Source organism: Salipiger bermudensis (genome assembly GCF_019801965.1).
Lineage (GTDB): Bacteria > Pseudomonadota > Alphaproteobacteria > Rhodobacterales > Rhodobacteraceae > Salipiger > Salipiger bermudensis_A.
The window spans coordinates 57,672-115,001 of the sequence record NZ_JAHVIA010000006.1 but is presented as its reverse complement, the minus strand read 5'-3'; the positions used below and the strand labels follow the sequence as shown (position 1 = coordinate 115,001).

Sequence of the window (57,330 nt, the reverse complement as noted above, 5' to 3'; positions counted from 1 at the left end):
TGCTCGAGCTCGGCGTTGATCTTGCCGCCAAGCAGCACGACGAAAGCGGAAATCCACAGCCAGAACAACAGGATGACGACGCCGGCGAGAGAGCCGAAGGTCTCCTGGTAGCTGCCGAAATTCTCCGCGTAGATCGAAAAGCCGACCGAGGTGATGATCCACAATACGCAGGCAATCGCCGCACCGGGCGTGATCCAGCGCCATTGCGCCGGACGGCGGTCGGGGCCGAAATGGTAGATCAGCGCCACGGCGAGCATTGTGAAGCCCAGCAGCAGCACCCAGCGCAGTCCGGAGAGCAGCAGTTCCGCCGTGCGGCCGAGCGGGATCACCGCCAGCACCCCGGGCAGGACCAGCACCCCGGCGAAGGCCAGCACCAGCCCGACGATGAGCAGGAAGGTCAGCGCGATGGTGGTGAGCTTGAGCTTCACGAACCCGCGGCTCTCACGCTCGCCATAGGCCACGTTCAGCCCGGCCACGAGATTGCCCACCCCGGCGGAGGCCGAGTAGAGCGCCAGCCCGAGACCCAGAAGGGCGGCGAGTCCGAGCCCGCCCTCATCGGAGCCGGCCACGCTCTTCGCCTGGTCGATGACGATTTCGGCGGCGCGGTCGGGCAGCATGGCCGAGATCTGCTGGATCTGGTCGGTGACGTCGGCGGGCGTGAGGAACAGTCCGGCCACCGCCATCAGCGCGGTGATCGCCGGAAAGATCGCCAGCAGACCGAAAAACGCCACCCCGGCGGCGATCAGGCTGAGACGGTCCTCGCCGATGCCATCCTTCACCCTCAGAGCGGCGCTCTTCCAGCGGGCCGCTCCGAGCTCGGCGGGGCGTGTGGCGAAGGAGGTTTCAGCGGGCATGGGGGACTCCGGGCTGCGGACAGGGCGTATGAGGGTGTCGAGAGCCAACCCGGCACCCCGGCAGCGGGTTCCCGCCATTCGTGCTTGGCGGGCAATTCTCACGAAAAGCTCTCAAATATTTGTCAGCGCGTCATGTCGCCCTACTCCTCATGCGTGTGGGGCGTGCAGCTCTTCCGCCCCCTCTCCACGCATGAACAGGAGCCACTCATGTCCTATCGCCACGGCCTCACGGTCATAATGGTGTTCGCGATCGTCGCCATTGGCTGCGGTCTCTACGGCTACTTTGCCCCGCTCACCGGCGTCACCGGCGTCTGGGGGCCGCTCGCGGCGGCCTTCGGCGCGCTCTGCATCCTGATTGGCGGGGCGCTGATGGTGCGCGCCCGCAGCCGTGGCGCGCGCGTCGTGCTGATGCTGCTTCTGGCGCTCGGCATCGTGCTGACCGCATTCGCGGCCTGGTTGCTGCATCAATGGGTGATGCTGGCCGCGCTCGGCCTCTGCGCCGTGGGCTGGCTTGCCGCGGTCACCGGCCCGGAAGGAGATGTCGCATGACCCACCTGCTTCGGTCCACCGCCCTGCTGACGCTCCTGGCGCTGCCCGCCTTCGCCCAGCAGGAAGATACACCCGGCCCGACCGGCGAGCCGGAGGCTGTCGCGCCGGAAACGGCTGCGCCCGAGGCCCCGGCGGAAAGCGGTGAAGACGCGGCACCCGCCGCCGAGCCGGCTGCCCCGGAGGGCGACGGCCAGGCGGCCGAGGAGGCGGCCCCGGCGCCCGACGACGAAACCGAAGCGGTTGAAGAGGCTGCCCCGGCTCCCGAGGACGATGCGCAAGCGTCGGAGGAGGCCCCGCTCGAGACCGCTGACGATTCCGAGCCCGACGCCCCGGCCGAAACCGCGACGGCCCGCCCGTCCTCTGACGCCAAGGTGCCGATCCCCGGCACCGGCTGGCCGAGCTTCCACGGCCAGGTCTCGGGTGCGAAATATTCGCCGCTGGAGCAGATCACCCCCGAGAACGTGGGCGAGCTGGAGCTTGCCTGGCGGCTCGAGACCGGCGACGTCTCGGACGGCTCCGGGGATCTGCCGGCGACGGTCTGGTCGGCGACGCCGATCTACGCCAACGATCTGCTCTACATCGGCACGCCCTTCTACCGCGTGCTGGCGGTCGATCCCGCCACCGGCGAGGAGGTCTGGACGTTCGACAGCCAGTCGACCCTCGAGGCCCTGACCCAGCCGGCGCTGAAGAACCGTGGCGTTGCCTATTGGGAGGCCGCCGAACCGGTCGAGGGCGAAGCCTGCCAGCGCATCGTCTATCTCGGCACCATGGACGCCCAGCTCTTCGCGCTCGACGCCGATGACGGCGCGCTCTGCGAGGGCTTCGCGGAGGGCGGTGTGCTCGACGTCAACCAGTGGAACACCGTCAACGATCGCTGGCCGCTGTCGTTGCTGCAGCCGCCGACCATCGTCGGCGATCACGTGATCATCGGTTGGGCCGGCAATGACTGGGACTGGGCCGAGGCGCCTCCGGGCTCGGTGTTCTCGGTGAACGCGCAGAGCGGCGAGCTGGAATGGACCTTCGACACCATTCCCGAGGAGATCCGCGAGCGCACCGGCACCGCCAATGTCTGGACCGCGATGAGCGCCGACGAGGAGCGCGGCATCGTCTACCTGCCGGTGGCCTCGCCATCGCCCAACTACTGGGGCGGCAACCGCACCGAGGATATCCCCTACGCCACCTCCACCACGGCGCTCGACATCGAGACCGGCGAGGTGATCTGGTCGCGGCAATGGGTGCATCACGACATCTGGGACTATGACATCAACTCGGCGCCGACGCTGATGGACATCACCGTCGATGGCGAGGAGATCCCGGCGCTGATGCAGGCCACCAAGATGGGTTTCCTCTTCGTGGTCAACCGCGAGACCGGCGAGGATGTCTGGCCGATCGAGGAGCGCGCCGTGCCCGCGGGCACCATCGAGGGCGAGCGCTATCCGCCGACCCAGCCCTTCCCGACGGTGCCGGCGCCGCTGCTCGACCAGTCGAAGCTGCCCGATGTCTGGCCGATCGCCGATCTCGCCTCCTTCGGCGAGTGCTCGGCGCTTTGGGACGAGATGCAATACGAGGGCATGTACCAGCCGCCCACCACCGAGGGCGCCGGGGCCGGGGCCTACCCGAATTCCGCCGGCGTGGTGCAATGGGGCGGCGTGGGCTTCGACCCGGAGCGCCAGCTCGCGGTGGTCAATCTCAGCCACGTGGTGCAGTACATCCAGCTCTACGAGCGCGAGGAATACGACGAGATCAACGGCGCCGCGGGTCCCGGCGAGAGCGGCTTCCACCCGCAGACCGGTGCGCCCTACGGCATGTCGCTGAAAACCGCGCTGAACCGCTGGGGCATGCCCTGCTGGAAGCCGCCCTTCGGCGAGCTCGCGGCGATCGACATGAGCACCGGCGAGATCGTCTGGCGCAAGCCCTTTGGCTCGTCGCAGCGCTACGGCTTCTACATGCCCGAGATGTGGGGCTCCCCCACCATCGGCGGCCCGGCGGTGACGGCCTCGGGGCTGATCTTCATCGGTGCCACGATGGACGCCAAGGTCCGTGCCTATGACCTGCAGACCGGCGAAGAGCTCTGGGAAGACCTCACCGAGGCGCCCGCGGTGGCCAACCCGGCGATCTACGAGCACGAAGGGGCGCAATATGTGGCCTTCGTCTCGGGCGGGAACTCGATCCTGAAGCCCTCGGTGGGCGACATGGTCTCGGTCTACCGCCTGCCGGTCGAGTAACCGTCGGCTGATTGATCGGGAGGCGCGTCCGCGGGCGCGCCTCTCTTGCTGCCGTGCATTTTGCGGAGCCGTTCAGGGCGCTGCCCGGCTCGCCGCGATCGCGTTTGGCGCAGGCCTGCGAGGGTCTGCTTCGGACCGGCGGATCCGGGCTACGCCGCAGCGGCGGGAACGAAATCGCCTCTCCTCCCTTCGGAGCAATTGACGCCGCCAAGACAAGCGGCCACGCTTCTCGTCCGAGGCTGGGAGGAGGACACCCGTGCAGGGACAGGACACGGCAGAGCGCTGGCAGCGCACAGGGCCGGCTGCGCGCCGCGCGCCGGGGGGCGTCGTGGTCACCGCGATCTCGCTCTGCGGGCTGGTGCTGCTGTGGATCCTCGCCGCGACCCTGACCGCCGATCCGCAGGTCCTGCCGCAGCCCTGGGACCTGGTCGACCCGTTCCTGCGGGCGCTGCGCTCGGGCGAGTTGGTCTACCATCTCGGCCGTACGCTGGGACGGGTGGCCTGGGCCTTCGTGCTGGCGATGAGCCTCGGCATCGCGCTGGGGCTGGTGATGGGGCGCCTGCCGGCGGTGGATCGCTGGCTCGATCCCTGGCTGGTGATCTTCCTCAACCTGCCGGCGCTGGTGCTGATCGTGCTGTGCTACCTCTGGATCGGCCTCACCGAGACCGCCGCCATCGCCGCCGTCACCCTCAACAAGATCCCCAATGTCGCCACGGTGATCCGCGAGGGCGCCCGGGCGCTCGACCCGAAGCTCGACGACATGGCTGGGGTCTACCGCATGCCCTGGGCCACTCGGATGCGCCACGTGGTACTGCCGCAGCTCGCCCCCTTCATTACCGCCGCCGCACGCTCTGGCGTGGCGGTGATCTGGAAGATCGTGCTGGTGGTCGAGTTCCTCGGCCGCTCCAACGGCATCGGCTTCCAGATCCATCTCTATTTCCAGCTCTTCGACGTGGCCAACGTGCTGGTCTACGCCTTCTCCTTCATCGCGGTGATGCTGGCGGTGGAGTGGCTGGTGCTGCAGCCCTGGGAACGCCGGGTGCGGCGTTGGCGGGGCTGACCCCGCGCTGCCCCCCCGAGACAAGACAACACAACGCATAAGGCTCGCATGACCGCTCTGGAAATCAAGGATCTCGGCTACAGCTACGGCGCCAAGCGCGCCCTCGACGGGGTGAGCTTTGCCCTGCGGCCGGGCAAGTTCACCGCGCTGCTCGGCCCGAACGGCGCCGGCAAGTCGACCTTATTTGCGCTGCTCACCCGGCTCTTCGTCAGCCGCGAGGGGCGGATCTCGGTCGCCGGGCACGATCTGGCGCGCGAGCCGCGCGCGGCGCTGTCGAAGATCGGCGTGGTGTTCCAGCAGCCGACGCTGGATCTCGACATGTCGGTGATGCGCAACATGCGCTATTTCGCGGCGCTGCACGGCATCTCCGGGCGCGATGCTGATGCCCGGTCCGAGCGCGCGTTGGCCCAGCTCGGCATGGCAGAGCGGGCGGGCGAGAAGGTGCGCGACCTCAATGGCGGCCACCGCAGGCGGATGGAGATCGCCCGCGCGCTGATCCACGAGCCCGAGGTGCTGCTGCTCGACGAGCCCACGGTGGGTCTCGACTTCAAGAGCCGGCAGGCCATCGTCGAGCACGTCCACGGGCTGGCTGAACGCGGGCTCACGGTGTTCTGGGCGACCCATCTGGTCGACGAGATCCGCGATTACGACGACGTGGTGGTGCTGCACCGGGGCCGGGTGCTGGCGCACCGTGCCGCCGCCAAACTGCGCGAGGGTCGCCCGCTGGCCGAGGTCTTCATCGAGATGACCGGCGGGGAGGACGTGCGATGACCCTCTACCTCACCGCCATGCTCGCGATCATCCGGCGCGAGGCGCTGCGCTTCATCCACCAGCGTTCGCGCTTCCTCGCGGCACTGGTGCGGCCGCTGGTCTGGCTGGTGGTCTTCGCCGCCGGCTTCCGCGCGGCGCTGGGGCTGTCGATCATTCCGCCCTACCAGACCTACATCACCTACGAGGTCTATATCGTGCCCGGGCTCTGCGGCATGATCCAGCTCTTCAACGGCATGCAATCCTCGCTGAGCCTCGTCTACGATCAGGAGATGGGCTCGATGCGGCTCTTGCTGACCTCGCCGCTGCCGCGCTGGTGGCTGCTGTTCTCCAAGCTGCTGGCGGGCGTGGCGGTGTCGATCCTGCAGGTCTATGTCTTCCTCGCCATCGCCGCCGGCTTCGGCATCGTGCTGCCGCTGGCGGGCTATGCGCTGGTTTTGCCGGCGCTGCTGGTTTCGGGGCTGATGCTCGGTGCGCTGGGGCTGCTGATCTCCTCGACGATCCGCCAGCTCGAGAATTTCGCGGGGGTGATGAACTTCGTGATCTTCCCGATGTTCTTCCTGTCGACGGCGCTCTACCCGCTCTGGAAGATGGCCGAGAGCTCGACCCTGCTGCGCGACATCTGCGCCTGGAACCCGTTTACCCACGCGGTCGAGCTGATCCGCTTCGCGCTCTATGCCGAGCTCAACGGCTGGTCGCTGCTCTGGGTCTGCCTGAGCTTCGCGCTTTTCTTCGCCATGGCGCTGGTGGGCTACGATCCGTCCTACGGCATGACGCGGCGCCGCAAGGGCGGCTGAGCGCGCGCAGCGGATGGACAGCGCAACGGCCACGCACTATTTCTGCGCCATGGATTGGGATCACGAACTCGACGCGCGCGGGCTGCTCTGCCCGCTTCCGGTTTTGAAGGCGCGCAAGCGCCTGCAGGGCATGCAGAGCGGGCAGGTGCTGCGCATCGTCGCCACCGACCCGGCGGCTGTCATCGACGTGCCGCATTTCTGCACCGAGGCCGGGCACGCCTTCCTCGGCAGCACCGAGGCCGAGGACGCGCAGGTCTACCTGATCCGCAAGGCCTGATCCTGCCTCAGACCAGCCCGAAGGAGGCGTAGGGGATGTAGCGCACCGGCGAGCCGGGGGCGATCTCCATGGCGCCGTCGGGCAGCTCGACCAGCCCGTCGGCCCACGATAGCCCGCTGATCCGCCCCGAGCCTTCCGACCCGAAGACCTCCGCGTGGCCGTCTTCCGTCAACCGTGCCCGCAGGTACTCGCGCCGGCCCGGCTTCTTGCGCTTGGAGAAGGCGGCGGGGACGGTGAAGCCCCGCGGCGTGCTCCAGCCCGCGCCCGACATCAGCGACAGGGCGGGGCGGGCGAAGATCAGCGCGCAGACCAGCGCCGCCACCGGGTTGCCGGGCAGGCCGAAGACCGGGGTGCCCTCCCACATCGCCAGCGCCAGAGGCCGTCCCGGCTTCAGCGCGATGCGCCAGCTCGACAGCGTGCCGCGCTCGCGCAGCAGGGCCGAGACGTGATCCTCGTCGCCCGCCGAGGCGCCGCCGGAGGTCAGGATGACATCGGCCTTGCGCGCGCCTTCGGCGAGCCGCGCGGCGATCTGCGCGCGGTCGTCGGGCACGTGGCCCAGATCCACCGCCTCGCACTGCCAGCCCGAGGCCAGCGCCAGCAGCATGGGGCGGTTGGCGTCCCAGATCTGGTGCGGTTCGGCGGGGCGGTCGGGAGAGGCGATGATCTCGTCGCCGGTCGAGAGCACGCCAACGCGCAGCGGGCGGTGCACCGGCAGCTCACTGATGCCGAGCGCCGAGGCGAGCGCCAGATCGGGGGCGCGCAGGCGGCGGCCCTTCGGCAGAGCAGGCGCGCCGGCGGCCACGTCCTCGCCATCCTTGCGGGTGTTGGCGCGGGGCTTCGCGGGTCCGTCGAAGACCACGGTGGTGCCGTCGGTATTGGTGTCTTCCTCGAGCACCACGGTGTCGACCCCCTCGGGCAGGATCGCTCCGGTCAGGATGCGGATGGCGTGGCCCTTGGAGACGGCGTGCGGGTAGGGCTGGCCGGCGGCGGCGCGGCCCGCCACCAGCGGCAGGCGCTGGATGCCATCGCCGGTGGCCGCGTGGGCAAAGCCGTAGCCATCCACCGCCGAGTTGGGCATCGGCGGGTTCGAGCGTTTCGCCGCCACATCCGCCGCCAGCACCCGGCCCGCGGCGCGCGAGGTCGGCAGGGTCTCGAGGCCCGTAACCGGGTGCAGCGCATCGCGCAGCTTGGCCAGCGCTTCGTCGACCGGCACCCAGGCAACGCCTTGCGGCATGGCAAAGCAATCATCGCGGAGGCGGGGCGGCATCAGGTCGGAGTCGGACATGTCTTTCAAGGCGTTGGGCGGAGGGAAGGCGGCGCGGGCGGCGGCTTCGAGCAGGGTCTCGTGGCCCAGCCCGAGGATCCAGCCCTCCTCGGCATCGCCCTCGCGGGTCATGGCGTCAAGCTGGCGCGGCTCGAGCTGGGCCAGCGCGCCGGCGAGCACGCGGACCTGGGCGCGGTCCTTGATCTCGTTCTCTTCCGTCAGCGCCGCCACGGTGGGCGCGATCAGCGATGGGAAGAGCTCGACGAGGGTGATGGGCGTATCGTGGCGCTCGAACGGGCGCACGGCGAGATCGGCGCCGAAGCGGTCGCGCAGCGATTGCAGTCGGGCGATGCCGAGCAGCGCCTGCGAGCCGACCGAGCCGGTGGTGAAGAGCTTCCAGACCGGCTGCGCGCCCTTGGCCCGGTCGCAGGCGCGGCGCTCGGTCATGCCGTGGCCGTCGCGCAGGGTGCCCTTGCTCGGCAGGCGCGGGTCGTCGAGGCTCTCCGGGCAGCCCCAGAACGGGCCGATGCCGGGGAAGAGATCGTTGAGCGCTGCGGCGACGTCGAAACGGTTGTTGGCGTTGTCGGGGGTGTCTTCGATGCGGTCGCTCAGGGCGCGCCAGAGCGCCAGGGGGTCGGGTGTGCCGCAGACGGCTTTCGCAAAGCCGCGCGGGTAGCCGAAGGGGAAGTCGAAGCCGGCCAGCACCCGACGCCCGGCGGCGCGCTCGGCTTCGAAGAGCGCGGCGAGGGTCTCGGAGGCGTCGTGGCGGGTGCGGTGGTAGCTGGTCTCGACCTCTGCCGCGCCCCGGCGCGCGACGCCGATCCAGATCGCGTCTTTCGAGGGCTTCGCAGGCGAAGGCGACGAGGCTCCGGACCAGTCGATCACGGCGATGGTGTCGAAGCTCACAGCCCCACCTCGCGCAGGATGAAATCGGCGATGGCGGTGGTGTCGTCGAGATCGAAGCAGGGCAGGGCGGTCTCGATCAGGCTGTCGGCGGCGACGGCGCGGATGCTCGGATTGTCGGGTGAGAGCAATGGCTTGCCGGTCTCGGCGCGGTGCGCCTCGATCTTGGGATGGGCCTCACGCTTGTAGCCCTCGATCATGATCAGATCGACGGGCGAGAGCTTGCCGAGCAGCTCGGAGAGCGGCGGCTCGGGCGCATCGCGCAGTTCGTGCATCAAGGCCCAGCGGTGGGGCGAGGCGAGCAGCACCTCCCGGGCGCCGGCCTCGCGGTGGCGAAAGCTGTCGCGGCCGGGCTGGTCGACATCGGTGCTGTGATGGGCGTGCTTGATCGTCGAGACGGTGAAGCCGCGCGCGCTTATCTCGGACACCAGCCGCTCCATCAGGCCGGTCTTGCCGCAGTTCTTGCTGCCGGTGACGCCGTAGATCCTCATGCGGCGAGCTCGCGCGCCCGGTCGAGATCCTCGGGCGTGTTGACGTTGAAGAACGGGTCGAAGGGCTCGGCGGGGAACAGCGCCTCGCCGGCGCCGTGGCGGTCGGTCCAGAGCACGACCTTGCGCAGCCCGTCCTGCAGCGCGGCGCGCAGGTCGTCGGCCAGCGCCACCGGCCAGAGGCCGAAGGTGGGGTGGCGGTTGATCCGCTTGCCGCCGCCGGATTTCAGCGCCTCGTCGCCCGAGCGCGGCGTGCAGGCCAGCGCCAGCGGATGCGGCGCACCTTCCGCGGCGAGCAGCAGGTGCGGCACCAGATCGCAGGGGAAGAACGGCGTGTCGGCGGCGACGGTGACGATGCTGTCGGCGCCCTGCTCGGCTGCCCAGTCGAGACCGGCGAGCACGCCCGCGAGCGGCCCCGGAAAGCCCGCGATGCTGTCGGGCAGCACCGGCAGGCCGTAGCTCTCGAAGCGCGCCGCGTCACCATTGGCGTTGAGCGCCAGCTCGGCCACCTGCGGCGCCAGCCGGTCGATCACCCGCTGCAAGAGCGGCGCGCCGCCGATCTCCAGCAAGCCCTTGTCGCCGCCACCCATGCGCGTGGCGAGCCCGCCCGCGAGGATGACCCCGAGCGGCTGTTGCACGGCCCGGCTCATTCCGCGGCCTTCCGGCGCGATTTGCGGTCTTCGTCGGGGATGCTCGCCGGGTCGACATCGCGCAAGAGCCGCTCCTCACCCGAGAGGCAGACGAAGCGCTGGCCGCGCATCCGGCCGATCAGCGTCAGCCCCACCTGCCGGGCGATCTCGACGCCCCATGCGGTGAAGCCCGAGCGCGAGGCGAGCACCGGGATTCCCATAAGCGCGGTTTTGATCACCATCTCCGAGGTCAGCCGGCCGGTGGTGTAGAGGATCTTGTCCTCCGCTCCGATCCCGTGGCGAAACATGAAGCCCGAGATCTTGTCGACCGCATTATGCCGTCCGACATCCTCCATGTAGACCAAGGGTTTGTCGCCTTGGCACAGCACGGTGCCGTGGATCGCGCCGGCCTCGAGATAGAGCGAAGGCGTGGTGTTGATTTCCTTGGCAAGCGCATAGAGCCACGAGCTGCGCACCTGCGCGTCCGGCAGGGTGAGCCCCTCGAGCCCCTCCATCATGTCGCCGAAGACCGTGCCCACGGCGCAGCCCGAGGTACGGGTCTTCTTCTGCACCTTCTCCTCGTAGGAGGTCTCGCGTGCGGTGCGCACCACCACGGTCTCGATCTCGTCGTCGTAATCGACGCCGGTCACCACGTCATCGGCGCGCAGCATGCCCTGATTGCGCAGGAACCCCAGCGCCAGATACTCGGGATGGTCGCCGATGGTCATCGCGGTGACGATTTCCTGCCGGTTGAGATAGATCGTCAGCGGGCGCTCCTCGACCACCGCGATCTCGGTCGGAGCGCCGGTCTGGTCGGTGCCCGCGATGCGCCGGGTGAGACGCGGATCGGTGGGGGTGGGGAGCAGCGGCAAGTCTGGCATGGGTTGGATTTTCTTGCCTCCTCTGGCCTGTGCGCCGGGCATCTTGTAACGTGCTCCGACCAGTTGCAAGGGGATGGGCATGCTTGGATACGTGACGGGCCTTGGCCGCGGCGAGGTCGACGGCCTGATGCGCGAGGTGGCGCAGCGTTTGCGCGCCGATGGGCTGCCGCTTGCGGGCGCGGTGCAGCACAATATCGAGACCGGGCCCGACACCAAGTGCCACATGGATCTCGAGGTTCTGACCGGCACCGACGTGGTGCGCATTTCCCAGGATCTCGGCGCGCTGTCGCGCGGCTGCCGGCTCGATCCGCAGGGGCTCGAGCGGGTGGTGGGGCTGGTCAGCGCCGGTCTCGACAAGGGCGCGGCGCTGCTGCTGGTCAACAAGTTCGGCAAGCAGGAGCTCGACGGGCGCGGCTTTCGCCCGGTGATCGCGGAGGCGATCGGGGCCGGGGTGCCGGTTCTGGTGGCGGTAAACCAGACCAACCTGCCGGGCTTCCTTGCGTTTGCCGAGGAGCTGGCCGAGCCTCTGCCCTCCGAGCCGGACGCGGTCACCGACTGGTGCCTGGCGCGGATCCGCGAGGCGGCGGCGGCGTGAGCCGACCGCGCCGCGGCGGGGCCTGAAAGACATATCCCGAGCGCCTGACATGAGACGGGCCGCGCAGCTCTGCCGCGCGGCCCGTCTCGTTCGTGATGAGGGCGGGGATCAGCCGTCGCTGCCGCCCGCGTCCCTGCCGTCGGAGACGACGTGGAAGGGCTGGGTCGCGCCCGATTTCGACTCGCCCAGGTAGATCGTCTGGTGCGGGAAGGGGATCTCGATGTTGCGCGCGTCGAACACCTCTTTCAGCACGCCGTTATAGGCCCGGCCGACGCCCCACTGGGTGCCCGGAACGCACTTGATCCGCGCCCGCACCACGACGGCGCTGTCGCCGAAGGCGTTGATGCCGAACCATTCGAGATCGCCCATGATGTTGGCCGCCTGATCGGGATCTTCGCGCAGCTGCTCGAAGGCGTCGAGCATGGCCTGCTTCACCTCGTCGATGTTCTCGCGATAGGCCACGCCCATGTCGCAGACGAAATAGCCGAACTCGCGCATGAAGTTGGTCACCATGTCGACCGACGAGAACGGGATCAGGTGATAGGCGCCGCTAACGTCGCGCAAACTCACCGAGCGGATGGTCAGTTTCTCGACCACGCCGGTGGTGCTGCCCGCGGTGACAACGTCGCCCACGTTCATCGCGTTCTCGAACTGGATGAAGATGCCGGTGATGATGTCCTGCACCAGCTTCTGGGCACCGAAGCCGATGGCGAGGCCCAGCACCCCGGCGGAGGCCAGCAGCGGCGCGATGTCGAGGCCGATCTCGGAGAGCACGAACATCAGCGTGATCACCACCAGAGCGATCGTCGCGGCGTTGCGCAGCAGGGTGAGCAGGGTCTGCTCGCGCGAGGTCGCCACGGAGCCGTATTCCGGGTTGAGCCGGTAATCGACCCAGGAGGTCATGCCGACCCAGATCGCGAAGGAGACCAGCAGCACCGCCACGACCGAGAAGATCGTCCCGGTCACCTCGCGGCCGAATTGCCCGGCCATCCAGCCGCGCAGGTCTATCAGGCTGATGGCGTTGAGCGCAAAAACCACCACGAGGGCGAAGATCACCAGCCGTAGAACGAAGAGGGCCTTGGGCACGAAGGTGTTGAGCCGGCGCTCCAGCGCGGGCAGGCGGGCGTTGACGGTGTCTGGCAGTTGCACGCCGTTGACCATCGTGCGTGTCATCACGCCCGAGATCGCCACGCCGAGGATCGCCACGAGAAGCACCTGCCCGGAATTGATCAGCGAGCGGAAAGCCGCGTCGCCGGGCTGGACCAGCACCAGAACGAGCATCACCAGCAGGTAGAGCAGGGCGGGGATGTGCCAGTTGCGGGCCAGCACCTGCAAGCCGCTGCGTTTCTTGGGCTCGGGCTCCGGAGTGCCCATGGGAAACTCCTCGGGAGCGCCGGAAACGACCGGCTCGCCCTCGTCCTCGAGCCGCTTCTCGCGCGCGACATCGCCGGCGCTGCGGCCGCCGCGCTCGAGCCAGTCGGCCACCCGGCGGCGCTTGCGCAGCACCATCCAGATCGCCAGGGCGACCACGATTAGGGCGATCAGCGCCGAGACGGCGCGTCCGGCGGCGAAGGAGATGTTGGTGTTGAGGATCGGTACGATCAGCAGCTGGCCATAGCCCACCAGCCCGACCATGAAGTTGAGTCGGCTGGAGAGGTATTTCGCCGAGCCGTCGGAGACCGGCAGCGGGCGCAGGCTGCTCGAGGACGGCGACAGGATCAGCCGCACGCCGACCTTGGCCAGCTCGACCAGCAGGAAGGCGTTGAGGTAGAGCGTCTGGCGGATGCCGATCTCGCCGAAATTGCCGAGGAAGAGCGTGGCGATCAGGTAGCCCGCCGCCCAGGCAACGATGACGATCAGCGCGTCGATCAGCGCCGAGGCCATGAAGAGCAGTGCGGTGCGCAGCGCGCCACTGGCCTCGGCCTTGGCATCCATGCGGGCGTAGAGCGATTTGCCGAAGCGCCGCAGCAGGAGGAACACCGCGACGGTCACCGCGATGATCAGCGCCAGCTGCTTGGCGGCCTCGAGCAGAACACCCGCCTCGCCGCCGCTGAGCCCCTCGAAGACCATCGGCGCGCGGGTGATCTGGGTCCAGGCGCTTTCGAGCCCGGAGGCGATGTCCTGCGCCGCTTCCTGGGTGACCAGAGCGATCCGGCGGCTGAACGAGAGCTCCTCGGGCGGCGCGTCGTCGCCGGCGAGCGTGTCGACGATCTGGTCGTCGACCGGGGTCTCGGCCTCGGTCTGGGCCGCGCGCAGCTCTTCGATCAGGGCGGCGCGGCTGTCGTCGTTCTCGATCACGTCGAGCAGCAGCTCGAGGTTGCTCGGCGCGGGCGTTGAGGTGTCGGCCTCTTGGGCCAGTGTCGGTGTCGGGAAGATGGCGCTGCAAACAAGCGCCGCGAGGATCAGCATCGCTGCGATCCAGCGTCTCGGAAAGGTCATGTCACCACGTTTCTTGGCTTTTGAGTTTCGGACATGTCCCGCTTGCCTGGCACTCCGCGGGCACGATGGGCGGCCACCTAGCTTATCTGGCGCTGAAGGCCAGCCCGCATCGCCCTTCGAGAGCCCGGTGTTGCAGCAATGCGCGGGCAATGTGTGGGCGCAAACATCGGTTTCGGTGGCACCTCGGGCGGGCTTCGCGCTATGGCTCGCGCATCCGCGCCCGTGCCGCGCCCTCACAGGAGATTCCGATGACCTTCCAGAGCCAGCCCACCCTGTCCGAGATGTCCGAGGCCGAGCGCCGCGCCCGCGAAGAGCTCGCCGCCTGCTACCGCCTCGCGGCGCTGCACAAGTTCACCGACCTGATCTACACCCACATCACCGCCCGGGTCCCGGGCGAGGACGGCCATTTCCTCATCAACCCCTATGGCTGGCGCTGGGAAGAGATCACCGCCTCCTCGCTGGTCAAGATCGACGTCGACGGCAACAAGGTCGACGGCAGCCCGCACCGGGTCAACCCGGCGGGATTCACCATCCACTCCGCAGTCCACATGCACCGTCATGATGCGGCCTGGATCATGCACACCCACACCCGCGCGGGCGTCGCGGTGTCGTGCATGGAAGACGGCCTGCTGCCGCTCAACCAGATCTCGCTGCAGTTTCACAACCGCATTGCCTACCACGATTTCGAGGGCATCGCGCTCGATCTCGAGGAACGCGAACGCATCGTGGCCGATTTCGGCGATCATCCGGTTCTGGTGCTGCGCAATCACGGGCTCATCGCGACGGGGGGCAGCGCGGCGGAGATGTTCAACAACATGTTCTACCTGGAGCGCGCCTGCGAGATTCAGGTCGCGGCGACCTCTTCGGGGCAGAAGCTCCGCCTCGTCGATGACGAGATCGCACACCGCGTTCACGGCCAATACGTCCAGATGAACGAAGAAGATGGCGACCTGCAGCTCGAGTGGGAGGCGCATCTGCGCTCCATCGACGGCCTGGGCAGCGACTACCGCGCCTGAAGCGCGGCCGGGCAGGCGGGGATCACTCCGCCGCCTGCCTCAGGCTCGCGATCAGGTGGTGGAATTTCTCGCCCTGCACAGCGACATGGCTCTTGAGCGCCGCCGCCGCCGCCTTGGCATCGCCGGCCTCGAGCGCATCGACGATGGCCTCGTGCTCGGCCATCGACTGCGCCAGCCGACCCCTCACGCGCAGTTGCAAGCGCCGGAACGGCTGTAGCCTCCGGTGCAGGCGGCGGCTCTCCTGCTCGAGAAAGCCGTTGCCGGACTGGCGGTAGAGAATGCCGTGGAAGCACTCGTTCTCGCGGTAATAGGCATCGGTGTCGCGCGCCTCCACAGCCTGCTGGCAGCGCGCATTGGCGGCGCGCAGATCCTCGAGCGCCGCGTCGGTGATGCGCGCGGCGGCAAGCTCGCCGCAGAGCGCCTCGAGTGCCGCCATCACTTCGAACATCTCGATGAGTTCGACCGGGCCGGGCTGGCGCACGAAGACGCCCCGACGCGGGATCTGCTCCGCCAGCCCCGACAGCGCCAGCCGCTGGAAGGCCTCGCGCAGCGGCGTGCGCGAAACGTTGAAGCGCTCGGCCAGCTGGGATTCGTCGAGCCGCTCGCCATCGGCGAAGGAGCCGTCGAGGATCAGGCTCTCAAGCTCGTCAGCAATGATGTCCGAACGCTTTCTTTCCATGGCGCGATCCTATAGCGGCGGCGTCTGGCCGACAAGATTGTAATTCTTGTATACAAAAAACTTGACTGAAAAAACAATCATTGCGAGGTTGGGCCTCGACCGGGGGCACAACCCGGTCAACTCTGGGAGGAGAAACCATGAAGTTTACCAAGACCCTCGCGGCCGCCGCCGCGACCGTTCTGCTTGGCACGTCCGCCTTGCACGCCACCGAGCTGCGCCTGTCGCACCAGTTTTCCGAGAGCGACCTGCGCCACAAGGTGGCCCAGATGGTGGCCGACGAGGTCGCCGCTGCCGATGTCGATCTCGACATCAAGATTTTCCCGACGCAATCGCTGTTCAAGGCGCGCGAGCAGTACAAGCCGCTGGCCCGTGGGCAGGTCGACATGATCGTCTTCCCGCTGGCCTATGCCGGCGGCCTGCGCAACGCCTACAACCTGACCCTGATGCCGGGGCTGGTGAAGAACCACGATCACGCCGCGCGCCTCAACGACAGCGAGTTCATGGACGAGATCGAGTCGATCCTCAACGAGGATGACGTGATGACGCTGGTGCACGGCTATCTCGCGGGCGGCTTTGCCGGCACCGAAGGCTGCATCACCGCGCCCGACGACGTTCAGGGCAAGCAGACCCGCGCCGCGGGCAAAGCCTTCGAGCAGATGCTGGCCGGTGCAGGCGCCTCGATCGCCTCGATGTCCTCGGCAGAGATCTATAACGCCATGCAGACGGGCGTTCTGGACGCGGCCAATACCTCTTCGTCGTCCTTCGTGTCGTATCGCATCTACGAGCAGGTCGCCTGCTTCACCCCGGCGGGCGAATACGCGCTGTGGTTCATGTACCAGCCGCTGCTGATGACCAAGTCGACCTTCGAGGGCCTGACCGAAGAGCAGCAGCAGGCGCTGCTCGACGCATCGGCCAAGGCCGAGGCCTATTACCTCGAAGAGGCCAAGGCGCAGGACAGCAACGCGCGCGACGTGTTTGCCGAGAACGGTGTCGAGATCGCCGAGATGACCGAGGAAGAGTTCAACGCCTGGCAGGAGATCGCCAAGGAGACCGCCTACAAGGCCTTCCTCGAAGGCTCGCCGGACGGCCAGCGCCTTCTCGATCTCGCGCTCAGCGTCGAGTGACCTGACCGGGCGGGCCCGAACCGGCCCGCCCCATTCCGACCCTGACAGAAAGCGCCGCGCGCCCGCGCCCCGGGCAGCGCTCTCGGCGCCCTTTCCCTGACGCCTGACAAGAAAGCCCCGACATGTCCGGTTCCCTACACGCCATTCCCTCGGCCCGGCACGGCGGCAACCCCGTGCTGCGGCTGATCGGGCTGCTCAGCCGCATCTGCGGCATCGTGGCCGCCCTGATGATTGTCGCGGCGGTGGTGATCACCTGCCAGATGATCTTTGTTCGCTTCGTCCTCAACGGCTCCACCATCTGGCAGACCGAGGGCGTCACCTACATCGTCATCGCCGCCACCATGCTGGGCCTGCCATATGTGCAATACCTGCGCGGCCACGTGAACGTCGACCTCCTGCCGCTGATGCTGGCGCCGGGCCTGCGCCGGGCGCTCGCCGTCGTAGTGATGCTCGCCACGCTCGCCGTCTCTGGCGGCATGCTGTGGTACGGCTACGAGTTCTGGCACGAGGCCTGGGACTGGGGCGAGACCTCGAACTCGCCGTGGAACCCCAAGCTCTGGGTGCCCTACCTTGCGCTCCCGCTGGGCTTCGGCCTCTACACCCTGCAGGTGGCCGCCGATTTCTACGCCATGCTAACCGGCATCGAGAAGCCCTTCGGCCTCAACGAAGACGCCACCCTCACCGAAACCCACGCCGCCGACGCGGCCAGCGAAAGGGCCGATTGATGGATCCGCTCACCCTTGGCGCGCTCGTCGCCGTCCTGACCATCGCCGTGCTGTTCTCGGGGATCTCGGTTGCCGCCGGCCTGCTGGTGGTCTCGGCGGGCTTCCTGATCGTCTTCGACGGCATGTCCTCGCTGTCGCTGATCCCGGAGATCTTCTTTGGCAAGCTCGACAATTTCGCCCTGCTCTCGATCCCGATGTTCATCATCATGGGCGCCGCCATCGCCTCGACCCGCGCCGGCGCCGATCTCTACGAGGCGCTCGAGCGCTGGCTGACCCGCATTCCCGGCGGGCTCGTGGTGTCGAACCTCGGTGCCTGCGCTCTCTTTGCGGCGATGTCGGGCTCCAGCCCCGCGACCTGCGCCGCCATCGGCAAGATGGGCATCCCGGAGATGCGCAAGCGCGGCTATCCCGATGGCGTCGCCGCGGGCTCCATCGCCGCCGGCGGCACGCTCGGCATCCTCATTCCGCCCTCGGTCACGATGATCGTCTACGGCATCGCCACCGAGACCTCGATCGGACGCCTGTTCCTCGCCGGCGTGGTGCCGGGGCTGATGCTGGTCGGCCTCTTCATGCTGTGGTCGCTGTGGTCGACCTGGCGCTCGGGCGAGGCCTCGGTGCTGTCGGCGGGCAGCTACACGTGGCGCGAGCGCATGGAGATCCTGCCCCGCGTGCTGCCCTTCGTGGCGATCATCATCGGCGTGCTCTACGCCATGTATGGCGGCATCGCGACACCCTCGGAGACGGCTGCGGTGGGCGCGCTGCTCTGCCTCGTCATCGCGGTGGTGATCTACAAGCTGTGGGATCCGCGGGCGATCTGGGTGATCCTGCGCGACAGCACCAAGGAGTCGGTGATGATCCTGTTCATCATCGCCGCCGCGGGCGTCTTCTCCTACATGCTGTCCTCGCTCTTCATCACGCAGGCCATCGCGGAGTGGATCGGCACGCTCGACGTCAACCGCTGGGTGCTGATGGGCACGATCAACGTCTTCCTGATCATCGCGGGCTTCTTCCTGCCCCCGGTGGCGGTGATCCTGATGGCGGCGCCGATCCTGCTGCCGATCATCACCACCGCCGGCTTCGATCCGATCTGGTTCGCCGTGGTGCTGACGATCAACATGGAGATCGGCCTGATCTCGCCGCCGGTCGGCCTCAACCTCTACGTCATCAACGGCATCGCGCCCGACATCTCGCTGCGCACCATCCTCGTGGGGTCGCTGCCCTTCGTGGCCTGCATGGTGCTGGCGATCGTGCTGCTGTGCCTGTTCCCGGGGCTTGCCACCTGGCTGCCCGATCTCGTGATGGGGGTTGCGCTATGACCATTCTCGCCGATCTTCTCTCGACGGTGTTCGAGCGCCGCTACCGCATCGGCGGCAGCGCCAAGCCCGACAACCGCCCGCTCGAGGCGCTGACCTCCGATCTCATCGGCGCCTCCGGCGAGGTCTCGGGCCAGACCGTGGCGCGCAGCATCCTCGAGCGCTACGAGGGCATGGACGACGACGCCAAGATCGCCTTCTTCCGGCATCTGGCGCAGGACATGACCATCGACGCCGAGGCGGTGCGCAGCGCGCTTGACGCCTATGAGCAGGGCCAGAGCAAATCGAGCTACCGCGCCTTCATGGAGGCCTCCGAGCCGCCGCGGCAGGAGTTGATCCGCCGCCTCAACCAGGTGCCGGGGGCGACGCAGGCGCTGGTGCACATGCGCGCCGACCTGCTGCGCCTGAGCCGCGGCGACGACACGCTGCAGGCGCTCGATCTCGACTTCCGGCACCTGTTTGCGAGCTGGTTCAACCGGGGCTTTCTCGTGCTGCGCCCGATGAACTGGGACAGCCCGGCGCAGATCCTCGAGAAGATCATCGCCTACGAAGCGGTGCACGCCATCGACAGCTGGGACGACCTGCGCCGCAGGCTCGAGCCGGAAGACCGGCGCTGCTTTGCCTTCTTTCATCCCGCGATGCCCGACGAGCCGCTGATCTTCGTCGAGGTGGCGCTGACCAAGGGCGTGCCAGGCTCGATCCAGACGCTGCTGGCCGAGGAGCGCGACAAGATCGCGCCGCAGGAGGCCGACACCGCGGTCTTCTACTCGATCTCGAACTGCCAGTCGGGGCTGGCGAGCATCTCCTTCGGCAATTCGCTGATCAAGCAGGTGGCCGCCGATCTCGCGCTCGAGCTGCCGCAGCTCGGCACCTTCGTCACCCTCTCGCCGATCCCGGGCTTCACCCGCTGGCTCGAGGCCGAGGGTCATGCCCATGATCCCTCTGACGATGCCCGGATGATGCAGCTCGCGGCCTATTACCTGACCCATGCGCGGCGCGGCAACGGCGCCCCGCAGGACCCGGTCGCCCGCTTCCATCTCGGCAACGGCGCGCTGGTCCACAAGGTCCATGCCCGCGCCGATACCTCCGACAAGGGCATGGCCCAGTCGGGCGGCGTGATGGTGAACTACCTTTACGACCTCGCGCGCGTGTCGCAGAACCACGAACATTTCGCAGCCTCCTACCAGATCGCGGCCTCGCCCGAGATCCGCTCGCAGGCCGCGAATGCTGAAAAATCCTTCGGATAGGAGCCAGATCCATGCCGAACCCGTTGTATGACCGCCTCTTCGGAGCCCATGCCGGACAGACCACCCCGTTCCTGATGCTGGCCGATGGCCGCGTGCTGAGCCATGCCGACTTCCTCGGCCTCGCAGCGCGCTTCGCGCATGTCATCGCCGATCTCGGCGTCGCCCCCGGCGAGCGCCTTGCGGCGCAGGTCGACAAGTCGCCCGAGGCGCTGGCGCTCTATGCCGCCTGCGTGCAGGCCGGCGTGGTCTTCCTGCCGCTCAACACCGGCTACACCGTCGAGGAGCTGACCTATTTCATCGAGAACAGCGGCGCGTCGCTGGTGGTCTGTGCAACCAAACGCGAGGCCGGGCTGCGCCCGGTGGCCGAGGGGCTCGGCGCGCAGCTTCTGACGCTCGACGCGGATGGTGCGGGCAGTCTCAGCGACGCCGCCGCCGGCAAGCCCGACACCTTCGACACCGTCGATCGCGACGGCGAGGATCTGGCGGCCTTCCTCTACACCTCGGGCACCACCGGGCGCTCGAAGGGGGCGATGCTGACGCAGAACAACCTGCTCTCCAACGCCGAGACGCTGGTCGAGCACTGGCGCTTCACAAGCGATGACGTGCTGCTGCACGCGCTGCCGATCTTCCACACTCACGGGCTTTTCGTGGCGTCCAACATCATGCTTCTGGCGGGCGGGGCGATGGTCTTTTTGCCGAAGCTCGACATCGACCAGCTCATCGAGTGGATGCCGAAGGCCACGTCGATGATGGGGGTGCCGACCTTCTACACCCGCCTGCTCGACGATCCGCGCTTCACGCGCGAGCTGGCACAGCACATGCGGCTCTTCGTGTCGGGCTCCGCGCCGCTGCTGTCGGACACGCACGAGAAGTTCGAGGCCCGCACCGGGCACCGCATCCTCGAGCGCTACGGAATGACCGAAACCAACATGAACACTTCCAACCCCTATGACGGCGAGCGCCGCGCCGGCACGGTGGGCTTTCCGCTTCCCGGGGTCGAGCTCAAGATCACCGATCCCGAGACCGGCGAGGAGGTCGCGCAGGGCGAGGTCGGCCAGATCGAGGTGCGCGGCCCGAACGTCTTCAAGGGCTACTGGAAGATGCCGGAGAAGACCGCCGAGGAGCTGCGCGCGGACGGCTTCTTCATCACCGGCGATCTCGGCACGCTCGACGCGGATGGCTACGTGCAGATCGTCGGGCGCAACAAGGACCTGATCATCTCGGGTGGCTACAACATCTATCCCAAGGAAATCGAGATGGTGATCGATGACCAGCCGGGCGTGCTGGAATCGGCGGTCATTGGCATCCCGCACGCGGATTTCGGTGAGACGCCGCTGGCGCTGGTGGTGGCCGAGCCTGGCGCGACCCCGGATCTCGACGCCATTGCCGCGACGGTGAAGGGCGCGCTGGCGCGTTTCAAGCATCCGCAGCGCTACGAGATCATCGATGCACTGCCGCGCAACACCATGGGCAAGGTTCAGAAAAACCAGCTGCGCGAAAGCTATAGCTAAGAGACGTCGCGTCTTCCGCTTCGACCTTGTGGGGATGGGGGAGAGGGGGGAGGCGCGGCGACCCTCAGGGAGGAGGAGAGAGGGTCGCCGCTGATTCCCAGGCTCAGGGAGGAGGAGAGAGCCTCAGGAAACTTGCTGAACATCTATCAATGTTCGTTGCAGTACATTTGGAGCATCCTCCCGAGACGTTCAACACACGAGGCTGCAGACCCGCTTTGCGGTATGTGCATGGCAGAGACCCGACCTGCCGAAATTGCCGACGCGGCTACGCAGTTTCCCGGAGTTTTCCGCCGCCAGATTGGGCAGTTCTTGTTTGATGGCGTGGATCCTCGGTTGCCCTAGCGGCAGCTTCGTGATGGCGGACCGTCTCGACGCGGGCCGCCCACCTCGCGGCGTTGCTCAGCGATTGGGCAGGCAGCAGCGCAAGGCCGGGGAACCGGCCGCTCGCGGCGCCAACAGGCGCCCTGTCTCTCCGGCAAAGACCGATTCCCGTTCCTGGTGCGCTGTCGCCGTAACCGGCCCGGCGGAGCGCCTTTCACCGCGACCAATGGGCGCGCTGCCCCGGCAAAAACGCACACTGACTGTGCGCGGATTGCCCGAAGGGGCGATCATGGTGAACGTTCGGGCATTAAAAGGTGACCGCTCAGGCCCAATATTCATTGGGCTTTCAAACTATATTTGCTGGCTCTCGCGCGTCACTGTGCATGCCCGAGCTGGTCAGCGCCGCTGGCCATATCGCTTTTGCAAGCCCACACAATCGCTTGCTTGCCCCCCTGCCGCGGCCTAGGTCCGACGCAGTGCATAGTTAGCGCACATACGTTCCACCCATACCGGCAGGACATTCTACATGACCGATCTCCCCGGATACCCGAGCCGACGCAATTTCCTCAAAGCGTCGGCGGCAGGTGTCGCTCTCTCCGGTCTGGCCGCCCAAGCGAAAGCGCAGGAGACCACGCCCCCCGTTCCCCTCGAAGAGTATGACCGCTCCTATCTGACCGCAGATGAGTGGGCCTTCGTGATGGCCGCGAGCGCGCGGCTGATCCCCTCCGAAGGCGATGGCCCCGGCGCCATCGAGGCCCGCGTGCCTGTCTTCATCGACCTCCAGCTTGCCGGCGATTACGGCAGTGCTGACGACTGGTACATGGAAGGCCCGCACGATCCCGATGCCGAGCCCGCCCGTGGCTGGCAGACACCGCTGAGCCCGGCCGAGATCTACCGCCAGGCGATCCCCGCCTTCGACGCCTGGTGCCAGGAAACCCACGGCGCGGCCTTCGCCGAGCTCTCCGAGGAGCTGCAGGACGCGGCGCTGACCGCGCTGCAGAACGGCGATGTCGGGCTTGCCTCCGAGATCCGTGACTTCTTCACCATCCTGCTGGCCAACACCAAGGAAGGCTACTTTGCGGACCCGCAATACGGCGGCAACCACGAGATGCAGTCCTGGGTCTATATCGGCTTCCCGGGCGCCCGCGCGGCCTATCGCGCCTGGCCCGAGCGCCACAATGAAAAATACCCGCTCGGTCCGGTCTCGATCAGCGGCGAAAGGGCATAACACATGGCACGTCAGGAAAAGAAAAAGGACGTGGTCATCGTCGGCCTCGGCTGGACCGGCTCGATCGCAGGCATCGAGCTGGCACAGGAAGGGCTCGACATCGTCGCGCTGGAGCGCGGCCATGACCAGAACACCGTCCCGAATTTCGAATACCCGCAGCAGATCGACGAGCTGAAATATGGCGTCCGTCTGAAGATGATGCAGAAGCCGTCGCAGCAGACGCTGACCGTGCGCCGCGATGGCGGCGAGACCGCGCTGCCCTACCGCTCGCTGGGCTCGTTCCTGCCCGGCAACGGCGTCGGCGGCGCCGGCACGCACTGGAACGGCCTCAACTGGCGTCCGCAGGAAATCGAGCTGAAGCTGCGCAGCCACGTGGTCGAGAACTGGGGCGAAGAGATCATCCCCGAGGGCATGAACCTCGGCGATTACCCGGTGAGCTACGACGAGCTCGAGCCGTTCTTCACCCAGTTCGAGAAGGTCGCCGGCATCTCCGGTCAGGCCGGCAATCTCAACGGCGAGATCCGCGAGGGCGGCAACCCGTTCGAGGGCTGGCGTTCGGAAGACTACCCGATGCCGCCGATGCCGACGACCTATGACAGCGCCAAGTTCCGCGACGCCGCCGCGGCGATGGGCTATCACCCGTTCCACGCCCCCGCCGGCATCGCCTCCACGTCCTACGTGAACCCGTATGGCATGCAGATGGGCCCCTGTAACTTCTGCGGCTTCTGCGAGCGCTACGGCTGCTACCAGTATTCCAAGTCCTCGCCGCAGACAGCGATCCTCGGCGCGCTCAAGCGCTACCCGAATTTCGAGTACCGCACCCAGTCCGAGGTGCTGCGCGTGGAGCTGGCGGCAGATGGCCAGACCGCGACCGGCGTCACCTACTGGGATGACGTGGCGCAGGAAGAGGTCTTCCAGCCCGCCGACATCGTCATCCTGTCGAGCTACCAGCTCAACAACGTGCACCTGATGCTGCTTTCGGGTCTGGGCGAGGCCTACAACCCGCTGACCGGCGAGGGCACGCTGGGCAAGAACTACGCCTACCAGATGAACGGCGGCGTCACGATGTTCTTCCGCGACGAGGAGTTCAATCCCTTCGTTGGCCATGGTGCAAACGGCGTCTGCATCGATGATTTCTCGATCAGCCAGAACGATTTCGGCGCCGAGGGCTTCATCGGGGGCTCCTACTGGCGCTCGGGCACGTTCAACGGCCAGCCGATCCGCAACATGCCGCTGCCCAAGGGCACGCCGAGCTGGGGCGCGGGCTGGAAGCAGGCGATCGGCGAGAATTACGGCCATGCCATGTCGATCGGCTCGCACGGCTCGCACATGTCCTACGCCAACAACCACCTCGACCTCGATCCGACCTACACCGACCGGCATGGCCGGCCGCTGATGCGGATGACGTTCAACTGGCAGGACAACGACCTGAAGATGAACCAGTTCATGAAGTCGAAGATGGAGCCGCTGGCGGCCTCGATGAACCCCGACCTGATGCAGTCGGGCTTCAAGGGCGAGGGCGCGATGTATGACGTGCGTCCCTACCAGACCACCCACAACACCGGCGGCCACATCATGGGCGAGACCGCCCGCGAGGGCGCGGTCAACCGCTACAGCCAGAGCTGGAAGGCGCACAACGTCTTCGCGATGGGCGCGGGCAACTTCGTGCAGAACACCCAGTACAACCCGACCGGTCTGGTCGGCGGTCTGGCCTATCACACGGTGAACGCCATCCGCACCCAGTACCTGTCCAACCCGCGTCCGCTGGTCTGAGGAGAATTTCGATGAAAACCTTTCTCCGTATCGTCGCGGGCCTCGTCGCGGTCGGCGTGATCGCGCTTCTGGCCTTCATCTTCGTGCCGGTGCAGCGCACCGAGCCGACAGAGGCGCTGGCCGCCGACTGGGAGCCGGCAGAGGGGCAGGGCGAATACGTCCTGAACGCCTCGGACTGCGTCGCCTGCCACACTTCGGATGATGGCGAGAGCCTCGCCGGCGGTCGCGCCATCGCCAGCCCGATGGGCACGATCTGGTCGACCAACATCACCCCCGATTCCGAGACCGGGATCGGCGACTGGACCTTTGCCGAGTTCCGCGCCGCGATGATCGACGGGCTCGAGCCCGACGGCACCCATCTCTACCCGGCGATGCCCTACGAGAACTACCGGCTGATGACCGAGGAGGACCTCCGCGCCCTCTACGAGTACATCATGACAGAGGTCGAGCCGGTCTCGAACGAGGTGCCGGAAACCGAGCTGAGCTTCCCGTTCAACCTGCGCTTCGGCATCCGGGCGTGGAACTGGCTGGCGCTGACCCACGGTCCGGGCTTCACCCCGGCGGATGTGTCGGAGCTGCAGCAGCGTGGCCAGTACCTCGTCGAGGGGCCGGGCCACTGCGCCGCCTGCCACAGCCCGCGCAACACCTTCATGGCGCAGGACGGCGTGACCGCCGACGAGGACAGCTTCCTCGCAGGCGGCGTGATCGACGGCTGGAACGCCCCGGCGCTGCGCGGTGAGGGCACGGACCTCTCCCAGTGGTCGGTGGGCGAGCTTGCCGCCTATCTCGCCACCGGCCGCAACGCCCATTCCACCGCCAATGGCGAGATGGGTCTGGTGGTCGAGCACTCGCTGCAGAAGCTGACCGACGAGGACAACCTCGCCATGGCCGCCTTCCTGAAGGGCATCGACGGCGACGCGGTGGACCTGCCGGAGAGCTTCGCCGCGGCCTCGGGCGCGCTCGAGGTGCCGGGTGCGGATAGCGCCGGCGAGGCGACGACCACGATGCTGGCTTCGGCCGATCCCGACATGCCGCTCGGCGCGCGCCTCTACATGGACAACTGCGTCGGCTGCCACTTCGCGACCGGCAAGGGCGCGCCGGAAATCTTCCCCGAGCTGCAGGGCAACTCGCTGGTGGTGGGGTCCGAGACCATGCCACTGATCTCGGTGATCCTCAACGGTGCCGAGGTGCCCTCGACCGCCAAGCGTCCGATGGCGCTGCGGATGCAGGGCTATGCCGACCGCATGTCGGATGACGAGGTGGCCGAGCTCGCGACCTGGCTGCGCGGGGCGTGGGGCAACGAGGCCTCCCCCGTGAGCGCCGCAGACGTGGCGGCGGTGCGCGAGGCCGATCACGGGCACTGAGCCTTCCGGCAGAGATCAGAGAGGGGGCCGTGGCGGAGACGCTTCGGCCCCTTGTCCTTTCCGCAAAGTGACCCGCTGCTTGCACTGGCGTTCGTGCGGAAATCCCGCGGGGGGGCATGGCCATAGGCCGCCTCTCACGCGTCGCATTCCGCGATGTGATGCCGGCAGGCGTCTGCGAGTAGGGGCCGAGAGGCGCGCCATCGGTCATGCTAGGAGCATGCCTTCGCCATGATCCGCCCGCCGGTCCGGCGATTTGGTGACGCTGGGCGCTCAGTTTCGAGGTCTTTCGGATTTGGCCGGGATACTGCGAGGGCTTCCCCAGTCGGCGCGCCGATCGGTGGCCCGACGATGCGCGGCTTGCGCCGACCTCGGAGTGGGCGCGGCAGCGGCCTGCACGCCTTTCGCCAAACGAAAAGAGCCGCGCCCGAAGGCGCGGCCCGATGCCGTCAGGACCGGCGCCCGCGAGGGCACCGGCCAAACGCTGGCTTACTGCCAGGACTTGATCAGCTCGTCATAGGAGACGGTCTTGGGCTCTTCGTCCTCGTTCTCGAGCTTGGCCTTGGGCGAGCCTTCCTGGCTCAGCCAGTACTCGGGATCCTGCTCGTCGTTCATCACCGGGCCGATGTCGCCCTGGATGCCGGCGCGCTCGAGGCGCTCCATGACGCGCTCCTGATCGGCGCAAAGCGCATCAAGCGCTTCCTGCGGCGACTTGGCACCCGACATGGCGTCGCCGATGTTCTGCCACCAGAGCTGCGCGAGCTTGGGGTAGTCCGGGACGTTGGTGCCGGTCGGCGACCACGCGGTGCGTGCCGGCGAGCGGTAGAATTCCACCAGGCCGCCCAGCATCGGGGCGCGCTCGGTGAAGCTCTCGTGCTGGATCGTCGACTCGCGGATGAAGGTCAGGCCGACATGGGCCTTCTTCACGTCCACGGTCTTGGATGTGACGAACTGGGCATAGAGCCAGGCCGCCTTGGCGCGATCCTCGGGGGTCGACTTCATCAGCGTCCAGGAGCCCACGTCCTGGTAGCCGATCTTGGTGCCTTCCTCCCAGTAGACGCCGTGCGGCGAGGGGGCCATGCGCCACTTGGGCGTGCCGTCCTCGTTCAGCACCGCGGCGGCGCCGTCACCGACCATGTCGGCGGTGAAGGCGGTGTACCAGAACATCTGCTGCGCGATGTTGCCCTGGGCCGGGACCGGGCCGGCCTCGGAGAAGGTCATGCCGGCAGCGGCAGGCGGGGTGTATTTCTCGAGCCACTCGATCGCCTTGGTGATGGCATAGACGGCTGCGGGGCCGTTGGTGGCGCCGCCACGGGCAACGCAGGAGCCCACCGGCTGCGAGTTCTCGTTGACCCGGATGCCCCATTCATCGACCGGCAGGCCGTTGGGCTCGCCCTTCGATCCGGCACCGGCCATCGACAGCCAGGCATCGGTGTAGCGCCAGCCGAGCGACGGGTCCTTCTTGCCGTAATCCATGTTGCCATAGACCTCGGCATCGACGCCCATGTGCGACAGGTCGCGGCCGGTGAAGAACTCTGCGATATCCTCGTAGGCGGACCAGTTCACCGGTACGCCGAGATCGTAGCCATAGGCTTCCTTGAAGTCGGCTTGGTTCTTCTCGTCGTTGAACCAGTCGTAGCGGAACCAGTAGAGGTTGGCGAATTGCTGGTCGGGCAGCTGGTAGAGCTTGCCGTCGGGGGCGGTGGTGAACTGGGTGCCGATGTAATCATCGAGATCCAGGGTCGGCGAGGTCACGTCGGCGCCCTCGTTGGCCATCCAGTCGGTCAGGTTGCGGGCCTGCTGGTAGCGCCAGTGGGTGCCGATCAGGTCGCTGTCGTTGATATAGGCATCGTAGATGTTCTCGCCCGACTGCATCTGCGTCTGCAGCTTCTCGACGACATCGCCTTCGCCGATCAGGTCGTGGGTGACGTTGATTCCGGTGATCTCGCTGAACGCCTTGGCCAGAACCTGGCTCTCGTATTCATGCGTGGTGATGGTTTCGGAGACCACCTTGATGTCCATGCCCTCGAACTGCTTGGCGGCATCGATGTACCACTGCATCTCGGCTTCCTGCTCTTCGCGGGTCAGCACCGACATGTCGCCGATCTCGGCATCGAGGAAGGCGCGGGCTTCGTCCATCCCCGCGAAGGCAGCGCCACCCGTGAGGCTGAGCGCGAGCGCCAGCGCGGTGGTCGATTTCAGGGTCAAGTTCATGTGGTCCTCCCTAGTTTGAACTTGTTGTGTCCGGTTCCGGGGATTGCGGTCTCCTGCCGCGTGCCCCGGTCGTCTCGTGTCGCCTAGACCCAGCGGAACACCGCCGCGGCATAGGCGAGGCAGACCGCCAGCGCCCAGGGCTGGGTGTCGGCTCCGACAAGGCCCAGCCAGGCGAGATTGATGAAGGCGCTGCCCAGAAGCGTGATGAAGAGCCGGTCGCCGCGCGTGGTCTCGATCCGCAGCACGCCGACGCGGGGCGTTTCCGGGAACTTGATCGCGAGGATCGTGAAGACGATCAGCAGCGAGGCGATCACCATGAAGAAGATCGCGGTCGGCCAGGTCCATGCCATCCAGTCCATGTCAGGTCTCCTTTCGAAGGCTTGCCATCGGGTGCAACCGGCGCGCATGCGCCAGGCCCGACCTCCCCCCCGGGAGGGCCTTTGTTGGGTCGATGAATGCGCGCGTGGCAGCGGTGCTATGGAGTGCGACCGCCGGGCTGGCGACGCCGCCCTCCCGAGGTCGGGCCCGGCGCATGCGCGCCTTCGTGAAGGCCGTCATCACACCCTCCCCAGGGCGAAGCCCTTGGCGATGTAGTTGCGCACGAAATAGATCACGAGGGCCCCCGGCACGATGGTCAGGATGCCCGCCGCCGCCAGCACGCCCCAGTCGATGCCCGAAGCGCCCTGCGTGCGGGTCATGATCGCGGCGATGGGCTTGGCGTCGACCGTGGTCAGGGTGCGCGACAGCAGCAGCTCGACCCAGGAGAACATGAAGCAGAAGAACGCCGCCACGCCGATGCCGGAGGCAATCAGCGGCATGAAGATCTTCACGAAAAAGCTGCCGAAGGAGTAGCCGTCGATATAGGCGGTCTCGTCGATCTCCTTGGGCACGCCGCGCATGAAGCCCTCGAGGATCCACACCGCCAGCGGCACGTTGAACAGGCAATGCGCCAGCGCCACCGCGATATGGGTGTCGAAGAGACCCACCGAGGAATAGAGCTGGAAGAACGGCAGCGCGAACACCGCCGGCGGCGCCATGCGGTTGGTCAGCAGCCAGAAGAACAGGTGCTTGTCGCCCATGAAGCTGTAGCGCGAGAAGGCATAGGCCGCCGGTAGCGCCACCAGAAGCGAGATCACCGTGTTCATCACCACGTAGATCAGCGAGTTGACATAGCCCATGTACCAGCTCGGATCGGTGAGGATCGTGCGGTAGTTGTCGAGCGTCAGGTCGCGGGGGAACAGGGTGAAATCGTTGAGGATCTCGGCGTTGGTCTTCAGGCTCATGTTGAGCAGCCAGTAGATCGGCAGCATCAGGAAGAGCAGGTAGAGCCCCATCACCAGCGCGCTCTTGTTGACGCGGGCGCGCTTGCGGGTGGTCTCGCCGCCGGCGGTGAGGTTCTCGGGAATGGTCGCGTCGGTCATCTTACATCCCCTTTTTGTCGAGATTGACCATGACGGTGTAGAACACCCAGCTGATCAGCAGGATCACGAGGAAATACATCAGCGAGAACGCCGCCGCCGGGCCGAGGTCGAACTGCCCCAGCGCCATCTTGACGAGGTCGATGGAGAGTAGCGTGGTAGCGTTGCCGGGGCCGCCCCCGGTGACCACGAAGGGCTCGGTGTAGATCATGAAGCTGTCCATGAAGCGCAGCAGGATGGCGATCATCAGCACGCCCATCATCTTCGGCAGCTCGATATAGCGGAAAACCTTCCAGCGGCTGGCCTGGTCGATCTTGGCAGCCTGGTAATAGGCGTCGGGGATCGACTTGAGCCCGGCGAAGGCCAGTAGCGCGACCAGCGAGGTCCAGTGCCAGACATCCATCACGATGATCGTGATCCAGGCGTCGAGCGTGTCCTGCGTGTAGTTGTAATCCACGCCGAGCTTGTCGAGCACGTAGCCCAGCAGGCCGATATCGACGCGGCCGAAGATCTGCCAGATCGTGCCGACCACGTTCCAGGGGATCAGAAGCGGCAGCGACATCAGCACCAGGCAGAAGCTCGACCAGAAGCCGGATTTCGGCATGTTAAGCGCCACGAAGATGCCCAGCGGGATCTCGATGGCGAGAATGATGCCCGAGAACAGCAGCTGCCGCTTGAGCGCGTTCCACATGCGGTCATCGTGAAGCATCTCCTCGAACCATTCGAGCCCGGCCCAGAAGAACTGGTTGTTGCCGAAGGTGTCCTGCACCGAGTAGTTGACCACGGTCATCAGCGGGATCACCGCCGAGAAGGCCACGAGGATCAGCACCGGCAGCACGAGGAACCAGGCTTTCTGATTGACGGTCTTGTTCATCGCGCGGCCCCTCCAGCGCCTTCGGAGGTCTGCGCGACCTCGATCACCCGTTGCACCCGGCGCGACTGCGCCAAGCCCGACCTCCCCGTCGCCCCGAATGGGCGCCGCTTTTCATCGACACGCCTCCGGCGTGATGGGAGGGCTTTTGTTGGTTCATCGACAGCGCCCGTGACGCCGGGGCTTTGGAGTGCGACACCCGCCCAAGCGTCACGGCCCACCCGAGGTCGGGCTTGGCGCAGTCGTGCCTTCGTGGCGGCGTTCAAGGTCATGCCGCCCCCTTCACGCGCCAGTCATCGGCGTAGACGTTGACCTGCGCGGGATCGAAGGCCACGCGGTTCATGTCGGGGCTGATGCGCTCGTCCTCGCCGGCGATGATGTTGATCTCCTGCCCGAACATGTCGGCGCGGATGATCTTGTGCCGGCCCACATCCTCGACCCGGCGCACCTTCACCGGCAGGCCTTCGCTCTGCGACAGGCGGGCAAACTCCGGGCGGATGCCGATCTCGACCTTGCCTGACAGCGCGCCGTAGCCTTGCCCGAGCGCGATCTCGGCGCCGCCGACATGGGCGGTCGACCCCTCGACCCGGGCCGGGATCACGTTCATCCCCGGCGAGCCGATGAAATAGCCCACGAAGGTGTGCTCGGGCCGCTCGAAGAGCTCTTCCGGCGTGCCGATCTGGACGACGCGGCCGTCATACATCACCACCACCTTGTCGGCGAAGGTCAGCGCCTCGGTCTGGTCGTGGGTGACGTAGATCATCGTGTGGCCGAACTCGTGGTGCAGCTTCTTGAGCTGGGTGCGCAGCTCCCATTTCATGTGCGGATCGATCACCGTCAGCGGCTCGTCGAAGAGCAGCGCGTTGACATCCTTGCGCACCATGCCGCGCCCGAGGCTGATCTTCTGCTTCTCGTCGGCGCCGAGCCCGCGCGCCTTGCGCTTGAGCATGTGCTCCATGCCGATCATCCGGGCGATCTCGTTCACCCGCTCGGCGACATAGGCCTCGTCGCGGCCGCGGTTGCGCAGCGGGAAGGCGAGATTGTCGTGTACCGTCATGGTGTCGTAGACCACCGGGAACTGGAACACCTGCGCGATGTTGCGCTCGGCGGTGGGCGCGTTGGTCACGTCCTTGCCGTCAAAGAGGATGCGCCCCTGCGAGGGCGTCAGCAGCCCCGAGATGATGTTGAGCAGCGTGGACTTGCCGCAGCCCGAGGAGCCGAGCAGCGCGTAGGCCTCGCCATCGACCCAGTCGTGGTTGAGCTCCTTGAGCGCGTAATCGTCCTCGGTCGCCGGGTTGGGCTTGTAGCTGTGGGCGAGGTTGTCGAGCGTGATCTTTGCCATGGTCCTCTCCCCCCTCAGGCGGCCAGCGCGTAGGCGGCGGGGGCGACCAGCGCGCCGTCCTCGCCGAAGATGTAGACGTGCCGCGCGTCGAGCCAGACGTCGAGATCGGCACCCAGCGTCAGGTCGTGCACGCCGTGGACCAGACCGACCCAGCGCTCGCCATGGTGATCGAGATGCACGAAGGTCTCCGAGCCGGTGAGCTCGGTCACCTGCAGCTTGGCGGTGAATTTCATCGCCTCGCTGCCGTGGCTCATGATCTCGAGATGGTTGGGGCGGAAGCCGGCGGTGTAGCGCCCGTCGGCCAGCTCGGCCAGCTTGCCGAGCGCCGGCGCGCTCTGGCCATCGCCGAACATCAGCCGGTCGCCGGTCTTGGAGATCGGCAGGAAGTTCATCGGCGGGTCCGAGAACACCCGCGCCGTGGTGGCGTCGACCGGCTGGCGATAGACCTGCGGCGTCGGGCCGAACTGCGTGATGCGACCCTCCCAGAGCGTGGCGACGTTGCCGCCGAGCAGCAGCGCCTCTTCCGGCTCGGTGGTGGCGTAGACGAAGATCGAGCCCGAGGCCTCGAAGATCTTGGGGATCTCCTGCCGCAGCTCCTCGCGCAGCTTGTAATCGAGATTGGCCAGCGGCTCGTCGAGCAGCACGAGACCGGCGTTCTTGACCAGCGCCCGGGCCAGCGCGCAGCGTTGCTGCTGGCCGCCCGAGAGCTCCAGCGGCTTGCGGTCGAGCATCGGGGTCAGCTTCATCAGCTCGGCGGTCTCGCGCACGCGGGTGTCGATCTCCTTGGCGGAGACGCCCATCAGCTTCATCGGCGAGGCGATGTTGTCGTAGACGCTCATCGACGGGTAGTTGATGAATTGCTGGTAGACCATCGCCACCTTGCGGTCCTGCACACGCTGGCCGGTGACATCCTCGCCGTTCCAGATGATCTGGCCGCTATTGGGCACGTCGAGCCCGGCCATCAGCCGCATCAGCGAGGTCTTCCCGGCCGTGGTCGGCCCGAGCAGCACGTTCATCGTGCCCTTTTCCAGCGTCAGGTCGGTGGGGTGGATATGGGTCTGCCCCTCCACGACCTTCGATACGCCCCTGAGTTCCAGCGTCACCCGCGATCCTCCCTGTTCCGCCGTCGCGCCGAGTGTCCGGCGAACGCCCGCGGCGGTGGGGCCGCGCGACCGCACCCCCGGTGCGCGCAAGCCCTGTTGTGTTCCGTTGCCATGCCGGATTTCCCGGCGGTGAGCGCGTCTGGCGGCGCGTCGGGGCCGGTCAGTTCCGGGCCGACATGTCGTGCTGCTGCGCGTCGATCTGGACGATGGTGTCGTCGTCAGCCGGGGCCGGCCTGGCCCTGTCGATGTCGTGGCTGTGACGCACAAGCTCCTCCTCACCTTGGCGTGAGCGATAACTTGCTCGATTGTGAGCGCGTTCGCAAGCGTAAATTTTCGCGAATGTTCGCTTTGCTCTAAGGCTCTGAAAATGCGCGCTTCTCGCGACGGTATATTCAAAATAGTAAAGCTAATCATAGACCTCCACCGATCCTGAAACGCGAGTGGATCGGCGATCCGTGGCTGCTCAGGCGGCCAAATTCCCCAACGTCAGGAGGGAGATGCGCGGTTTTTCGGTGTGTACGAACAGAAACGAAAATTTCGTGCGTGGAGGCTGCGGAAATGGCGCCGGGGAGGCCCCGCTCGGTCGCGATCCGGCGCGCTTTCGCGCGGTCCGGGCGCGCGGGCGCGGAAATGGAAAACGCCCCGCTGTGAGGGCGGGGCGTTCAGAGTCTTGCGTGGGCCTCAGTGGCTGTGGCGCGGCATGGTCTTGTTGCCGATGTCGCGGAACTGGTCGGCACCGTCGAGCACCATGCCTTCGGAGAACTGCCGCACCCGGTCGCGGAAGATCGCCTGCCAGGGCGACTGGCTCTCGGGCACCTTGTAGCCACCCTCGGCGTCCAGCGCCGCGCGCCGCTCGGCGATCTCCGCCTCGGAGAGCTGGAGCATCACCTGCCGCGTGTTGAGATCGACGCGCAGCCGGTCGCCATCGCGCAGGATCGCGAGGTTGCCGCCATCCGCCGCCTCGGGCGAGGCGTTGAGGATCGAGGCCGAGCCGGAGGTGCCCGACTGGCGCCCGTCGCCCATGCAGGGCAGGCCGCGGATGCCCTGCTTGATCAGGTAGGAAGGCGGCCGCATGTTCACCACCTCGGCACCGCCGGGATAGCCTTTTGGCCCCGCGCCGCGCATCACGAGGATGCTGTCGGCGGTGATGTCGAGCGCGGGATCGTCGATGCGCTTGTGGAAATCCTCGGGCCCGTCGAAGACGAAGGCCGGCCCCTCGAAGGCCATCGGGTCTTCGGGGTTCGAGAGGTAGCGGTCGCGGAAGTCCTGCGTGATCACCGAGGTCTTCATGATCGCGGTGTCGAAGAGGTTGCCAGTCATGTTGAGAAAGCCCGCCTCCGGCGTCAGCGCGCGGTCGAGCGGGCGGATGACGTCAGCGTTCTCGCAAGGGGCATCGGCGTAGAGCTGGCCGAAGCCTTCGCCGGTCACCGTCACCGCATCGGGATGCGGGATCAGCCCGCCGCGCAGCAGCTCGGCCACCACCGCCGGAAGGCCGCCGGCGAGGTGGAAATCCTCCGACAGATATTCGCCCGCGGGCTGCACGTTGGCGAGCAGGGGGATCTTGTAGCCGTGGGTCTCCCAGTCGGCATTGCTGATCTCGATACCGAGATGCCTTGCGATGGCGACGAGGTGGATCGGCGCGTTGGTCGAGCCGCCGATGGCGGAGTTCACAACGATGGCGTTCTCGAAGGCGTCGCGGGTCATGATCTGCGACGGGCGGAGATCCTCGTGCACCATGTCGACGATGCGGCAGCCGGTGTAATAGGCCATCTGGCCGCGCTCGCGATAGGGCGCGGGGATCGAGGCCGAGCCCGGCAGCTGCATGCCCAGAACCTCGGCCAGCGAGTTCATCGTCGAGGCGGTGCCCATGGTGTTGCAATAGCCCACCGAGGGCGCCGAGGCGGCGGCCATGTTGAGGAAGCCCTCGCCGTCGATCTCGCCGGCGGCGTATTTCTCGCGCGCCTTCCAGATCACCGCGCCCGAGCCCGCCCGCTCGCCCTTGTGCCAGCCGTTCAGCATCGGGCCGACCGAGAAAGCGATGGCGGGGATATTGACCGTGGCGGCGGCCATCAGGAGCGCCGGGGTGGTCTTGTCGCAGCCGATGGTCAGAACCACGCCGTCGATCGGGTAGCCGAACAGGCTCTCGACGAGGCTCAGATAGGCGAGGTTGCGATCGAGCATCGCCGTCGGGCGCTTGCCGGTTTCCTGGATCGGGTGCACCGGGATCTCGAGCGGGATGCCGCCCGAGGCGCGGATGCCGTCACGGGTGCGCTTGGCGAGCTCGACGTGGTGGCGGTTGCAGGGCGACAGGTCCGAGCCGGTCTGGGCGATGCCGATGATCGGCTTTCCCGAGCGCAGCTCCTCGAGCGTGAGCCCGTAGTTGAGATAGCGCTCGAGATAGAGGGCGGTCATCTCCGGATCGCCCAGATCGTTGAACCAGCTCTCCGAGCGAAGCGGCTTGCGGGTGGTATCGGTCATGGAGGTCTCCGGAGGTCAGTGGCCGGTGATGCCGGGGAAGGCGATGAGCATGGCGACGGCGAGGATCTGCATCCCGATGAACGGCAGCAGCGAGCGGAAGATGTCACCCAGCGAGATGTCCGGCGGCGCCACCGATTTCAGGTAGAAGGCGGCGGGGCCGAAGGGCGGCGACAGGAAGCTCACCTGCATGTTCATCGCGAAGACCACGCCGAACCAGACCGGGTCGTAGCCCATCTGCACGACGATGGGAACGAAGATCGGCATGCAGAGCAGCGCGATGCCCACCCAGTCGAGGAACATGCCCAGCACGAAGAGGATCGCCATCATGAACAGGATGACAACGGTGGGGTTGTCCGAGATGCCGGTAATCAGGCTCGAGACGAAGTTGATCCCGCCCATCAGGTTGAACACGCCGACAAGGGCCGAGGCGCCGATGCCGATCCAAACGATCATGCCGACGGTGCGCAGGGTCTGCTTGGCGGCCCCGATCAGCAGCTCGAGGCTGAATTCGCCGCGGATGATGGTCGAGAGCGTCACGCCGATCACGCCGATGGCCGAAGCCTCGGTCACCGAGGCGATGCCGCCATAGATCGAGCCCAGCACGAAGATCACCACGAGGATCGGCAGGAACAGGCCCTTGAGCAGGCGCAGCTTCTCGCCGCGGCTCATGTCCTCGGGCTCGGCGATGGGGGCGAGGGCGGGGTTCATGTAGGCGCGGATCAGGATGTAGGCGGCGTAGAAGCCCGCCAGCATTAGGCCCGGAAGGAAGGCGGCCGAGAACAGGTCGCCGACCGAGACGTTGGCGGTCAGGCCGTAGATGATCAGAACGATCGACGGCGGCACCATGGTGCCGAGCGCGCCGCCGGCGCAACAGACGCCGATCGCGAGGTTGCGGTCGTAGCCCAGGCGGAGCATCTGCGGCAGGGCGAGCAGGCCCAGCAGGATGACCTCGCCGCCGATGATGCCCGACATTGCCGCCAGCACCACCGCGACGAGCAGCGTCTGGATGGCGACGCCGCCGCGGATGCGGCCGGCGAGCACCTTCATGGCATCGAACAGGTCGCGGGCGATGCCCGAGCGGTCGAGGATTGCCGCCATCAGCACGAACATCGGCACCGAGACGAAGACGAAGCTGTTGACGAAGCTGAAGATGCGCGAGGTGATCAGCGGCACAGCCATCGGGCCGAACCAGCCGAGCGCGAAGATCAGGGCGACGAGCAGCGTGACGAAGGCCAGCGGCATGCCGGTGAGCAGCAGCGCCATGAGCATGACGAACATCGCGAAGGTCGCGCCGCCGATGCCCATGGCCTGAAAGTCGGGGAGGAATTCCATCACTTGGCCTTCTTGCGCAGGTAGTTGACCGTGAAGATCGCGAACTGGATGGCCAGCAGGATCATGATGACGAAGAGGAAGACCTTGAGCAGCCCGGGATAGGGCGGGTTCCAGGCCGAGCCCGAGGTCTCGAGGCGGAAATCGCCCTGCGGCGTCCAGGCGGCGCGCTTCACGCTGAGCCAGGCGGCCCAGGCGAAGAACAGCGAGGCGACGAGGCAGGCGAGCGAGATCGCGACGTCGAACAGCCGCTTCATGCCGGTGCTCAGCCGGTCATAGAACAGCACCACGCGGATGTGCTTGTCGATCGCGGCGGCATAGAGCCCGCCGAAGACGAAGGCGATGGCGCTGAGGAAGACCACGGTCTCGTGCACCCACTTGGTGGGCGCGTTGAAGACGTAGCGCAGCACCACCTCGTAGAACAGCAGGCCCGCCGAGACGAGGATGCCGATGGCAAAGACGATGCCTACGGCGTTGACCGCGAGGCCGAACATGCCGGCCTCGGGGACCGGTTCGGGCGTCTTGTTGTGCGAGGAGAGGGTTTCGTCGATGACGTCGGTCATGGGGGCGCGGCCTCCGGTCCGGAAGGGAAAAGCCCCCGGCGCTGGCCGGGGGCGTTGGGTCTGGCGCGGGCTTACTCGGCCGCCATCAGGCCCTTGTCGACGAGGTAGGTCGTGAGCGTGTCATAGACCTTCTGCGAGTTGGCCGAGGCGCCAGCGGCCTCTTCCCACTGCGAGCGGGCGATGGCGCGGAACTTGGCCCGGTCCTCGTCGGACCAGTCATGCACGGTGATCTCGCCGCCGGCCTTGGCCTCTTCCACCGCTTCCATGTCACGCTCGTGCACGGTCTGCGACTGGTAGGTGGCGAACTCCTTCACCGACTCCTCGAGCGCGGTCTGCAGGTCCTCGGGCAGCGCGTCCCACTTGGCCTTGTTGATCGAGACCTCGATCAGCGGCATCGAGTGGAAGCCGGGGTAGACCGGGTGCTTGGCGACGTCGTGCAGGCCCTGCGCGGCGTTGGTGGAGAAGGTGTTGTAGTCGGCCGCGTCGATCACGCCCTTGTCGAGCGAGGTGAAGACCTCGGAGCCCGGCAGGTTCACCGGCGCGGCACCCGCGGCGGCGAAGACGTTCTGCACCATGCCCTCGGGAGCGCGCAGCTTCAGGCCCTGAAGATCGTCGACGCCCTCGAGCGGCACCTTCGAGACGAAGGCTTCGAGGCCCGGGGTGGTGGCGCCGATGAAGTGCAGGCCGTAGGGCTCGAGCATCTCGTTCATCAGCTCCTTGCCGCCGCCGTTCTCGATGAAATCAAACATCTGTTCCGGCGAGGACCACGCGCCCACCGGGTTGGCGATCAGGCCGAAGGCCGGGTCCTTGCCCGAGGCGTAGGAGGTGTCGGTGAAGTGGCCGTCGAGGATGCCGGCGGCGACCGCATCCATCGTCTCGGAGTGGGCGACGATGGTTTCGACGGGGAGCATCTCGACGGCGACGCGGCCATCGGTCTTCTCCGAGACCGTCTCGGCCCATTCCTTCTGCAGGATGAAGTTGGTGTTGCCGGCCGGGTCCGAGGACTGGAAGCGGAAGCTGTATTCCTGCGCCTGCGCGGCACCGCCGAGGGTGATCGCGGCGGCGGTTGCGAGGAAAAGGCTGCGGCGTGTCAGGGTCGTCATGTGAGGGCTCCTCCCTTTTGAAATCCGGCTCGAACCGGGGACTGGCCCCGTCTGCGAGTCGGCTGCAAGATAGATGCGCGCTGATGACAGCGCAATCATTTTGTGTAACATGATCTGGTAGGCGCAGAGTTCGGTGGGCCTTTGAGGGGGTCGGAGGTGGGCAGATCCTGGCGCGTGGCTTGATGAGAGGTGCCCGATAAGATCGCGCGGAGGCGCAGTTTTTCTTGAACAAATGCCTGCATTCGGCAATGATGCGCTCGCACGAAAGGACCCGAACCGCGCCTATGGCCCGCAAGAGCAAAACCCAATCTGACCGTCCCACACTGGTGGATGTGGCCCGGGAAGCCGGTGTCAGCGCAATCACCGTCTCGCGGACGATTCGCTCTCCCGACATCGTCTCGGAGCGCGCACGCAACAAGGTCGAGGAGGCGATCCGCAAGCTCGGCTATACCCCCGATCCTGCGGCCTCGGCGCTGGCCTCGCGCAGCACCTCGACCATCGGTCTCTTGGTGCCGTCGCTGACCAACAACGTCTTCGCCGACGTGCTGCGCGGCGTCTATGAAGGCGTCGAGGGCACGCGCTTCTTCGTGCAGATCGGCAATTACCGCTACAGTGCGCTGTCGGAGGAGGGGCTGATCCGCAACTTCCTCAGCCAGCGCCCGGCTGGGCTCATCGTGTCGTCGATGGACCAGACGCCGGCGGGCCGCAAGCTGCTCGAGGAGGCGCCCTGTCCGGTGGTGCAGATCATGGAAACGAGCCCCGGCGCGGTCGACATGAGCGTGGGGTTCGACCAGCTCGAGGCGGTGCGGGCGGCGGCGCGGCACGTGGCCGAGTGCGGCTATCGCAGGCCCGGTTTCCTCAGTGCCCGGATGGACCCACGCGCGCAGCGCCGGCTCGGGGCGTTTCGCGAGGAGGCGGCGGCCAACGACATGCTCGACGAGGCGCGCATCATCACCACGCCGCAGCCCTCCTCGGTGGGCATGGGGCGGCACCTGCTGGAGCAACTCCTGGCCCGCGCCCCCGACACCGACGCGGTGATCTGCAACAACGATGACCTTGCGGTGGGTGCGCTGATGGAGGCGATCCGGCGCAATATCGCGGTGCCCGAGCAGCTTGGCATCTGCAGCTACAACGATATCGAAATGGCCCGCCACATGGTGCCCGCGCTCAGCGCGGTGGCCACTCCCCGGCGCGAGATCGGGCGCCGCGCCATCGCCATGCTGCTGGCCGAGATCGAGGCGCCGGGATCGGTGACCGAGCGCCACATCGATCTCGGCTACGAGCTGGTGGCACGCGAGTCCACAGCGCCACGCTGACCACGAAACTCCGGGCGGGAGGCCCTTTCATGAGTGACACGACAACCGCGCTGATCGCGCTGGACTGGGGCACGTCAAGCCTTCGCGGCTTCCGCCTCTCGGCCTCCGGCGCAGTGCTCGAGACCCGCGCCTCGGGGCACGGGATCCAGCATTTGCCTGAGCCCGGCGAGGCCGGGTTCGAAGCGGCCTTCAGCGCGCTTTGCGGCGACTGGCTGGAAGGCGCTCCGGTGCCGGTGGTGGCCGGCGGCATGGTCGGCAGCGCGCAAGGCTGGCGCGAGGTGCCCTACCTCGCCTGTCCGACGCCGCTTGCGGGACTGCACGAGGCCGCCGAGAGGGTCATCACCCGCGCAGGGGTCGAGATCCTGCTGGCGCCGGGGCTGATCTTCGAGCCGGAGGGCGGTACGCCCGAGGTGATGCGCGGCGAGGAGATCCAGATCGCCGGGACGCTGGCCGGCCAGCCCGACTGGCAGGCGGGCTCGACCATCGTGCTGCCCGGAACCCATTGCAAATGGGCGGACATCCGCGGGGGCAGTGTCGCCGGTTTCGCCACCTACATGACCGGCGAGCTCTTCGCTTTGCTGCGCGGCCATTCGATCCTCGGGCGGTTGATGAGCGATGCGCCGACGGGCGAGAGCGACAGGGCCGACGCCTTCGCGCGTGGCATTGCCCTTGCCGCCGAGGCCGGGCCGGGCGACCTCACCCGGCAGATCTTCAGCACCCGAACGCTCGGCCTCACCGGCCAGCTGCCGGGGGGCGTGCTGGCCGATTACTGCTCCGGCCTGCTGATCGGGCACGAGATCGTCTCGGGCCTGCGCGGCAGCGATGGGGCGCCCATCGTCCTCGTCGGCAGCGGCGCGCTCTGTACCCGCTACGCCGAGGCGCTGCGCCAGCTCTCGGGCCAAGGCCCCGCCGCCATCATCGAGAACCCGGCCCCCGCGGGCCTTCACCGTTTCGCCCGCGATGCGGGCCTGCTTTGACATGAGAGCCAACATGACCAACCCGACCCGCCCCCAACGTCTCGACGCCGCCTGCGAGGCGCTGCCGCTCGTCGCCATCCTGCGGGGGCTGCGCCCCGAGGAGGCGGTGGGCATCGCGCAGGCTCTGTTTGATGCGGGCTTTCGCCTGATCGAGATCCCGCTCAACTCGCCCGAACCCTTCGACAGCATCGCCGCCGTGCGCGCGGCGCTGCCCGCCGAGGCGCTGGTGGGCGCCGGCACGGTCACCACCCAGGCCGACGTGGCGCGGCTCGACGCGATCGGCGCCGATCTCGTGGTGATGCCGCATGCGGATACCGAGGTGATCGCAGCGGCCAAGGCGGCAGGGATGATCTGCATCCCCGGTATCGCCACGCCGACGGAAGCCTACGCGGCGCTCAACGCTGGCGCCAATGCGCTCAAGGTGTTCCCGGCGGAGCTGGTGGGGCCGGCGGCGGTCAAGGCGATCCGCACCATCCTGCCCGCCGGCACCCGGCTCTTCCCGGTGGGCGGCATCGCGCCCGACACGATGGGGCCGTTCCGGAGCGTGGGGGTTGCAGGCTTCGGCCTCGGCAGCGCGCTCTACAAGCCGGGCGATACCGTCGCGACGGTGGCCGACAAGGCGGAGCGCTTCGTCACCGCCTGGCAGCAGGGCTGAGTCCGACAGGCATCAGCGCGAGGCGGCCCGGGAGCCGCCCCGCGTCATCGTCTCTCGATCAGGTCGCCGGCAGCAGGATGCCGTCGAAGAACGCCGCCAGCGCGTCGTAGCCGTCGAGCGGCAGTACCTGGGCGATATACTGGTCCGGGCGCACCACGATCATGCAGCCGGCGTCGCGGTCGATGCCGCGCATGTCGAAGATGTCGCCCAAGTCCTTGTGGTCGGTGCAGAAGACCTTCTCGTGGTCCTGCAGCCCGTACTTTCCCTTCAACGGCTTCAGCAGCGCGGGCATGTCCTCGTAGGCGAGCTGGTCGAAGGTCTGCTGGAACACGGCGCGCAGGTCGATGATGCTGTCGATATCCTCGCCCGCGCGGGTGTATTTCACCACCGGCGAGGCGGGGTCGCTCTCCAGCCATTCCGCCAGCTTGTGGATCGCCGAGCCTGGGGCTGAGCTGTCTTCCGCGCCGGCAAAGGCATAGATCCGCCAGCGCCCGTCGGCCTGCGCCACGTGGCCGAGCTGCATCTGCATCGCGTCCGAGAGACGCACCACCGGCGCCGAGTGGAAGCGCTTGCCAATGACCTCGCCTTTGGCCAGTGCCTGGTGGGTCGGCTCGCCGATCAGGGCGGAGGGTTCGTATTTCACCGCGAGCCCGCCGGTGAACTCGAGGTTCTCGATGAACTGCGCCTGAACTCGCGGCACATCGGTGCCGTCGAGCTCGGATTCGCCCGGCGGGGCCGACATGATGCGGGCCCATTTGTGGTCGGTGTCGATCAGCCGCTTGGCTTCGAGCCAGCGCTCCCCCGAATAGCTGTGCAGTAGGTCAGGGGCGGCGCGGCCCTGCAGCACATGCGCCAGCTTCCAGCCGAGGTTGAACGAGTCCTGCATCGACACGTTCATGCCCTGGCCGGCCTTGGGGCTGTGGGTGTGGCAGGCGTCGCCTGCGGTGAAGACGCGCGGCTGGCGCTCTGCGCGCTGGTCGTCGGGGACATCGTCGAACCGGTCGGTGAGCCGGTGCCCGATCTCGTAAACCGACCACCAGACCACCTCTTTCACGTCGATCGTGTAGGGCGCCATGATCCGGTTGGCCGCCGCGATCATGTGCTCGGAGGTCAGGTTGCGGCTGGCAACGCGCTCATCTGGGTTCAGCTTGTCGAGCTCGACATACATGCGGAACAGGTAGCCGCCCTCGCGCGGGAGGATCAGCACGTTGCCTTCGCTCTTCGAGGCGACGATGCACTTCTGCCGGATGTCGGGGAAATCGGTGTTGGCGAGGATGTCCATCACGCCCCAGGCCTGGTGCGCCGCGTCTCCGTGCAGCGTGCCGCCGATGGCCTTGCGCACGTTCGAGCGTGCGCCGTCGCAGCCGACCACGTAATTCGCCCGCATCGTCTTGAGCGTGCCGGCATTGACGCCGGTGTTCTCGAGCGTGACGGTCACCGGGTGATCCTCGGTGCTCTCGTCGACGGTGAGATCCTTGACCGACCAGCCGTAATCGGGCTGAAGCCGCTTGGGCGACTTGCGCATCACGTCGAGGAACAGCTCGTGGATGCGGGCCTGGTTGATCAGCGTGTGGGGCATCTCGGAGCTGTCATCGGCCACGTCCTGCACCCGGCCGATGCGGCGGACATGGGCGGGGTTCTTCGGATCCGGGGTCCAGAAGTTGGTCTGGTTGACCCAGTAGCTCTCGCGCTTGACGGTCTCGCCGAAGCCGAAGGCCTGGAACATCTCCATCGTGCGGGTGTTGACGCCGTCGGCCTGGCCCTTCTCCATCGGGCCCGGCTTGGGCTCGACGATCATCACGTCGATCTCGGGGAATTGCGACAGCTGCGCCGCGAGGCAGAGGCCGGCCGGGCCGCATCCGGCGATCAGCACGTCAACCTTCTCGGGAAGCGGCGCGAAGGCATCATACTCGCGGCGGCAGGGGGCGGCATCGCTCAGATCGGGATCACCGGCTCGGAAACCGTTCAGGTAGTACTGCATGACTGCTCCTCCATATCGTGCAGATGCGAGCCCTTGCTCGATTGGCCTAGATGATAGCTACACTTACTATAATCGGTCAATAACCGATGAGCATGCATATCATATGACTGCAAGTCGCTGGATATAATAGATTTACTGAAATATTTACGTGCATCTTCTCCGCCTGCCGCGGGGCGGGAGCGGGAATCGCCCCGTCGCCTTGCAGACGCGCAGCACCTTGCGCCGCCGTGTCACGGCGCGCCGGTAGAGTTTCGCATGATGGGCGCTAGTCTGCCAGACGACGCATGGCCGCGGGGGCAGGCCCGCGCGGGTTCAGCCGCCGAGGCTGCGCAGCCCGCTGCCGGTCTTCGAGCCGCCGAAGCCGCCGCGCGAGGCGGCGGTGGCGCGGGTGAGGGGCGGCTTGCCGGCGGTCACAGGGGCTTTGTTGAAGGTGCTGGGGTTGAGCTGCGCGCGGCCTGTGTTGTTGGCGTAGCTGGCATTGCCCGCCGGCGTGGTGAAGCGGCCATTGGCGTTGCGATACATCGGCTGGGCCGCGAGGCCGCGCTGGCCGCCGAGCATGTTTCCGATCAGGTAGCCCGCCAGCAGTGGCATGAAGATGCTGCCAGAGCCGCCGCCGGTGGCCTGCGCCTCGGAGCCGCAATTGCCTTCGCCATATTGCTCCTCGCAGACTGCGAGGCTGTCATAGCGCGGCGCGGTCTCGGCGTGCAGGGTCTCGGCCTCGGCGAAGGCGGCGGTGCAATCCTGCTCCGAGAACAGGCTGGTCGGGCCGACCGCGCTGCGGCAGCTCTCGAGATCGGGGAAGGCCTGCGCCTCGACCGGCTCCTCGCGGCATCCGGCGAGCGCGAAGGAGGCGGCGCCGACGATGGCGAGGGCGGCTGTGCGGGAGCGTTTGGTCATGGCTGTCTCCGTCAGTCTCGGATGAAATGGGGTTTGAAGCGCGACAGGTCCTGGGTGATGCGGCCGCGATCCTCGCGGATGCCGATGCCAGCGCAGGCTTCGCCGGCGATCCAGGCGCCGATCACCGGGCGGAAGCCGCCGAAGACCGGCAGCGGATGATAGGCCTGCGCGATGCGCGGGTGCTTTGCATAGGTGTCGTTGCTGGCGGCCTCGGTGAGCTCCCCACCCTCGATGATGCGGATCGACGCTCCCTCGCGCGAGAAGATCGGCTTCGAGACATGGCCCCGCGCCATTGCCTCGGAGGCGCGCTCGAGCCGCGCGGCGGTCTCGCCCGACGCATCGCTCAGGTCGCCCTCGAAGAAGGTGGGCAGCAGGTTGGGGTGATCCTCGAACATCTCCCACAGCACCGGCAGGATGCCCTTGTTGGACAGGATCGCCTTCCACGGCGGCTCGATCATCCGGCATTGCGCGGTGGCGAGATGCGCGGCGTAGTCGTCGCGTAGCAGGTCTTCCCACGGGTAGAGCTTGAATAGCGTGCCGATCACCCGGTCCTCGTCATCGAGGAACTGGCCGTCCTCGCTGACGCCGATCTTCTCGAGATCGGTGTAATGCGCGCCGAGCCCCGCCTCGCGCGCCGCCCAGCCGAGCGCCTCGACGGTGGCATAATCCTCTGGGGCGCCGGAAAGGGCGGTGAAATGCAGCTGCGTCTCGGGAGCGAACATGGCGCCGAGACGCGCGACGATGGCCTCGTGGATGCCATTGAACTGGTCGTCATCGGCGCGCAGAACGCCGAGCTCCTGCTGATCCTCGAACCATTGCCACTGGAAGGCGGCACTTTCATAGAGCGAGGTCGGGGTGTCGGCATTGTATTCCAGCATCTTCGCCGGGCCGTCGCCGTCGTAGACCAGATCGAACCGGCCATAGAGCTCCGGTTCGCCGTCCTGCCAGCTTTGCGCGATGTAGTCTCGATGCCCCTCGGGGATGTCGAGCCGGTCGAGCAGTTCTTCCGAGCCGATCACCCGCGCGACGGCTTCGCGGCAGAGCCCGTGCAGCTCGGTAGCGGGATCTTCGACGCGCTCCTCGATCTCGGCCAGCGAGAAGCAGTAGGCGGAGCTTTCCTCCCAATAGGGCTCGCCATGCATGTCGGCGAAGGTGAAGCCCTGGTCTGCGGCCTTGTCGCGCCAATCCGGGCGCTCGGGCAAGTCGAGCTTCTGCACCTGTGGTCCTTCCTCCTGTCGCCGCGTCCATGCGCGCGGCGGTGTCCGGCGACATATGGGCGGTTCGCGCGGGATTGTGAACCGCTGCGCGGGAAAAAGCGGCACCCGCGGCGCTGGCGAACCGGCGCCTCGCGGGCGCGACCGGTGGCGAGCGACCAATGCGGCGATGCGTGCCATATTCTGCAGCTGCGAAGGCGGGAATTGTGGCGAAGGTCCGCGCCACGCCCGGGAAACGATCCGGTTGGCGCGGATCCCGGGAATCGTAGCCCGCCAATCGAGCGCGCCCACCGCCTTCAGCGCCTACAGCGAGTTGATGGGGTGGCGGAATCTCGCCTAGGTAGAAAAATCCCGACTCCAAGAGGGGTTCCGAGCCGCAAAGCACCTCGCGGCTAGCGCGAATGATTCGCCGAAAACGCCCCTCAGACGCTTGTCCTCGTGAGAACTCGTGCGCTCAAAAGGCGAAAACACGTCAACAATCAGGGCCACGTCGAAGAATTTTGGCCGAATTGTGTCATCATGTGGTTTCAAGTTTGACTACAGATTGTGCGATGACCTACAAAAGTAGCTGTCAGTTAGCTGCGTTGCAGAAACTTCATGTTCCGGCAACCATGCCAACTCGGCGCATTTTATGTTCTAAGATGCTGATATTTTTGGAGGAATACGGAACATTGGCGGTCACGTCGGGGTGATTGCCGCAAGCCTTAGGCGCGAGATTTTCGAACCGCTTTGGGCTACAACTTGAAAAACAGCCGAATGATCCGCTGCCTGCCCATCGAGGAGCAATGGATTGCCCGCAGCTCCTGTGGATCTCGGTTGATCGCTATTTTGGAAGTTCTTTTGTCGGGGTGTCTTTATGACCAATTCTACCTCAAATTCGCGCGGTGAAGCGTCAGCCCGCGTTGTGATCGGACTTGGCTCTGCAGCGCGCTACAACGGCGTTCAGAAGCGGGTTCTCGATCTCGTCCTGTCGATCATCATGCTGCCGGCCCTGCTGCCGGTCATCGCACTGCTCTACATTGCCGTTCGGCTCGAAGGCGGACCGGGCTTCTTCGGCCACCGCCGCGTCGGCCGCGACGGCAAGACCTTCCGCTGCTGGAAGATCCGCACCATGGTTCCCGATGCCAATGCACGCCTCGCGGCGCTGCTGGAATCGGATCCGGAGGCCCGTGCCGAGTGGGAACGCGACCACAAGTTGCGCAACGATCCCCGGATTACCCGTCTTGGTGCATTTCTTCGCAAGAGCTCGCTCGACGAACTGCCCCAGATCTGGAATGTTCTGAAGGGTGAGATGAGCCTGATTGGTCCGCGCCCGGTGACCGAGCCCGAGCTCGAGCGCTACGGCGGCCAGAAGTGGGTGTACCAGTCGATGCGTCCCGGTGTGACCGGCCTCTGGCAGGTTTCGGGCCGCAACGACGTCAGCTACGAGGAGCGCGTCGAGCTGGACGTGAGCTACTACAAGGAGCTCTCGATGATCAGCGACCTGCGCATCCTGTTCCGCACCGCCGGGGCGGTGATGAACCGGACCGGCTGCTGACCCAGGCGCCACATCTCACGGACACGAATCTTGCACGGCAGCGGCCCCCGGGGTCGCTGCCGTCTTCTGACCAGAGGGCACGAATTGCGGGACCAGAACATGCGTAGAGACGGCTTCGGGCAAATCCTGAGAACCGGGCTTCGGAGAGTGACGCGGAGAACGGTAGGGCAGGCCGGCCCGGCGCTTGCCTTCGCCGCCGCCATGACGACGCTCTCGGCAGCGGCGCTGTCGGCAGAACCCTACCGCCTGGTCGCCGGAGACCGCATCGCCCTGACCTTCTCGGCGCAGGGAACCACCGAAGAGATGACCGTCGATATCGATGGCCAGGTTCGCCTCCGCGATCTCGGTGGCGTCGACGTCGAAGGGCTCACGCTCGATGCCGCCGAGGATCTGCTCTCGGGGCGCATCGAGGAGGCCGGGATCTACCTCAACCCGCAGATCTCGATGATGATCCTCGAGTATTCGCCGGTCATGGTGGCCGGAGACGTGACCCGGCCGGGGCGTTTCGAGTTTTCCCCCGGGATGACCGTGGCGGCGGCGTTGGCGCTTTCGGGCGGCACGCAGGCTTCCGGGGTGAGCCGCTTCGAGATCGACCGTGCCCGCACCGAGAACGAGGGCCTGATCCGCAGCCTCAACCTCCAGATCGCGGCAACCGTGGTCCGCATGGCGCGGCTCGAGGCGGCGCTGGCGGGCGCCGAAAGCTACGATCTGCCCGAGCGCCTCGTCAGCCGCATTCCGAGCGTCGCCGCGGTGTCGCTCGAGGCGCTGAACGATGCCGAGCAGAAGCTGTTCGATGCCGAGCGCCAGCGCGAAGCCGCCAACATGGCCTCCTGGGCCGAGGAAATCGAACAGATCGAAACCCAGCAGAGCCTGTTCCAGGAGCGCATCGAGGTCGCCGAGGCGATCATCGCGTCGACCGGGCGGGAGCTCGACTCGGCGCGCCAGCTGCAGGAGCGCGGTCTGTCGACCGCGGGCCGGCTGGCGACGGTCGAACAGCGTGATGCCGATGCGCGGGCGCGGGTGCTCGAGCTCGAATCCGCCCGCATCGCCGCGACCCGTGCGCTGTCCGATGCGCGGCGCGCCCGCGCCCAGTTTCTCGCGAACCGCGAGGAACAGCGCCTGAGCCAGCTGCAGGACCTGCGCGTCGACCTCGACGACCTGCTCCTGGGCTATGCCCGCCGGCTCGATCAGCAGGCCATCCTGACCGGCGGCAGCATGGGCACCCTGATGACCACCGACGCGGTCGAGGTGCGCTACGAGGTGGCGTCCCCGCGTGAGGAGCGTGACCTGCCGGAGGTGATCGCGCCGACCACGCGGCTGTTGCCCGGCGATACGCTGATCGTGTCGATCGACGCCGCGCCGATGGTCGCCTCCGGACAATGAGCACGCCTCAGGCCGCGGCCGCCGCCGCGACGCAACCCGCGCGGCTCATCCGCTGCATGAACGTCAAATACAGCCCCAACCTCGGGGACGGGCTGTTGTCGGAATGCCTCGAGGCGGCGCTGGTCCGCCAGGGGGGCGCCGAGGGCCTGGGCTCGATCGACCTGGCCGCGCGCGGCGCCTATGGCGACAGCATGGCCGGACGCGGGACGATCATGTCGGTTCTCGACGCGATGCCCGATGGCCTGCGGCATCTCGCGGTTCGGCTGCCGCTGGCGCTCGCGAGCCGCCGCAAATGGGCGCCGCATTACGAGCAGGGGCTCGACGGTGCCGAGGCGGTGGTGATCGGCGGCGGCAATCTGCTCTCGGATCACGATCTCAACTTTCCCACCAAGCTCGCGCTCGCGCTGCGCGCGGCGCAGGCGCGCGGATTGCCGGTGGCGATCTATGCCTGCGGCATGGCCGGAAGCTGGACCTCGGAGGGCGATCGGCGCCTGCGCTCGGCGCTCGCCGCGCATCCGCCCGTGGCGGTGTTCCTGCGCGATCGCGCGTCGGTCGAACGCTGGAATGCCCGGTTTGCCGATGTCAGCGGCTGCCGCGCCGAGATCGTGCGCGATCCGGGCCTGCTGGCTTGCGACACCTGGGGCACGCCGGAGCGCGCGCGCAACGACGCGGCGCCGCATGTGGGCCTTGGCCTGATGAGCCATGTCGCCGTGCGCTACCACGGCGAGACCGCGATCAGCGAGGCCGAGCTCAACGCCTGGTATCTCGCGCTCGCGCGCTGCCTGGTGGGGCAGGGCGCTCGCGTCACCGCCTTCACCAACGGCTCGCCCGAAGACCGGGCGACCGCCGAGGCACTGGCGCCGGAGCTGGCCGCCGCCGGCGTCGCCCATGTCCAGCCGGAGACCCCGGCCGCGCTCTCCGACACGGTCGCGAGCTTCGACGCGCTCGTGGCATTCCGCATGCACGCCGTCATCGCGGCCTATTCCCATGCCATTCCGGCGCTCGCGCTGAGCTGGGACGACAAGCTCGACGCCTTCATGGACTCGGTGGATCGGCTCGACTGGATGGGCAATCCGGCGACCCTCGCCCCGGAAGAGGCGGCGGCCCGCCTGTTGGCGGCGGCGGCGGAGGGCGTCGACCCGACCACCCATGCGCGGGTGATCTCGGAAGCCCGGGCAGACATCGGCCGGCTCTACCAGGCGATCGCCTGAGGCGGGCTCGGTCGCGGCCCTAGCTGGTGGCCCGCTGGTAAAGCGCCAGCTGCGCGTCGATCCAGCTTTCGCTGGTATTGCACAGCCCCGCCGTGCCCGACGCCCCCGCGACACTCATCGCGGCGATGGTCTCGGCCGGCGCGTCGGCCACCTCGCGCAGCAGCCCGGCGAAGCTGTCGGGATTGCGCGTATCACAGCTCCAGCCGATACGGTTCTCGACGATCTCCTTCGCCAGCAGGGCGCTGTCCGACACGATGACCGGAAGACCAGAGAGCGAGGCCTCGGCGGCGACGAGCCCGAACGGCTCGGGATAGCGCGACGGCATGGCCAGCGCCCGCGCCTGCCGCGCCTCGACCAGCATCTGCGGGCGGTCGAGCCAGCCGGTGAAACGGATCTCCGGGTGTTTCGCCGCGAGCGGCTCACGCAGCGGACCATCGCCGACCACGGTCAGCGGCACGGCGGCGCGGCTGGCGGCGGCGATGAGTTCCTCGACCCCCTTCTCGGCTTCGACGCGACCGATGAAGAGAATGCGGTCATTGGCTTCCGCCTCGATCCGGGCGTCGGAGAGTGCCGTGGCGGGATTGCGCAGCGCGACCAGCCGCTCGGCAGGATAGCCCGAGGCCTCGAGACGCGGGGCCATGTCGGGGTGGATCAGCAGGAAGCCGGCCCAATCGGCGCTGCGCGGCAGGGATTTGTGCAGGATCATCTGGCGCGTGGTCCGCCACATCTTCTGGGCGTAGTTGCGCTTGTCGCAATTGGTCGTGAGGCAGGATATCGACAGCGGGATCCGGTCGCAGGGCGCCATCGCCTGGTAATCCATGAACCCGCCATTGGGGCAGGCGAGGAAGAAATCGTGCACGTGCACGAAACAGCGCGGCGCGACCGCCTGAAGCGCAGAGAAGGCGGCCGGGGTCAGGGTCTTGGACCAGGAATGCACATGGTAGACGGTGTCGGGCCCATCTTCCGCGGCGATCACCTTGTCCAGCATGTCGCGAACCGCCCGGTTGTAGAGCCCGCGGGTGGCGGCCACGTGCGGCGGTGCTTTCATCAGCGGGTCCGAGCCTGCGAGATAGGTGCGGATGCCAAGCGCCTCTAGCTCGGGATTGCCGCCGCGATCGGCCGCCGCAAACACCACGTCGATGCCGCGCTCTTTCAGCAGGCGCGCCTGCAGAAGCGACAGGCCCGTCGCGCCGCCCCGGGCAATGCTGGCGTCATTCACGATTACAACTCGAGTCATCAGGTCTTCCGTTGGCTGCGCTGCAGACTCGGGGAGGCTGCACCGGATTGGAATCGGAGAGAATCGATTCTCCGATGAGAGAATGCTTAAGATGTGTCTGGCTTTTCGCCTGCACTTGGTGGTTGTGGCACAGTCTTCGCGCGGAGAAATTCACCCGTCTCAGGCCGATCGAAAGCACGAAAACCCTCGAAAAAACACAGAAAAAAGGCCTTTCGCAAAGGTTAAAGCAGTGAATGTGGCGAAAATGTGGTAACGTCTGGGTGTGTAACTCTTTATTAGTTTTTTGGAGATAATAGCTATGCGAGCTTTCGTATTCTCGTTTTGCTTTAAATTCGCGACGACCTTTTTCAATCCCCCCAAGCCGGCCTTTTGTTTCGGTGAGTCCAAGTTCGGGGGCTTCAAGTTTGGCGACCGTGATCGCGATCGTGATCGTGACGATTGGGATTGCGGTGATGACGATGACGATGATGATGGCGGCCCCGGCGGCGGCATCGGTGGTCAGGACAATGACGGCGAGCTCGAGCAGATTGCGCTCGGCGACGGCGACCAGCTCTACATCGTTGGAGAAGACAATCACGGCATCATCGCCGGCGACAATGGCGATGACACCTTGATCGGCGCAGATCAGGACGATTTCCTGCTCGGCAACCAGGACAACGACCTCATCAAGGGCATGGGGGGAGACGATACGCTGCATGGCGGCCGTGACGACGATACCATCTATGGCGGCGACGGCGACGATGTCATCAACGGCAGCATGGGCAACGATCTGCTCTACGGCAACGAAGGTGCCGACACCTTCGAGTTCAAGGGCAACGGCCTGGGCGACGGCGGCTTCTCGACAATCGCGGATTTCGAGGCCGGTATCGACTCGATCGCGATTGCCAGCGCGCCCGCGGATGTCGGTCTTGTCACCGCAGGAGCGGATGTCGAAATCTATGTCGACGGTATGCTCGAAGGCCTGGTGCAGAATGCGACCCTGGCCGAGGTCACGCTCGCCACGACCTACATCTAAGAACCCTGCCGACCGGCAGGAGCGGCAGCGCGTCACGGACGCGCTGCGGCTTTCATCCGGTCGGCTGCGTTGCCAAGCTCTTCGCGAACGCGGCGGATCACGCCGGTCGAGGTCGGAAGATACTCGAAACGGCCCTGCCTGCCGACGAGCACGATCCCGGCTTCGGAGACGCGCTCGATGACCCGGTTCAGCTCCGCGCTGCGCCCGGGGCGGTATAGCGGGTAGGCGGCCTTCGTCACCTCGTGGCCCTCGAGCCGCAGCCCGGTCACGATGCCGAGCCCGCCAAGATGCGCCTCGAGATCCGCGAAGGCCTGTTCAGGGCGCGCTTGCTCGCCGGGGGAGAGGGTGATCTCGACCGCGAAGAACGGGCGCTCCGTCGCCGGTTCGGGATAGAGATTCGAATAGATCGTCGCGCGCTTCCAGTCGCCTTGCGGGTGGAAATTGAAAAGGACGTTGCCGACCTCCTTGTGCAGGGTCTCGGCCGAGACGAACAGGGTCAGAAGATCGAGCGTTTCGAGCCCGCTCTCCTCGCCGAAGAGCGCGAGGTGGATATCGCTCAGCGGGATGGCGCCCACCACCACCTCGGCGCGCAGATGGCCCTTGTCGGTGACCACCGTGGTGGCCCCTTCGGATGATGACATCGAGAGCACCGTTTCGTTCATCCTGAACACGACGCCGCGCGCTTCCAGTGTCTCTCTGACCGCATCGAACAGCGGCGCATAGCCCGCCCGCGGCCGGATCCGAAGCGGCTTCGGCGGGGCGATGCGGTAGGATTTCTTCCGCAGGGCCGACCAGGCCCCCTTCACCAGCTTGCCGGGATCGGTCGCCTTGTGGATGAACTTCATGCGGTGATCGTAGAATTCCTCGTCGATCTCGCTCGGTTCGAGCCCGTTGAAGCGCCGCGTGTAGTCTCTCAGGCCGGTGCCCGTGAAGAACGGATCGCCGAGCCGTGCCACGCAGGCGCCCTCGAGGGTGCCGTCGCGCCGCTTGGTGGCCCGCGCCCATGCCATGCCTGCCACGGCCTTCGCGAGCTGGAGACGGGGCCATTTCAGCAGGTCGCGCGGCTCGATCGGATAATGCCGCAGCTTGCCGTCCGGGATGATCCGGCGCTGCACACGCTTCACCTGCGGGCACTGCTCGCGGAGCCCGGGGGCGAGATTGAAGAGCTGCGCGGTCTCTTCGTAGAAGATGCTGCCGACGTCATAGGTGTAGGGGCCGATCTCGATCGCGCGATGGGTGCCGCCAAGCCGCTCGCTGGCTTCCAGAACCGTGACGGCGAAGCCCCGGCTCGAGAGATGATCTGCCGCCGCGAGCCCGGCGATGCCGCCGCCGAGAACCAGAGCTTCACAGGAGGTGCCGCGATCGGGCTCAGGGGTGATCGTGGCCAATTCCAAACTCATTTTTGTCTCCAAATGGAACGCGTGGACAGATTCGCCTGCCCAACCCGAAATACGTGTAAACCGTGTCCGATCAACCGCGTCCTGTCTGCCCGACGTTATGTGGCTCAGGGTGACAATGCGACAGGTTTCGGCGCATTGATAGGAAATTGCGGGACGCGGGAAAGCCGGATGGTCACTCGTTCAGCACAGCGGGCGCTTTCGATGGGACCGGGCCTGAAAAGCTGTTGCTGCCCCCCGGTCGAGCGGGCATTCTGCCGCGGAACAATGATGATATTCCGCCCTTCTTGCACTTAAATTTTGAGGCGACTTTGAAAATTTCGAAGACCTACGGCTACGGGCCGGCCGACGAGCGCGACATGGTCGTCAGCGGGACTGCCGGGCATGACGGGATCGAGTTCGGCCGCTTATTCCAGGCGATCTGGCAGATGAAATGGCTGATCATCGGCTCGACCTTCCTCTTCGCGGCGCTCTTCTTTGTCATGATGAGCCGGATCGAGCCGCAATATACCGCCAGGGCCAGCGTCATGCTGGATCCCCGCTCGGTGCAGGTCCTGTCCTCCGACAATGTCGTGTCGGATCTCAATCTGAACAATCCGGTGCTCGACACCGAGGTCGCCGTGCTGCGCTCCAACGTGCTGCTCGAAGAGGTTGTCCGCGCCGTCGGCGTCGACGAGATGGCTCCCCTGGATCCGGCGAATGCCGAGCCGTCGCTGATCGCGCGGCAGGTCGGGTGGCTGAAGGGGCTGCTGTCGCCGTCACGCGGTGGCAACGAGGCCCCGGCAGGGCAGGCCGCCCCGGGGCTCTCGCCGGAGGAGCGCCAGCTGCGTCGCCTCGTCGGGGCGCTGCGCCGGTCGATGACGGTCTGGCGCGAAGGGCAATCCTACCTGATTTCGCTCACCGTCGAGACGCCGGACCCGGCGCTCTCCACCACCATCGCGAACCAGGTCGTGGAATCCTACATCGCCCAGCAGATCACGATGCGGACGGATGTCGTGCGCAACGCGACGACCTTCCTTGAAGAGCGCGTGCAGGGCATGCGGGCCGCGGTGGAAGAGGCCGAGTCCCGGATCGAGGATTTCCGCTCCAACCAGCTCGAACAGGCCGGCATCTCCAGCGAGACGGTTTCGCAGCAGATGCTCGAACTCGGGACCCAACTCGCCCTTGCGCAGGCAGATCTCGCGCAGGTGCGCGCGCGCTACGACCGTATCAGCTCGGTGATCGAGCGTGACGGCATCCAGCGCGCCGCCGAACTCCTGACATCGCCCTTCGTGCTGTCACTGCGGCAGCAGCTTTCCGAGGCCGGCCGCGAAGAGGCCGAACTGGCGACCCGCTACAGCCCGGATTACGAGGAGCGCGTCGAGGTGCGGGCCGAGATCGCCCGTCTCGAAGAGGATCTCGCCAGCGAGGTGCGCCAGATCGTGGCGACGCTCGCCAACGATGCCGAGGTCGCCGAGATCCGGGTGCAGTCGATCCGCAGCAGCCTGCAGGAGATGGAGAGCCGGTCGGCGGAGCTGTCGCGCGCCAGCCTCGAGCTGCGCCAGCTCGAGCGCGAGGCCGAGGCCGTGCGCGAGAATTATCAGGCCATGCTGATCCGCCTGAGCGAGACCCGTTCGACGGAACAGCTGCAGCGCGCGGATGCGCGGCAGGTGGAGCGGGCGGTGATCCCGGGCGCCCCCTCGTCGCCCCGCGTCATGCTCTTCACGGTGTTCGGCGCGACGCTCGGCTTCGCGATCGGCCTGCTTGCGACCTTCCTGATCTTCCTGAGCCGGTCCGGTTTCGGTACCGCGAAGGAGGTCGAGGAAGATCTCGGTCTGCCGGTGCTGACCACTCTGCTCAAGCAGAAATGGAAGACGCCGCAGGAGATGCTTCAGAAGCTGCGCGATGCTCCCTACCAACCGTTTGCGGAACGCCTGCGCCAGCTCCGGATGATGCTGGTCATGCGGCGGCAGGACAAGGACAAGGGGGTCGCGATCTTGCTGACCTCCTCCGTGGCCGGCGAGAGCAAGACCTCGACCGCCCTGGCCCTGGCGCATCTCGAGGCGCTCGCGAAGCGGCGCTGCGTGGTGCTCGATTTCGACCTGCGGCGCTCGCATCTCAAAAAATCGCTCGGCTACGAGGCGAAGTCGGACCTGGCGGGCGTGCTTCTCGAAGGCCGCCCGGTGAGCGAGGCGATCTACAGCGTTCCCGATCTCGGCTTCGATCTCGTCAGCCTGCGCGAGCCGCTTCCGCAGCTCGTGGATCTTGCCGACCACGATCACCTGCGCAAGCTGTTCGACGATCTGAAAGCGCGCTACGACACGGTTCTGGTCGACACGGCGCCGCTTCTGCTGGTCGCCGATACGCTGCGACTGGCCTCGCTGGCCGACCTCACACTGCTGCTGGTGCGCCAGAAGGAGACCAAGCGCAGCGCGGTCGCGGATTCTGCGCGCAGCCTCGAAGAGATGGGCGCGCGCCAGATCTCCGTGGTGATGACGATGGCAGACCCGCGCCAGGAGCAGGACAGCTACGGCTACTACGGATAAGGCGAGCGGCGCGCTGCGCCCGAGCACCTGAAAATCTGCTGAAACCTCTTAAAAGCGCCTGCCTGGCATCCGCTGCCCGGCAGGCGTTTTGCGTTGGCGCGAGGAGTGAGATCGGCCAGCGGTGGGGCCGCGGCTGCCGCGTCGCTCAAGCGTCTTTCGACGCGTCGGATCGCGCTTCTGCCTGTTTCATAATCATCCCTCTCAAGTGCGGTGCATTGTTGGTGCACAAATAAGGCGATGGCATGGCAGCGTTAACTTTTTGGCAACTTTCCGCCACATTTCCCGTACCTCCGTTTTCGGCGGCGCTGCCGCAAACCAAGTTTTTTCTATAGTATCAGGAGGATACGTATATGCCCATCATTGGTGAAGCCGGGATCGTAGCAGACTCTCTCAACGGCGGCGATGAGAGCGAAGAGATCATCGGACTCAATGGTTCGGACACGATTGCCGGCAATGGCGGCGACGATACGATCCTTGGCGGCGGCGGCTCGGATGTCCTGCTCGGCGGCCAGGGCGCTGACGTGGTTCGTGGCGGAACCGGCCGGGACACGGTCTTCGGCGGTCAGGGCGACGACTACGTCACCGGCGACGCTGGTGCCGACGTTCTCTCGGGCGATCTTGGCGCGGACACCCTCGTCGGCGGAAGCGGCGACGACACCTTCGTCTTTAAGGCCGCAACCGCGGATGCGGTCGATGTCGTGGCCGATTTCTCGGATGGCGACAGCCTGCTCGTGGAAGGCTTCTCGGAAGTCACCTTCTCCGACGACGGCACCGATGTGACCATCTATGGTGACGGCGTCGCCATCGCGGTGCTCGAGGATGCCGTCGCCAGTTTCGACGCCTCCGACATCATTCTGGGCTGAGCCCGGTCCGACACTGCGCAGGGCGAGCGAGCCCTGCGCACCTTTTGATCCCCGACATCGTCTCTTCAAAACGGCTCGTGCCGCGCAAGGCGCCCGCCTGCGCAAAGGGCGATCACGAGCGGTCTTTCGCGCCGACTGGACGCAGGCCTCCCCGGCAGCGCCGCATCGCGAGGCAGTCCCGATTTGGGAGGCCCTCGTGCCTGAGAACCCTGATTTGTGAAGGAGATGAGGCAAAGCCGCCCATCGCTCCGGCATTGTTCACGCGGCGACCTCGCAACACTTAATGTCTGGTGATCGCCCCCACTCAGCTTTAGGCTGACAGCAGAGATTTATTGGACGATCGTCCCAACAGGAACGCGTTCGCGCTCCGGACGGAAGAAAGTGGAGTTTCATGAAGCAGATTACCCCTGTCATCCTTTGCGGTGGCTCCGGCACCCGCCTTTGGCCCGTGTCCCGCAAGAGCTTTCCGAAGCAGTTTGCCAGCCTTCTGGAAGAAGAAAGCCTGTTTCAGAAAACGGCACGTCGCCTTGGCGGCTCCACCCGGTTTGCCAAGCCGATCACGGTCACGAACTCCGACTTCCGCTTTGTCGTCACCGAACAGCTGACCGGCGTCGGCATCGATCCTGGCGCTATCCTGATCGAGCCCGAGGGGCGCAACACTGCTCCTGCCGTTC

Annotated in this window: 48 protein-coding genes (2 of these 48 running past the window's edge); 26 read left to right on the top strand and 22 right to left on the bottom strand. The window is 66.7% G+C overall.

What is annotated here, in order from left to right:
• Positions 1–854, bottom strand: partial view of a YihY/virulence factor BrkB family protein gene (locus tag KUV62_RS14445; RefSeq protein ID WP_222604428.1) — the 5' portion only. 88 nt of this gene lie to the left of the window's left edge; only the first 854 of its 942 coding nucleotides appear in the window; the start codon lies at positions 852–854; the stop codon falls past the left edge of the window.
• Between the two features lie 207 nt (positions 855–1,061).
• Between KUV62_RS14445 and KUV62_RS14440 the strand changes: the two genes are divergently transcribed.
• The 6 genes from KUV62_RS14440 (at position 1,062) to KUV62_RS14415 (ending at position 6,530) form a co-directional block, all read left to right on the top strand.
• Positions 1,062–1,403 (top strand): hypothetical protein, encoded by a 342-nt coding sequence (locus KUV62_RS14440; RefSeq protein WP_261395670.1) that lies wholly within the window; start codon positions 1,062–1,064, stop codon positions 1,401–1,403.
• A complete protein-coding gene (locus KUV62_RS14435) occupies positions 1,400–3,628 on the top strand; it encodes a pyrroloquinoline quinone-dependent dehydrogenase (protein ID WP_222604427.1) in 2,229 nt (742 codons plus the stop codon). The genes KUV62_RS14440 and KUV62_RS14435 overlap by 4 nt, the downstream gene beginning before the upstream one ends.
• 256 nt (positions 3,629–3,884) lie before the next feature.
• Positions 3,885–4,688: an ABC transporter permease gene (locus tag KUV62_RS14430; RefSeq protein ID WP_315901588.1), complete on the top strand. Its 804-nt coding sequence runs from the start codon at positions 3,885–3,887 to the stop codon at positions 4,686–4,688.
• Between the two features lie 48 nt (positions 4,689–4,736).
• Complete coding sequence (locus KUV62_RS14425; RefSeq protein ID WP_222604426.1) at positions 4,737–5,459, top strand: ABC transporter ATP-binding protein; 723 nt, start codon at positions 4,737–4,739, stop codon at positions 5,457–5,459.
• On the top strand, positions 5,456–6,253 hold the full coding sequence (locus KUV62_RS14420; RefSeq protein ID WP_222604425.1) for an ABC transporter permease: 798 nt from the start codon (positions 5,456–5,458) through the stop codon (positions 6,251–6,253). Before KUV62_RS14425 ends, KUV62_RS14420 begins: the two co-directional genes overlap by 4 nt.
• Positions 6,254–6,266: 13 nt before the next feature.
• Positions 6,267–6,530 (top strand): sulfurtransferase TusA family protein, encoded by a 264-nt coding sequence (locus KUV62_RS14415; RefSeq protein WP_410000860.1) that lies wholly within the window; start codon positions 6,267–6,269, stop codon positions 6,528–6,530.
• Between the two features lie 7 nt (positions 6,531–6,537).
• Here KUV62_RS14415 and glp read toward each other — a convergent pair whose 3' ends face one another.
• The 4 genes from glp to KUV62_RS14395 are packed head-to-tail and all read right to left on the bottom strand — an operon-like array spanning position 6,538 to position 10,695.
• On the bottom strand, positions 6,538–8,700 hold the full coding sequence (gene glp, locus KUV62_RS14410) for a gephyrin-like molybdotransferase Glp (protein WP_222604424.1): 2,163 nt from the start codon (positions 8,698–8,700) through the stop codon (positions 6,538–6,540).
• Complete coding sequence (gene mobB / locus KUV62_RS14405; protein ID WP_222604423.1) at positions 8,697–9,188, bottom strand: molybdopterin-guanine dinucleotide biosynthesis protein B; 492 nt, start codon at positions 9,186–9,188, stop codon at positions 8,697–8,699. Before mobB ends, glp begins: the two co-directional genes overlap by 4 nt.
• Positions 9,185–9,835, bottom strand: a complete 651-nt coding sequence (gene mobA / locus KUV62_RS14400) for a molybdenum cofactor guanylyltransferase MobA (RefSeq protein ID WP_222604422.1) — start codon at positions 9,833–9,835, stop codon at positions 9,185–9,187. Before mobA ends, mobB begins: the two co-directional genes overlap by 4 nt.
• Positions 9,832–10,695: a formate dehydrogenase accessory sulfurtransferase FdhD gene (locus tag KUV62_RS14395; protein ID WP_222604421.1), complete on the bottom strand. Its 864-nt coding sequence runs from the start codon at positions 10,693–10,695 to the stop codon at positions 9,832–9,834. Before KUV62_RS14395 ends, mobA begins: the two co-directional genes overlap by 4 nt.
• Positions 10,696–10,774: 79 nt before the next feature.
• Between KUV62_RS14395 and KUV62_RS14390 the strand changes: the two genes are divergently transcribed.
• Positions 10,775–11,290 (top strand): DUF2478 domain-containing protein, encoded by a 516-nt coding sequence (locus KUV62_RS14390; RefSeq protein ID WP_222604420.1) that lies wholly within the window; start codon positions 10,775–10,777, stop codon positions 11,288–11,290.
• Positions 11,291–11,398: 108 nt separating this feature from the next.
• Here KUV62_RS14390 and KUV62_RS14385 read toward each other — a convergent pair whose 3' ends face one another.
• Positions 11,399–13,729: a mechanosensitive ion channel domain-containing protein gene (locus tag KUV62_RS14385; protein WP_222604419.1), complete on the bottom strand. Its 2,331-nt coding sequence runs from the start codon at positions 13,727–13,729 to the stop codon at positions 11,399–11,401.
• A 248-nt stretch (positions 13,730–13,977) separates the two neighbouring features.
• Between KUV62_RS14385 and KUV62_RS14380 the strand changes: the two genes are divergently transcribed.
• A complete protein-coding gene (locus tag KUV62_RS14380; protein ID WP_222604418.1) occupies positions 13,978–14,745 on the top strand; it encodes a class II aldolase/adducin family protein in 768 nt (255 codons plus the stop codon).
• Positions 14,746–14,767: 22 nt separating this feature from the next.
• Here KUV62_RS14380 and KUV62_RS14375 read toward each other — a convergent pair whose 3' ends face one another.
• Positions 14,768–15,424, bottom strand: a complete 657-nt coding sequence (locus tag KUV62_RS14375; RefSeq protein ID WP_222604417.1) for a GntR family transcriptional regulator — start codon at positions 15,422–15,424, stop codon at positions 14,768–14,770.
• Between the two features lie 137 nt (positions 15,425–15,561).
• Here KUV62_RS14375 and dctP point away from each other — a divergent pair, with 137 nt between their 5' ends.
• The 8 genes from dctP (at position 15,562) to KUV62_RS14335 (ending at position 26,030) form a co-directional block, all read left to right on the top strand.
• Positions 15,562–16,548, top strand: a complete 987-nt coding sequence (gene dctP, locus KUV62_RS14370) for a TRAP transporter substrate-binding protein DctP (protein ID WP_222604416.1) — start codon at positions 15,562–15,564, stop codon at positions 16,546–16,548.
• Positions 16,549–16,670: 122 nt separating this feature from the next.
• Complete coding sequence (locus KUV62_RS14365; protein ID WP_222604415.1) at positions 16,671–17,273, top strand: TRAP transporter small permease; 603 nt, start codon at positions 16,671–16,673, stop codon at positions 17,271–17,273.
• Positions 17,273–18,589, top strand: a complete 1,317-nt coding sequence (locus KUV62_RS14360; RefSeq protein WP_222604414.1) for a TRAP transporter large permease — start codon at positions 17,273–17,275, stop codon at positions 18,587–18,589. The genes KUV62_RS14365 and KUV62_RS14360 overlap by 1 nt, the downstream gene beginning before the upstream one ends.
• Entirely contained in the window at positions 18,586–19,833 is a 1,248-nt protein-coding gene (locus KUV62_RS14355) for a malonyl-CoA decarboxylase (RefSeq protein WP_222604413.1), read from the top strand. The genes KUV62_RS14360 and KUV62_RS14355 overlap by 4 nt, the downstream gene beginning before the upstream one ends.
• An 11-nt stretch (positions 19,834–19,844) precedes the next feature.
• A complete protein-coding gene (locus KUV62_RS14350) occupies positions 19,845–21,344 on the top strand; it encodes a malonate--CoA ligase (RefSeq protein ID WP_222604412.1) in 1,500 nt (499 codons plus the stop codon).
• A gap of 847 nt (positions 21,345–22,191) precedes the next feature.
• Positions 22,192–22,893, top strand: a complete 702-nt coding sequence (locus tag KUV62_RS14345) for a gluconate 2-dehydrogenase subunit 3 family protein (protein WP_222604411.1) — start codon at positions 22,192–22,194, stop codon at positions 22,891–22,893.
• 3 nt (positions 22,894–22,896) lie between these two features.
• A complete protein-coding gene (locus tag KUV62_RS14340) occupies positions 22,897–24,666 on the top strand; it encodes a GMC family oxidoreductase (RefSeq protein ID WP_222604410.1) in 1,770 nt (589 codons plus the stop codon).
• A gap of 11 nt (positions 24,667–24,677) precedes the next feature.
• Entirely contained in the window at positions 24,678–26,030 is a 1,353-nt protein-coding gene (locus tag KUV62_RS14335) for a cytochrome c (RefSeq protein WP_222604409.1), read from the top strand.
• 486 nt (positions 26,031–26,516) lie between these two features.
• Here the strand turns inward: KUV62_RS14335 and KUV62_RS14330 are convergent, their stop codons facing one another.
• The 10 genes from KUV62_RS14330 to KUV62_RS14285 all read right to left on the bottom strand — a co-directional run bounded on the left by KUV62_RS14330 (position 26,517) and on the right by KUV62_RS14285 (position 38,448).
• Complete coding sequence (locus tag KUV62_RS14330) at positions 26,517–28,241, bottom strand: ABC transporter substrate-binding protein (protein ID WP_222604408.1); 1,725 nt, start codon at positions 28,239–28,241, stop codon at positions 26,517–26,519.
• Positions 28,242–28,324: 83 nt separating this feature from the next.
• A complete protein-coding gene (locus tag KUV62_RS14325; RefSeq protein WP_007802785.1) occupies positions 28,325–28,600 on the bottom strand; it encodes a DUF2160 domain-containing protein in 276 nt (91 codons plus the stop codon).
• A 198-nt stretch (positions 28,601–28,798) separates the two neighbouring features.
• Positions 28,799–29,662, bottom strand: a complete 864-nt coding sequence (locus KUV62_RS14320; protein ID WP_222604407.1) for a carbohydrate ABC transporter permease — start codon at positions 29,660–29,662, stop codon at positions 28,799–28,801.
• A 1-nt stretch (position 29,663) separates the two neighbouring features.
• Positions 29,664–30,533 carry a carbohydrate ABC transporter permease gene (locus KUV62_RS14315; protein WP_222604406.1) on the bottom strand — a complete coding sequence of 290 codons (870 nt, stop codon included), beginning with the start codon at positions 30,531–30,533 and terminating at the stop codon, positions 29,664–29,666.
• Positions 30,534–30,798: 265 nt separating this feature from the next.
• Positions 30,799–31,872, bottom strand: coding sequence for an ABC transporter ATP-binding protein (locus KUV62_RS14310; RefSeq protein ID WP_222604405.1), 1,074 nt, complete (start codon positions 31,870–31,872; stop codon positions 30,799–30,801).
• 14 nt (positions 31,873–31,886) lie between these two features.
• Positions 31,887–32,975: an ABC transporter ATP-binding protein gene (locus KUV62_RS14305; protein WP_222604404.1), complete on the bottom strand. Its 1,089-nt coding sequence runs from the start codon at positions 32,973–32,975 to the stop codon at positions 31,887–31,889.
• Between the two features lie 681 nt (positions 32,976–33,656).
• Positions 33,657–35,453 (bottom strand): IlvD/Edd family dehydratase, encoded by a 1,797-nt coding sequence (locus KUV62_RS14300; protein WP_222604403.1) that lies wholly within the window; start codon positions 35,451–35,453, stop codon positions 33,657–33,659.
• 15 nt (positions 35,454–35,468) lie between these two features.
• Positions 35,469–36,785 carry a TRAP transporter large permease subunit gene (locus KUV62_RS14295; protein ID WP_222604402.1) on the bottom strand — a complete coding sequence of 439 codons (1,317 nt, stop codon included), beginning with the start codon at positions 36,783–36,785 and terminating at the stop codon, positions 35,469–35,471.
• Positions 36,785–37,345 (bottom strand): TRAP transporter small permease subunit, encoded by a 561-nt coding sequence (locus KUV62_RS14290; RefSeq protein WP_222604401.1) that lies wholly within the window; start codon positions 37,343–37,345, stop codon positions 36,785–36,787. The genes KUV62_RS14295 and KUV62_RS14290 overlap by 1 nt, the downstream gene beginning before the upstream one ends.
• Positions 37,346–37,416: 71 nt before the next feature.
• Positions 37,417–38,448 (bottom strand): TRAP transporter substrate-binding protein, encoded by a 1,032-nt coding sequence (locus KUV62_RS14285; RefSeq protein ID WP_222604400.1) that lies wholly within the window; start codon positions 38,446–38,448, stop codon positions 37,417–37,419.
• 284 nt (positions 38,449–38,732) lie between these two features.
• On the opposite strand from KUV62_RS14285, the gene KUV62_RS14280 reads away from it, so the two are divergent.
• The 3 genes from KUV62_RS14280 to KUV62_RS14270 are packed head-to-tail and all read left to right on the top strand — an operon-like array spanning position 38,733 to position 41,396.
• Positions 38,733–39,764, top strand: coding sequence for a LacI family DNA-binding transcriptional regulator (locus KUV62_RS14280; RefSeq protein WP_222604399.1), 1,032 nt, complete (start codon positions 38,733–38,735; stop codon positions 39,762–39,764).
• 29 nt (positions 39,765–39,793) lie between these two features.
• Positions 39,794–40,741 carry a 2-dehydro-3-deoxygalactonokinase gene (locus KUV62_RS14275; RefSeq protein WP_222604398.1) on the top strand — a complete coding sequence of 316 codons (948 nt, stop codon included), beginning with the start codon at positions 39,794–39,796 and terminating at the stop codon, positions 40,739–40,741.
• Positions 40,742–40,754: 13 nt separating this feature from the next.
• A complete protein-coding gene (locus KUV62_RS14270; protein WP_222604397.1) occupies positions 40,755–41,396 on the top strand; it encodes a 2-dehydro-3-deoxy-6-phosphogalactonate aldolase in 642 nt (213 codons plus the stop codon).
• A gap of 58 nt (positions 41,397–41,454) precedes the next feature.
• On the opposite strand, the gene KUV62_RS14265 is transcribed toward KUV62_RS14270, so the two are convergent.
• The 3 genes from KUV62_RS14265 to KUV62_RS14255 form a co-directional block, all read right to left on the bottom strand.
• Positions 41,455–43,377: an FAD-binding monooxygenase gene (locus tag KUV62_RS14265; RefSeq protein WP_222604396.1), complete on the bottom strand. Its 1,923-nt coding sequence runs from the start codon at positions 43,375–43,377 to the stop codon at positions 41,455–41,457.
• Positions 43,378–43,689: 312 nt separating this feature from the next.
• Positions 43,690–44,274: a DUF1190 domain-containing protein gene (locus tag KUV62_RS14260; protein WP_222604395.1), complete on the bottom strand. Its 585-nt coding sequence runs from the start codon at positions 44,272–44,274 to the stop codon at positions 43,690–43,692.
• An 11-nt stretch (positions 44,275–44,285) separates the two neighbouring features.
• A complete protein-coding gene (locus KUV62_RS14255) occupies positions 44,286–45,491 on the bottom strand; it encodes a glutathionylspermidine synthase family protein (RefSeq protein WP_222604394.1) in 1,206 nt (401 codons plus the stop codon).
• 901 nt (positions 45,492–46,392) lie between these two features.
• Here KUV62_RS14255 and KUV62_RS14250 point away from each other — a divergent pair.
• The 3 genes from KUV62_RS14250 to KUV62_RS14240 all read left to right on the top strand — a co-directional run bounded on the left by KUV62_RS14250 (position 46,393) and on the right by KUV62_RS14240 (position 49,619).
• Positions 46,393–47,025 (top strand): sugar transferase, encoded by a 633-nt coding sequence (locus KUV62_RS14250; protein ID WP_315901587.1) that lies wholly within the window; start codon positions 46,393–46,395, stop codon positions 47,023–47,025.
• A gap of 147 nt (positions 47,026–47,172) precedes the next feature.
• Positions 47,173–48,408, top strand: a complete 1,236-nt coding sequence (locus tag KUV62_RS14245; protein WP_222604392.1) for a polysaccharide biosynthesis/export family protein — start codon at positions 47,173–47,175, stop codon at positions 48,406–48,408.
• On the top strand, positions 48,405–49,619 hold the full coding sequence (locus tag KUV62_RS14240) for a polysaccharide pyruvyl transferase family protein (protein WP_222604391.1): 1,215 nt from the start codon (positions 48,405–48,407) through the stop codon (positions 49,617–49,619). Before KUV62_RS14245 ends, KUV62_RS14240 begins: the two co-directional genes overlap by 4 nt.
• Before the next feature lie 19 nt (positions 49,620–49,638).
• Here the strand turns inward: KUV62_RS14240 and KUV62_RS14235 are convergent, their stop codons facing one another.
• On the bottom strand, positions 49,639–50,856 hold the full coding sequence (locus KUV62_RS14235) for a glycosyltransferase family 4 protein (protein ID WP_222604390.1): 1,218 nt from the start codon (positions 50,854–50,856) through the stop codon (positions 49,639–49,641).
• A 298-nt stretch (positions 50,857–51,154) separates the two neighbouring features.
• Here KUV62_RS14235 and KUV62_RS14230 point away from each other — a divergent pair, with 298 nt between their 5' ends.
• A complete protein-coding gene (locus KUV62_RS14230) occupies positions 51,155–51,871 on the top strand; it encodes a calcium-binding protein (RefSeq protein WP_222604389.1) in 717 nt (238 codons plus the stop codon).
• A 32-nt stretch (positions 51,872–51,903) separates the two neighbouring features.
• Here KUV62_RS14230 and KUV62_RS14225 read toward each other — a convergent pair whose 3' ends face one another.
• Positions 51,904–53,271 (bottom strand): FAD-dependent oxidoreductase, encoded by a 1,368-nt coding sequence (locus tag KUV62_RS14225; RefSeq protein ID WP_222604388.1) that lies wholly within the window; start codon positions 53,269–53,271, stop codon positions 51,904–51,906.
• Positions 53,272–53,579: 308 nt separating this feature from the next.
• Here KUV62_RS14225 and KUV62_RS14220 point away from each other — a divergent pair, with 308 nt between their 5' ends.
• The 3 genes from KUV62_RS14220 to KUV62_RS14210 all read left to right on the top strand — a co-directional run.
• A complete protein-coding gene (locus KUV62_RS14220) occupies positions 53,580–55,793 on the top strand; it encodes a GumC family protein (RefSeq protein WP_222604387.1) in 2,214 nt (737 codons plus the stop codon).
• A 350-nt stretch (positions 55,794–56,143) separates the two neighbouring features.
• Positions 56,144–56,656 carry a calcium-binding protein gene (locus KUV62_RS14215; RefSeq protein WP_222604386.1) on the top strand — a complete coding sequence of 171 codons (513 nt, stop codon included), beginning with the start codon at positions 56,144–56,146 and terminating at the stop codon, positions 56,654–56,656.
• 391 nt (positions 56,657–57,047) lie between these two features.
• Positions 57,048–57,330 carry the 5' portion of a mannose-1-phosphate guanylyltransferase/mannose-6-phosphate isomerase gene (locus KUV62_RS14210; RefSeq protein ID WP_222604385.1) on the top strand. The gene runs 1,151 nt beyond the window's last position, so 283 of the gene's 1,434 nt are visible here — the first part of the coding sequence; the start codon lies at positions 57,048–57,050; its stop codon lies beyond the right edge, outside the window.

Coding starts and splice junctions, on each gene's coding strand:
- KUV62_RS14235 (WP_222604390.1), bottom strand. CDS start 50,856: ATGACTCGAGTTGTAATCGTGAATGACGCCAGCATTGCCCGGGGCGGC.
- KUV62_RS14335 (WP_222604409.1), top strand. CDS start 24,678: ATGAAAACCTTTCTCCGTATCGTCGCGGGCCTCGTCGCGGTCGGCGTG.
- dctP (WP_222604416.1), top strand. CDS start 15,562: ATGAAGTTTACCAAGACCCTCGCGGCCGCCGCCGCGACCGTTCTGCTT.
- KUV62_RS14300 (WP_222604403.1), bottom strand. CDS start 35,453: ATGACCGATACCACCCGCAAGCCGCTTCGCTCGGAGAGCTGGTTCAAC.
- KUV62_RS14240 (WP_222604391.1), top strand. CDS start 48,405: ATGAGCACGCCTCAGGCCGCGGCCGCCGCCGCGACGCAACCCGCGCGG.
- KUV62_RS14285 (WP_222604400.1), bottom strand. CDS start 38,448: ATGACGACCCTGACACGCCGCAGCCTTTTCCTCGCAACCGCCGCCGCG.
- KUV62_RS14270 (WP_222604397.1), top strand. CDS start 40,755: ATGACCAACCCGACCCGCCCCCAACGTCTCGACGCCGCCTGCGAGGCG.
- KUV62_RS14340 (WP_222604410.1), top strand. CDS start 22,897: ATGGCACGTCAGGAAAAGAAAAAGGACGTGGTCATCGTCGGCCTCGGC.
- KUV62_RS14265 (WP_222604396.1), bottom strand. CDS start 43,377: ATGCAGTACTACCTGAACGGTTTCCGAGCCGGTGATCCCGATCTGAGC.
- KUV62_RS14425 (WP_222604426.1), top strand. CDS start 4,737: ATGACCGCTCTGGAAATCAAGGATCTCGGCTACAGCTACGGCGCCAAG.
- KUV62_RS14375 (WP_222604417.1), bottom strand. CDS start 15,424: ATGGAAAGAAAGCGTTCGGACATCATTGCTGACGAGCTTGAGAGCCTG.
- KUV62_RS14310 (WP_222604405.1), bottom strand. CDS start 31,872: ATGGCAAAGATCACGCTCGACAACCTCGCCCACAGCTACAAGCCCAAC.
- KUV62_RS14320 (WP_222604407.1), bottom strand. CDS start 29,662: ATGACCGACGCGACCATTCCCGAGAACCTCACCGCCGGCGGCGAGACC.
- KUV62_RS14325 (WP_007802785.1), bottom strand. CDS start 28,600: ATGGACTGGATGGCATGGACCTGGCCGACCGCGATCTTCTTCATGGTG.
- KUV62_RS14435 (WP_222604427.1), top strand. CDS start 1,400: ATGACCCACCTGCTTCGGTCCACCGCCCTGCTGACGCTCCTGGCGCTG.
- KUV62_RS14275 (WP_222604398.1), top strand. CDS start 39,794: ATGAGTGACACGACAACCGCGCTGATCGCGCTGGACTGGGGCACGTCA.
- KUV62_RS14380 (WP_222604418.1), top strand. CDS start 13,978: ATGACCTTCCAGAGCCAGCCCACCCTGTCCGAGATGTCCGAGGCCGAG.
- KUV62_RS14360 (WP_222604414.1), top strand. CDS start 17,273: ATGGATCCGCTCACCCTTGGCGCGCTCGTCGCCGTCCTGACCATCGCC.
- mobA (WP_222604422.1), bottom strand. CDS start 9,835: ATGAGCCGGGCCGTGCAACAGCCGCTCGGGGTCATCCTCGCGGGCGGG.
- KUV62_RS14385 (WP_222604419.1), bottom strand. CDS start 13,729: ATGACCTTTCCGAGACGCTGGATCGCAGCGATGCTGATCCTCGCGGCG.
- KUV62_RS14230 (WP_222604389.1), top strand. CDS start 51,155: ATGCGAGCTTTCGTATTCTCGTTTTGCTTTAAATTCGCGACGACCTTT.
- KUV62_RS14330 (WP_222604408.1), bottom strand. CDS start 28,241: ATGAACTTGACCCTGAAATCGACCACCGCGCTGGCGCTCGCGCTCAGC.
- mobB (WP_222604423.1), bottom strand. CDS start 9,188: ATGAGGATCTACGGCGTCACCGGCAGCAAGAACTGCGGCAAGACCGGC.
- KUV62_RS14215 (WP_222604386.1), top strand. CDS start 56,144: ATGCCCATCATTGGTGAAGCCGGGATCGTAGCAGACTCTCTCAACGGC.
- KUV62_RS14395 (WP_222604421.1), bottom strand. CDS start 10,695: ATGCCAGACTTGCCGCTGCTCCCCACCCCCACCGATCCGCGTCTCACC.
- KUV62_RS14280 (WP_222604399.1), top strand. CDS start 38,733: ATGGCCCGCAAGAGCAAAACCCAATCTGACCGTCCCACACTGGTGGAT.
- KUV62_RS14350 (WP_222604412.1), top strand. CDS start 19,845: ATGCCGAACCCGTTGTATGACCGCCTCTTCGGAGCCCATGCCGGACAG.
- KUV62_RS14295 (WP_222604402.1), bottom strand. CDS start 36,785: ATGGAATTCCTCCCCGACTTTCAGGCCATGGGCATCGGCGGCGCGACC.
- KUV62_RS14355 (WP_222604413.1), top strand. CDS start 18,586: ATGACCATTCTCGCCGATCTTCTCTCGACGGTGTTCGAGCGCCGCTAC.
- KUV62_RS14260 (WP_222604395.1), bottom strand. CDS start 44,274: ATGACCAAACGCTCCCGCACAGCCGCCCTCGCCATCGTCGGCGCCGCC.
- KUV62_RS14415 (WP_410000860.1), top strand. CDS start 6,267: ATGGACAGCGCAACGGCCACGCACTATTTCTGCGCCATGGATTGGGAT.
- KUV62_RS14315 (WP_222604406.1), bottom strand. CDS start 30,533: ATGAACAAGACCGTCAATCAGAAAGCCTGGTTCCTCGTGCTGCCGGTG.
- KUV62_RS14365 (WP_222604415.1), top strand. CDS start 16,671: ATGTCCGGTTCCCTACACGCCATTCCCTCGGCCCGGCACGGCGGCAAC.
- KUV62_RS14225 (WP_222604388.1), bottom strand. CDS start 53,271: ATGAGTTTGGAATTGGCCACGATCACCCCTGAGCCCGATCGCGGCACC.
- KUV62_RS14345 (WP_222604411.1), top strand. CDS start 22,192: ATGACCGATCTCCCCGGATACCCGAGCCGACGCAATTTCCTCAAAGCG.
- KUV62_RS14440 (WP_261395670.1), top strand. CDS start 1,062: ATGTCCTATCGCCACGGCCTCACGGTCATAATGGTGTTCGCGATCGTC.
- KUV62_RS14420 (WP_222604425.1), top strand. CDS start 5,456: ATGACCCTCTACCTCACCGCCATGCTCGCGATCATCCGGCGCGAGGCG.
- KUV62_RS14390 (WP_222604420.1), top strand. CDS start 10,775: ATGCTTGGATACGTGACGGGCCTTGGCCGCGGCGAGGTCGACGGCCTG.
- KUV62_RS14290 (WP_222604401.1), bottom strand. CDS start 37,345: ATGACCGACGTCATCGACGAAACCCTCTCCTCGCACAACAAGACGCCC.